Origin of the sequence: Azorhizobium sp. AG788, assembly GCF_943371865.1 — a bacterium.
GTDB lineage: Bacteria > Pseudomonadota > Alphaproteobacteria > Rhizobiales > Xanthobacteraceae > Azorhizobium.
This window is the reverse complement of sequence record NZ_CALRWL010000026.1, coordinates 1-55,793: the sequence shown is the minus strand read 5'-3', so window position 1 is coordinate 55,793 and position 55,793 is coordinate 1. Positions and strand designations below refer to the sequence as shown.

The following is a 55,793-nucleotide window of genomic DNA, read 5'->3' as shown; positions in this document are numbered from 1 at the left end:
GGGTCTTGGGCATGGTGCGCAGGGCGATGGCGATCGCCACCACGCCGCACGGCACATTGATGGCGAACAGCCACGGCCAGTGGGCCACCGACAGCACGGCGGACGCCACCGTCGGGCCAAGGGCGAAGGCCACCCCAACCGCCAAAGCGGTGCGCCCGATCCCCTGCCCGAGCAGGTTTTTGGGATAGACGTGCCGGACGATGGCGGCGTTCACGCTCATGATGCCGCTGGCGCCCACCCCTTGCAGCATGCGCGCCGCCATCAGGCTCGGCAGCGACCACGCCAGCGCGCAGGCGAGCGAGGCCACGGTGAACAGGATCAGGCCGCCCAGATAGACCCGCTCATGGCCGATGGATTCCCCAAGGGAGGCAAACGGCAGCAGCGTTGCCACCATGGCCAGTTGATAGACGTTCACGATCCACACCGCATTGGCCGCGTCCGTGAGCAGGTCGCGGGCGATGGTGGGCAAGGCGGTGTTGGCAATGGCGGTGTCCAGCGAGGCCATCACCACGGCGATGGTGGTGGTGGCCACCACCCAGCGGCGCTGGGTCAGCGGCACGCCGCCCAGAGCGGCGGAAGGATCGGCCGGAGGGGGAGCTGCGGTCATCGGGGCAATGTCTCCGGCGGGATCCGCCGTGGGGGCAAGAGTCTCCAGCACGTTCCGTTTTCACCGCCGCGTCAGGCGCTTGTCCGACACGGCGGGGAATGGATCGCTGACCATGAAAGTGCGACATCTTGTATGGCAAGCGCGATCGCCTGCCTATCCGGCCCCACGGCAGAGGGGTGGCCGTCAGTCATGCGATATTGCATACCGCGTCTTATTGGACGTGCTTCCGTCTCTCGCGAGGTTTCCCCATGGACGATACCGACGCCCCCCGCCCGCTGTACGACACCGGCCTTGCGATCCGCAAAGAGGTCATCGGCGCCGCTTATGTGGAGAAGGCGCTGGCCAATGCGGACGACTTCTCCCGTCCGCTGCAGGACATGGTCACCGAATATTGCTGGGGCAACATCTGGGGCCGGCCGGGGCTGGACCGCAAAACCCGCAGCCTGCTCAATATCGCCATGCTTTCGGCGCTCAACCGCGGCCACGAGTTGAAGCTGCATGTGCGCGGCGCCCTGACCAACGGCGCCACCCGCGAGGAAATCCGCGAGGTCATCCTGCAGGTGGGGGTGTATTGCGGCGTGCCGGTGGCGCTCGAAACCTCGCGCATCGCCCAGGAAGCGTTCCGCGAGTTGGATGCCCCCGCGCCCTGAGGCTTACGCCGCATCCTCCCGATCGGCGGCCGACGGCGGCCGGCGACGGCGCACCGCATCGCCCGCCTCAGGGTCGAGGCGCAGCACATCCAGCAGGCCCAGCAGCGCCATCAGCCCCATGATGGCGAAGGCGATGTGGAAATCCACCAGCGGCATGGACGCGTCGCCGGCGGGGTGGAGCATTGCCGCCAGCCGCAGGGCCACGGCCCCGCAGGCGACGCCCATGCCCATGGCCATGGTCTGCACCATGTTCAGCAAGGTATTGGCGCCGCCCATGCGGGCTTCCGGCACCTCGGCGAAGGCGAGCGTGTTGAGAGCGGTGAACTGCATGGAGCGGAACAGCCCGCCCACGAACAGCGCCACCGCGATCACCACCACCGGCGTCTGCGGCGTCAGCAGCGCGCAGGCGAACAGGGACAGCGCGTTCAGCAAGCCGTTGACCAGCAACGTGGTCCGGAAGCTGAACCGCCGCAGGATCGCGGTGGTGAACGGCTTCATGGCCACATTGCCGGCGAACACCGCCAGCACCAGCAGGCCGGACTGGAACGGATCGAGGCCGAAGCCGATCTGGAACATCAAAGGCAGCAGAAACGGCACCGCCCCGATGGCGAGGCGAAACAGCGAGCCGCCATAGATGGTGACGGCAAACGCCCGCACCCGCAGCGCCCACAGGTCCACCAGAGGATAGGCCCGGCGCCGCGCATGGCGCACCGCCGCCACGCCGAGACCGAGGCTCGCCAGCATCCAGGCCGCGGCCATGCCCCAGTCGCTGTCCCCACGGCTGATGAGGTCGAGGCCGTACATCAGCGCAAAACAGGCGGCGCCCGACAGCGCGAAGCCCGGCCAGTCGAACGGGCGCGCCTCCCCGCTGCGCCCCGCCGTCACCAGCTTCAGCGCCAGGACGAAGGCGATGAGGCCCAGCGGCACGTTGAGCAGGAAGATCCAGTGCCAGGAGGCATAGGTGGTGATGAAGCCGCCGATGGGCGGCCCCAGGATCGGCGCCACCAGGCCCGGCCAGGTGATGGTAGCGATGGCGCGGATGAGATCATGCTTGGGAGTGGCGCGCAGCACCACCAGCCGCCCCACCGGCACCATCATCGCCCCGCCTGCCCCCTGCAGGATGCGCGCGGCGATGAAGACATCCAGGCTCTGGCTCAAGCCGCACAGGATGGAGGCCAGGGTGAAGATCATCACCGCGCTGGAGAACACCCGCCGGGCGCCGAAGCGGTCCGCCACCCAGCCGCTGGCGGGGATGAGCACCGCCAGGGTCAGCACATAGGCCGACACCCCCACATTCATGCTGACCGGATCGACCCCGAACGAGGCCGCCATCTGCGGCAGCGCCGTAACGATGACGGTGCCGTCCAGATTCTCCATGAAGAACGCGCCCGCCACCAGCAATGCGATGGCCGAACTGCGGGAGGGACGCGCGATCACGGGCGCCATCCCCCATGAGGCGGATGGCGGCGCCGGGGCGCATCGGAGACTGAGCAGCGGGGATGGGACATGCAGTGGGCGAACCGGCAGTATACCTACAACCTGCCATGACACGGGTGAGCTTTGGTTTCAACCGAAGTGAAAACGCCCCGGGACGGTGGCGACACCCATCGCCCTCAGCCTGATGGACCAAACCTCAGCCCATGACGCCGCATCAAACCGCCGTGAAGAAGCCCTCCGAGGCCGACAGTGGCGGGGCCGCCGCCAGGGTGGCAATGTCGGGCACGGGGCGGGCGGTGCGGACATCGCCCGCCAGATGGGCCTCCAGGGCGCGGGCCACCCGCAGCACCAATTCGTCACCACCACGGGGACCGATGATCTGGAGGCCGAACGGCATGCCGTTGTCATCCAGGCCCACCGGCAGCGACAGCGCCGGATGGCCGACCAGGGTCGCCGCATAGGCCAGCGCGAGCCAGTGGAAATAGGTCTGGGTCGGCTTGCCGTCGATCTCCACCGGATAAAGCTCCCGCCAGGGGCGCGGCGAGACGGTGACCGCAGGCGCCAGCAGCACGTCATATTCCGCGAAGAAGGCCTGCCAGCGCCGGTAGATGGTGCTCTGGGTCTCCAGGGCATCGGCCACATCGAGCGCGGAATAGGACAGGCCCTCCACCACGTTGGCCGCCACGTTGGGCCCGACCAGATGCGGCGTCGCCTCCCGATGCCGGCGGTGGTGGCCGAGGAAGCTCACCGCCCGCAGCACCCCGAACGCCCGGTCGGTGCCGCTGCAATCGGGGGCATCATCATCGGCGCGGGCGAATCCGCCCCGGAACAGGCCGGTCTTTTCGCCAAAGGCTCGCGCCACCAGGGCCTCGGTGGGGGCAAATCCCAGGTCCGGCGACAGCGCCACCCGCAATGCTGAGAGATCCAGCGGCCGCAGCTTGGCGAAGGCCGCCCCCGGCGCGGCCGGCGCGCCGGGCACGGTGGGATTGGCGGGATCGCGGGCATCGGGCGTCGCCATCACCTGCAGCATGAGCGCCACGTCATCCACCGTGCGCCCCATGGGGCCGGAGATGCTCAGCGGCAGCCAGCCCATGGCCCGGTTGGCGGTGGGCACCAGCCCGGCACTGGCGCGGAAGCCCACCACGCCGCAATAGGCGGCGGGGTTGCGCAGCGAGCCGCCCATGTCCGATCCACTGGCCAGCGCCACCATCCCGCAGGCGAGCGCGGCCCCCGATCCGCCGGAAGACCCGGCCGCGGTCTTGCTGGTGTCGAACGGATTGCCGGTAGCGCCATAGACCGCATTGTGGGTATTGGCGCCGGCGCTCCATTCCGGATTGTTGGTCTTGCCCACCGGAATGGCGCCGGCCCCGCGCAGGCCGGCCACCAGGGCATCGTCCGCCGCCGGCACATTGTCCTTGTAGATCAGGCTGCCATAGGTGGTGGGCAGGCCGGCCACATCGTTCATGTCCTTGATGCCGGTGGGCAGGCCATGCAGCGGGCCGAGGGTCGCCCCGCGCCGCACCGCCGCTTCCGCCTCGCGGGCCGCCGCGCGGGCGCCGTCGAAATCGCGAGCCACCATGGCATTGACCGCGCCATCCACCGCTTCGATGCGGGCGATGCAGCTCTCCATCAGTTCCACCGGAGAGAGGGCGCCAGAACCGATGAGCGCACGGGCCTCCGTCGCTGACAGGTCACAAGGTTCGGTCATGAAATGCTCCTGCCGCGCGGGCCAAGGGTGGGGTCCAGGTGACGGTATGCGCAGCCGGCGCTTCTGGGAAGCAACCCAGGCACGCAAGCGCCATGCTTGCGCTTGTTGCCCTCACCAGCCGATCAGGCGTTGGGCGATATAGCTCGCGATCATGGAGGCCACGAGGGCGATCACGATCTTGCCGCCCAGCCCCATGCGCAGGCTGCGCTTCAGGTTCAGTTGCCGCGCCGCCTCGGCAATCGCCTCCTCGGGCGAGCGCCACACCGCAACGCCCGGCGGGGCGATCATCAGATTTTCCGGCTGGTCGAAATCCTCCAGCATGTGGCCATCCTGATCGCGCAGCCCGTCGGGGCCATGGACGCCGCCGACCCGCTCCTTGAGTGCCCGCACATCATTGGACCACAGGAACACCGGCAGGCCGCGCGCTTCGGCAAAGCCGATCTCCCAGGCGGTGCCGGGGTCCATATGGGTGCCGCGGAACGGCGAGATATTGGCCACCACCGCATCCACCCGCGCGATGCCGGCCTGACAGCGCTGGCGGATCACCGTGGCGCTGTCGTCCGGCGCGCCGCCGTCCAGCGGATAGAGGCCCTCCAGCCCATGGGCCGCGCACAGCGCCTGCAGGCGAAGCCCCTCCGCCACCGCATCCGGGCGGAACACCTCGGGACCTGCCAGATAGACCCGCGCCACGTCACTCTCCCCCACGCCAGCTGAAACATGCCCTTCTTGCGCAACCTGCGATCGCGACGCAACCGCACGCAAGCTTTAACGCTGCCGCACAGGGAACCTTAAGGCTCAGCTTGCGTTCCCTCTGCAGAATACCAACGGAGCCCAAAGACCATGAGCCGCAACGTCCTCTACGCCATCATCGCCCTTCTGCTCGTGGGTGGCGGCGCCTTCGCCTATCAGGCCTACCAGGCCAAGCAGGAGAAGGACCATTCGCTGCAGATCCAGATGGGTCCGAAAGGCATCAAGGTCGATCCGCCCAAGCAGTGAACGCGGCCCATCGCGTAAGGCGCACCGCTTCAGCCCAGCAGGGCTGTGGCGGTGCCGGCCACGATGGCTGCTTCTTCTCGTGACGTGAGGCCGGGCACCGCAGCCAGGCTCGCCAGCGGCGTCTCGTCGCCCATGTCGAACGGCGCGTCGGTGCCCAGACAGACGTGATCCGGCCCCACCAGATCGATCAGGAAGCGCAGCGCCTGCGGGTCGAACAGCAGCGTGTCGAAATAGAGCTGCTTCAGCAGATCCTTGGGCGATGAGGCGGTGAGTGACCGCGCCTCGTCCCGCACGGCGTGGCCATGCACCAGCCGGCCGATCTGGTAGGGCGCATAGCCCCCGCCATGGGCCGCCAGGATCTTCAGCCCGGCCAATTCATCCAGCGCCCCCGAGAAGATCAGATTGGCGATGGACACCGCCGTATCGGCGGGGTTGCCGGCGAGATTGGTGAGGTAATAGCTCTCCAGCCCAGCCTTCGAGCCCACATAATAGGGATGGATGAACACCAGCACGTCGAGGTCCCGCGCCCGTCTCAGGAACGGTTGAAAGCGCGGATCGGCCAGTTGCACGCCCTCGATGGTGGTGCCGATTTCCACCGCCTTGAAGCCATGGGTGGAAACCGCCCGCTCCAGTTCCGCGATCGCCAGCTCGGGATGCTGCATGGGCACGCTGGCCATGCCGCGCAGCCGCTGCGGGGCGCTCGCCACCATCTCGGCGATGCCGTCATTCACCAGCCGAGCGGCCTTGGCCGCCAGTTCGGCTTCGGCCCAGTAATAGAACATGGGCGGGGCGGTGGAGACGATGGACATGTCCAGCCCCTTGCGGTCCATCACCGCCAGCTTGGCCGCCGGATCCACGAACTCATCGAACAAGGGATAGGCATAGCCCTGGTCGTGCACCATGCGCCGGCTGGCCCCATGGCCCTCGATGCGCGCGGCAAATCCCTTCGGATCAGCGGCGATGGCATCGACGATGCGGGGCGGGATCACGTGGCTGTGGATGTCGATATGCATGATGGGGAACGCCTCTCCTTCACGCCGCTCCAGGCGTTGAGCGGGATGGAAACGACCGCGCCGCGCGCGGGACGGGCCAGGGGTCAGGGCAAAGCACGCAGCACCGTGTCAGCCGCACCCTGCTCCGCCACCGCCCGCACCCGCTCGGCGGTGCCGCGCAGATGCGCATCCAGCACCGCCCGCGCCCGCGGCAGGTCGCGAGCTTCGCAGGCCTGGAGCAACTCCCAATGCTGGCGCTGCGGCGTGTCATAGCCTTCCGTATCCACCCAGATGCGCACGTAGCGGTCCACGTTCTGCCGCAGCAGGTCGATCTGGCCGATCAGCCGCGGCCAGCCGCAGGCGCCGTTGAGGATGGCGTGAAACTGCTGGTTGAGATCGCGCCAGCGCGGGCGCTCGTCGGGGTCATCCATTCGGAGGAGGATGCCGCGCATGCGCCGCAGGTCGTCCGCCGTGAGCGCCGAAATGGCGCGGGTGAGGGCCAGATCCTCCAGCGCCAGGCGCATGGCGAACAGCTCTTCCACGTCCGCGGCATCCAGATGCGACACCGCGGTGCCCCGAAACGGGTAGCAGGTGACGAAGCCCTCCGCCTCCAGCACCTTGAGCGCCTCGCGCACCGGCATGCGGCTGCATCCCAAATCGGCGGCGATGCGGTCCGGCTCCAGGCGCGCGCCGGGCGCCAACCGACCATCGGCGATGGCGCCGCGCAGCACCGAGAGCACCGCGTCCTTGCGGCTGACGATGCTGCCGATCAGTTCCTTGTCCTGCTCGGTGAGGGCCATTCCCCCATCTCCCCGCTCCCGCACCACCGCCGGGCTGCCGGCGATATATCGGATACGATAGCGGTGAATAGCATGCGGTCCAGTCAAAAGACCGGGCAGCAGCTGGCGCGTCTTTGGGCAAGGAGTGGTCGCCGGCCTCAAGGGCGCGGCCGGCGGCGATGGCGGGGCGGCGGCGGCTCAGGCCGCCATCCAGCCGCCATCCACCATCAGATTGACGCCGGTGACGAAGCTGGCGTCGTCGCTGGCCAGATAGAGCGCGGCGCGGGCCACGTCGTCCGGGGCGCCGAAGCGCGGCCAGGGGGTGCGGCGGCGCGCGCGGTCCAGCACCTCCGGGTCGGCCAGCCGGCCGCCTTGGCCGGTGACGATCTTGCCCGGCGCCACCGCATTGCAGACGATGCCGAGCTTGGCATAGTCCGCCGCGATCTGCCGGGTCATGTACGCGATGCCGGCTTTGGTGGTGCCATAGGCCAGATCACCGGGCGCGGCGATCATGCCGTGCTGCGAGGACAGATTGACGATGCGCCCGCGCACCTCGCCCTTCAGCTCCTGCCGCATCATCTGCGCTACCGCCGCCTTGCAGGACAAGAAGACGCCGGTGAGATTGACGTCCAGCACCCGTTTCCATTCCGCCTCGTCCAGTTCCAGCAGCGGGCGGGGATGACGGATGCAGGCATTGTTGACGATGATATCGAGGCTGCCGAAGGCCTCAGCGGCGCGGGCCACCAGCGCCTCTACCTGGGCGGCGTCGGCCACGTCGGTCTGCTGAAACAGTGCGGTTCCGCCGTCCTGCGTGATCGCCTCAACGGTGGGCATGCCGCCTTCGATCACCGTTTGCGTCACATCGGCCACCACCACCCGCGCCCCATGGGACGCAAACAGGCGGGCGATGGCCCGGCCGATGCCTGAGGCCGCGCCGGTGACGATGGCAACGCGCCCATCCAGGCGCCGGGCATCGGGAGGAAGCATCAGGAGACACCCATGCGGGAGAGGAACAGATCGCGATGGCCATCGAACCAGCGCAGATAATCATCAAGGGCAGTTTCAAGGTCGTAGCGGGGCACGAAGGGCGTGTCGGCGTGGAGCCGGGCGCAGTCCATGGGCGCGCGGTCATAATCCCCGTAGAGGGCGATCGCCTCCGCGCCCTCACCCCAGCCCCAGGCAAAGCCGGGCCGGCGCGCGGCGAGGCCGGCGCAGAAATCCTCCAGCGTCCACAGGAAGCCGGCGGCCAGATTGTAGATGGGATGGGGCAGCGCGGGCGTGTCCAGCAAAGCGAGGATGCCGGCGGCGCCGTCGCGGCCATAGAGAAAGTCGCGGCGGTGCGGGCGCGGCAGCAACACGCTCTGGCCGCGCATGGCCCGCAGCATCACCTGCAGCGGCGCGCTGGGGGTATCGCGGGCCGATGTGGCGTATTCCCAGGGGCCGAAGCAGGTGCCCAAGCGGCCCACCACCAGATCCAAGCAGTGCAAGGTCGCAAGGCGCAGCGCGGTGGCCTCGCCTGCCTGCTTGCTGATGCCGTAGAGCCCTTCCGGGCGCAGCGGCGTCTCGTCTTCCCGCAGCACGTCGGCATCGCGCCCGCTGGCGCCATAGACCGAGCCGGAGCTGACATGGACCATGCGCCGCACGCCCGCGGCCCGCGACGCCTCAATGGCGGCGATGGTGCCGCCCACATTCACCTCGAACACCTGCGCCGGTGCGCGCCGCTCGCGGGCGGCATCGGCGGTGATGGCGGCCAGATGCACCAGCCGGTCGGCACCGCTGTCGCGCAGCGCCGCGGCCAGGGATGCGGCATCACGCACATCACCGGCGCAGGTTTCGAACCGGCCCGGCAGCTGGGCGAACGCATGGCGGGCGACCTCGGGGGGAGGAAGAAGGTCAAACCCGACCACGCGCTCGCCCCGCGCCAGCAGGGCCTCGCAGAGTGCGAGACCCATGAAGCCGGAGGCGCCGGTGACGAAGACCGCCATCGGCTCAGCCAAGGTCTTGGAACAGCGATCCCCAGCCGACCACCCGCTTAGGATCGACGCCGGTCATCTTCAGGCTCTTCCACACCGAGGTGGCGATGGTGTCGTAGATCGGGATGCCATGGTCGGCTTCCAGCTTCGCCACCAGCGGCGCGGCGCGCAGATTGGTGCAGATGACGGCGATGGCGTCCGGCTTCTCAGCGGCCACTTCGCCGGTCATGCTGGTCAGTTGCTCAGCGGTGACGTCGGAGAAGGAGAAATTGTCCTGCAGGCGCAGATGCCGGTCGCCCCGGCAGGCGTGACCGAGCGCGGCGTAATTGGCGACGATGCGCTCCTGCACCGCATCGAGATACGGCGTCACATAGCCCAGGCTCTTCACCTTCTTGGCAGCCAGGATCTCGTTCAGCGCCAGCATGGAGGTGTTGGCGGGAATGCCGGTGGCGGCGGTGATGCGCTCGCACAGCCGCTCGTCCGCGTCAAAGCCCAACCAGCCCGACGAGGTGCCGTTCCAGGAGATGACGCCCACCTTGGCGTGGGCGAGCAGCTCTGCGGCGCGCAGGATTTCGCTGTCGTCAAACTGCTTCAGGGCCTGATCGGACAAGGCGATCTCGGTCACCTTGAAGCGGCCGAAATGCATGGAGACTTCCGGCAGGCCGGCCACCATGGCCTGGGTCACCGGCTCCAGTACGGTGTTGGACGACGGCGTGAGCATGCCGATGAGAACGCGATCACTCATGACAGATCCGAAGGTTCAGCTGTGGGAGGCCGCCGCGCCGGCCGGGCGCAGCAGATCGAGGATATGGCGCTTCACATCGTTGAAGCGCGGGGAGGTGATGTCGCGCGGGCGCGGCAGGTCCAGCGGGATGATCTCCGCAATCCGCCCCGGCCGGGCCGACATGACCGCCACATGGGTGCCCAGCGTCAGCGCCTCGTCGATGCCATGGGTGACGAAGACGATGGTGCCCTTGTGGTGCTGCCAGATGCGCACCAGCTCATTCTGCATCTCCATACGGGTCTGCTCGTCCAGCGCGCCGAACGGCTCGTCCATGAGGATGACGCCGGGGTTCATGAGCAGGGCCCGGGCGATGCCCACCCGCTGGTTCATGCCGCCGGAGAGTTCGGCGGGGAAATGGTTCTCGAAGCCGGTTAGGCCGACCATGTCGATATAGATCTGGGCCTTTTCCCGCCGCTCGCCCTTCTGGGCGCCGCGCATCTTGAGATGGAAGGCCACATTCTCCCACACCGGCAGCCAGGGCATGAGATTGGCCTGCTGGAACACCACGCCGCGATCAGCGCCGGGGGCTTCCACCACTTGCCCGTCCACCTTCACCGTGCCGGTGGAGGGCTTGTCGAAGCCGGCGATCATGTTCAGCAAGGTGGACTTGCCGCAGCCGGACGGCCCCAGTAGGCATAGGAACTCATTGCGCTGGACGGAGATGTCCACGCGGCTCAGCGCGGTGACGTCGGTCTTGCGCTTGGCGTCCTTGAAGATCTTGGAGACGCCGGAAATCTCGATGGTCGCCATGGCTCAGCCCTCCGAACCGTGAAGGGTGGTGCCCTGCTGCCAGCGCAAGGCGCGGGCCGAGACAAGACGCAGCAACAGGTCGCTCAGATAGCCCAGCAGGCCGATGGAGGCCATGGCGGCCAGCACGATGTCGTAGCGCAGGAAATAATAGCTATCCCACAGCACGTAGCCGACGCCGCTCTTCACCGCCACCATCTCCGCGGTAACCGTGAGCATCCAGGCCGAGCCGATGCCGATGCGCAGGCCGGCGAAGATGGACGGCAGCGCCGCCGGCAGGACGATGTAGCGCAGCAGCTGATGCTGGCCGCCGCCCACCATGGCGCCGGCGCGGATCAGGTTGCGGTCGCAGGTCTTCACCCCATGGATGGTGTTGAGCAGAATGGGGAAGAAGGCGCCCAAAAACACCAGGAAGATCGCCGGCTTGTCGGCAATGCCGAACCAGATGATGGCGAGGGGAATCCACGACACCGGCGGGATCGGCCGCAGCATCTGCAAGGTGGGTTCGATGGTGATTTCGATGAAGCGGGACCAGCCGATGGCCACCCCCAGCGTCACCGCCAGAACCGTGGCGATGGCGAAACCGGCGGCCACGCGCCAGGTGCTCGCCATCACATCGAAGATCCAGTGTCCGGCATAAGACTGCGTATTGCCGTCAATGTCGAACACCCAGTCGAGCCAGGCCCACGCCACGGTGGACGGAGCCGGCAGCAGCGCCGGCGGCAGGGCGCCGGAGCGGGAGAACATCTCCCACCCGGCCAAAATGAGCACCGGAACAATGAACCGTTCCGGCCGCCCGAACCGCAGCAGCGATGCCATGATGCCCTCAGTATCCCAGTTCGGTCTTCGGCTTGCCGGTAGCGGCTTCCAGGAAGCGATAGTCCATGTTCTTTTCCACCAGGCCGGAGACGTCGTTGGTGATGTACTTGAGCTCCTTCATCATCGTGGCGATGGCAACAGCCTCTTTCCGGTACATCTTGTAGTCCGGCACCAGATTGTTGATCGCACCCTCAGCAATGGCCTTATCCAGGCCTGTGACCTTGGTGATGACGGACACCCACAGCGGCTTGTCGGCGGCGATCTTGTTGTCGATGTCGACGATGGCCTTCACTGTCACTTCCAGGCCCTTGGCATTGGCAGCAACCACGTCGGAGCGGGTCAGCATCAGATTGGTCAGATTGCCGGCGGCCTGATCGTAGGGATAGGTGAACAGCTTGGCGGCCTTGGCCTGGACAATCTGGGTGGCGAAGGGCTCCACGGTGCAGATCAGCTCCACCTCTCCCCGACGCAGCGCCTGGATATGGTCCGAGGGGTTGGGGATGTTGATGAACTGGACGTCCTTGTTGACGTCGATGCCCTGCTTGGCGAAAGCGCCGCGCATGTGGATGTCCTGGGCATTGCCACGGGAGGCGGCGACGCGGAACGGCTTGCCCTCGGCCTTGTACTTGGCGATCAGCGCCTTCAGCCCGGCCCAGTCATTCTCAGCCACCGGCAGGTCGTTCTGGATGACGATCTGCGAGCCGCCTTCCACCTGGCCGGAGATGGCCACCACGTCGAAGCCCTTATCCAAAGCAGTGGCGTAGTGGAGATAGGTCACCTGCGCCACGTCGATGCTCTTGGAGAGCAGAGCAGTGAGCACATCATTGCCCGTATTGAAGCCGATGGCCTCCACCTTCGCGCCCTTGGCATATTCCGGCACCAGGGTCAGCGGGGTGCAATGGGCGCACTTGGCATAGCCGAGCTTGATGGTGGGCTCGCTCTGGGCCTGCGCCAGAGAGACCGTGCCGGCCGCGACGGCCAGGGCGACGGCGATGCGGGATAGAAAACGCTTCATTTGGGTTCCCCTGCAAGGTCGCCCGACCGGCCGCCTTCTGGCGAGGACACGGTCCGCGGCACGAGTGATATCGCGATTCGTATTCGGTATGCGATTTTTGTTTTATTGATTATTTTCAATGATATAATACGAGAAAGTTTGATAGCAAAGCTGCTTTTGTGGGCAAGGAAATCCGAAAAATGCCGGAAATTGAGGCGGACACCGCCCTCGCCCCCGCCAAAAAGCCTAGAGTTCGGGCACGCATGCGGTTCAAGCCGGCACGGCTGAAGCTCTCGGCCCAGGATGCCACCCGCCCGTTGCAGACCGCCTCCCTCCATGACCAGTTGGTGGCCCGCCTGCGGGAGATGGTGTTGGATGGCGAATTGCGGCCGGGCAGCCCGCTGCCGGAGCGCATGTTGTGCGAGACCTTCGGGGTCTCCCGCACGCCGCTGCGCGAAGCCTTCAAGGTGCTGTCCACCGAAGGCCTGATCGAATTGCGCCCGCACCGCACGCCGGTGGTCACGCCGGTGGATGCGGACGAGATCGCCGCCGTGTTCCAGATGATGGAGGCCCTGGACCATCTGGCCGGGCGCTTGGCCTGCGCCAAGGTCGAGCCGCAGGATCTCGCCCGTCTCGACGCCATGCATACGCGCCTGGTGCACTTCCACCAGCACGAGCAGCGGCCGGACTATTTCCGCCAGAACCAGGAGATCCATGCGGAGATCACCCGGCTGGCGGGCAATCCGGTGCTGCTGGCCACCTGGACCGCCATGAGCGCCAAGATCTACCGCGCCCGCGCCCAGGCCAATTACGACCATTCGCGCTGGGATGCCTCGCTGGCCGAGCACGAGGCCTTCATGGCTTTGCTGCGGGCGCGCGACGCCGAGGGCTTTGCGGCCTCTTTGGCCGATCACGCCCGGCGCACCGGCGTGGCGGTTCTCGCCACCCTCTCCGCCCTGACTTGAGAGCCTGATGACGATGCCGGATGCCGTTGCTTCCACTGCCCCCGAACCGTGCGACCTCCTGGTGCGGGCGCGGGCCGCCTTCGTCATGGATGCGGACGGGACCGTCCTGAGCGACGTGGCGCTTGCGGTGCGCGCCGGCCGCATTGCCGCCATCGGCCCAGCCGACGAGATGGCCCGGCGGTTTGCCCCGGCGCGCACCCTCGGCTCCGCCCATCATTTGCTACTGCCGGGGCTCGTCAACACCCACAACCACACCCCCATCATGGTGGTGCGCGGCATGGTGGAGGATGTGGGCTTTGCCCCGGCCTACACCCCCGGCGTCCCCCAGGGCGACATGCTGTCGGAGGAGGAAGCGTACCTGCTGTCCCGGCTCGGGCTCTATGAGATGCTGCGCTTCGGCTCCACCACGGTGGTGGATTTCTATCGTCATCCCGAGGCCCTGGCGAAAGCGGCGCAGGAGATCGGCCTGCGCAGCTTCATCGGCGGCCGCATCCTGGATGCGGACACCGCCGCGCTCGCTCGCCGCGAATGGCGCAGCGATCCGGCCCAGGGCGAGGCCACCTTGCGGGAGGCCACCGACTTCATCTCGGCCTGGCAGGGCCGCTCTCCTCTGATCACGCCGGTGATCGGCCCCCACGCGCCGGACACCTGCTCGCCTGCCCTGCTGCGGCAGGTGGCGCAGATGGCCGAAGCGCAGGACCTCATCGTCCACACCCATTTGCACCAGTCGCCCATGGAGGTGGAGATCGTCCAGGCGCGCGACGGTCTGCGCCCAGTGGAGCTGATGCAGGAGGTGGGGCTCCTGAACCGGCGCACCATCGCCGGCCACTGCATTCACATGACTGAGGCCGACATCGCCCGCTTCGGCGCCGCCGGGGCGGCAGTGGCGCATATTCCGGTGGGCAACGCCGCCCATGGCTCGGTGGCGCCGATCCGGGCGCTGGAACAGGCGGGCGCGCGCATCACGCTCGCCACCGACACCAAGTCCGGCGACATGTTCGCCGCCATGCACATGGCGCTGGCGGGCACGCGCATCCGCGGCGCGGGCTTCGCAGTGAAATCCCATGACGTGATGCGTTGGGCGACGGTCGGCGGCGCCAGCGCGTTGGGCATCGCCCACGAGGTCAGCACTTTGCGGGAAGGCTCCAAAGCCGATCTCGTCCTGCTGGACGGGCGGGCGCCCAACCTTGCCCCGCTGATCGATGGGCCGGGCCTCATCGTCCACAGCGCGCAGGGCGGCAATGTGGATGCGGTGGTGGTGAACGGCACCGTGCTGCTGGAACGCGGTCGCCCCACGACGTTTGATGGCGACGACGTGGTCGCCGCCGCTCAAGCGGTGGCGCGGCGGCTGTGGGAGCGGGCCGGTCACACCCCACGCATCGCGGATGCGGTGGCGCACGCCCACTGACCGGAGGGCGTGACGGCCGCGCCATCGCTGGCGCCCGACCCGAGGGCTCCTAGCTGGAGCCGAGTTGCCGGGCCATCCGCTCTTCCGCCGCCGCCACCTCGGGGGTGAGCGCGTCGCCGAAATCGGCGGCCTCGAACAGCGGGCGAATCTCGATCTCGCTGGGCCCGGGCATGGGATTGGGGCAGCGCCGCACCCATGCCACTGCCTCGTCCATGTCCTTCACCTGCCATAGCCAGAAGCCGGCGAGCAGTTCCCGTGTCTCAGTGAACGGCCCGTCCATCACCGTGCGGTTGACACCCTCGAAGGCCACCCGCTTGCCCTTCGAAGACGGGTGCAGCCCGTCTCCGCCCAGGAGGATGCCAGCCCGGAGCAGTTCCTCATTGTACTTGGTCATGGCTTCCAGCATCGCCGTCGAGGGCATCTTGCCGGCTTCGCTGTCGGGGGTGGCCTTCACCAGAACCATCACGCGCATTCGTTGTCCTCCTTCACAGCCAAGGCAAACTCGGCTTCCGAAGACAAGACGAACCCCCTCGCCGCCTGCCGACACGCGCGCGCGATTTCTCTCCCGATGAGCAGCGTTCACGGCTTGCCGCCTCTGGTGGCGGATCCACCATCAAAGGCGCGCTGTCGGCGCGGACGTCGTCCGACTCGTCAGCCCGCCACGCGGGCCGGCCCGGTGCCGGCGCCGATGGCGTCGATGGCGGCGGCGATTTCGGCGAGGTCCGAGGCCGACAGCTCCAGCTTGGCGGCATCCAGCCAGCCGTCCACCTGTTCGGGGCTGCGCGCGCCGACGATGGCGCCAGAGACGCCAGGCCACGCCAGGGTCCAGGCCACCGCCACCGCAGCCACCGAGGTGCCGTGGCGCTGGGCGATCGGGGCGAGGGCCGCCGCCAGTTTCAGGTTCCGCTGCAACTTGTCGCCGGTATATTCCGCATTGCGCGAGCGCCAGTCGTCCGCCGGCAGGGCGGCCGCCCGTTCGGCGGTGAAGCGCCCGGTCAGCAGGCCCGACTGCATGGGGCTATAGACGATGACCCCAGTGCCGTGGGCATGGCACCAGGCGATCTCCGCCGTGCCCGCATCGCGCCGGATCGCCGAGAACGGCGGCTGCAGCGTATCCACATGGCCAAGGGCCTCGGCCGCTTCCAACTGCGCCACATTATGGTTGGACAGGCCGATGGCGCGGACCTTGCCGTCGCGCTTCAGGTCAAGGAAGGCCTGCCAATACTCCTCGATGGCGGAGCCGTCCTGGCTGGGCCAATGCATCTGGTAGAGATCGATCCGCTCCACCCCGAGCCGCTTCAGCGAGGCGTCCACCTCGCGCTTGATGCTGTCGGCCTTGCCCACGCGGGCCGGCGGGGCGGTGCGGTCAGCCTCGTTCCAGATCAGGCCGGCCTTGGTGAACACATAGGGCCGCTCGCCGGCGGGCATGTCCGCCAGGGCCTGGCGCACCACCTCTTCGGAATGGCCGAGGCCATAGACCGCCGCGGTGTCGATCCAATTGATGCCGCGGCCGATGGCGTGGCGGATGGCGGAGACCGACGCGCTGTCGTCCTGCGCCCCCCAACCCGCCGCCCAATCGGGACCGCCGATGGCCCAGGCGCCGAAGCCGACGCGGGTGATCTGCATGTCGGTGCGGCCAAGCGGGCGGGTGGGAAGGGCGGTAGGGGCTGCGGTCATGGCTGAAATCCTGTCGGGCTCAGGGGAGGCGTCTGGCGGCACGTCGGAAACAAGGCGGCGGCAAGACCGCGGGCGCATGGGAACGCCCGCCAATCCGGCTCCTTTAGATAGACACTGTCCGGCCCAGGCGGGAGGCCCTGGCCACGGGGGGCGGTGCACTTTTCCGTTCTTCCGGCGCCAAACACCTTGCCAGAGGGCTGGAAACGCGAGCAAATCCCCGCCGGCCGGCGCCATGCCGGCCCGCCGCGCGGCGCTTCGCGCGGCAAACCCGCTCATTTGTGAACCGCGCCATGGCGCGGACGCCGTCCTCAGGAGAGCAACGCATGGATTTGGGCCTCAACGGAAAGACCGCGCTGGTCATGGGCGCCAGCCGCGGCCTCGGCGCCGCCAGCGCCCGCACCCTGGCCCTGGAAGGCGCCAAGGTCATCGCCGCCGCCCGCACGGTCGCGGATATCGAAGCCTGGCGGGCCACCCTGCCTGCGGACGTTCAGGCCCGCGTGGAAGCGGTGCGGCTCGACGGTGCCGATCTCGCCTCGGTGGATGCGCTGGCCGATCACGCGCTGGCCGCCGGCGGCGTGGACATTCTGGTGGGCAACACCGGCGGTCCCCCACCCGGCGTCGCCGCCGATATCACCCGCGATCAGTGGATCGCCAATTTCGCGCCCATGGCCGCCAATCTGTTCCATTTCACCGGCCGCCTGCTGCCGGCCATGCGCGCCAAGCGCTGGGGCCGCATCGTCACCATCGCCTCCTCCGGCATTGAGCAGCCGATTCCCAATCTGGCGCTCTCCAACGGCATTCGCTCGGCGGTTCTGGGTTGGTCAAAGACGCTGGCCACTGAAGTGGCGGGCGACGGCGTGACGGTGAATGTGGTGATGCCGGGCCGCATCCTCACCGAGCGCATCGGCCAGCTCGATACCGCCAATGCCGCCAAGCAGGGCAAGACCCGCGAAGAGGTGGAAGCCGCCTCGAAGGCGCAGATTCCCATGGGCCGCTATGGCGATCCGCAGGAATTCGCGGATGTGGTGGCCTTCCTGTGCTCGGCGCGCGCGTCCTATCTCACCGGCAGCAAGTTCCGCGTCGACGGCGGCATGCTCCGCAACGTCTGACGTCCCGCCGCCCCGGTTCGCCGGGGCGGTCCCTCACCTCAGGCCGGTCGGTCCAGGCCGTTCACCGCAGGCCGTTCATGGCCCAGGCCAGGGCCAGGGCGCACACCGCCCCGAAAATGATACCCACCACGATCGCGGTGGGAAACGCCGTTGCGTTGTCACGCTTACTCAAAGACATGGCATCCTCCGCCCCTCTGCTGCGGCAGGCCCTGCGTCCGAAGGCCGGTTTGCCGGCAAAGGTCGCGGGCGCGGCCAAGCCGCCTGACTGCGTTTGAGCCCTCGCGGACCGAAAAGGTCCGCTCCGCACGAAAGCCCGATGCAGCCCACACTGTCACACAGCTATGTGGCGGAGACGAGGACGCGCCTTGATCTGGCGCATACTGGCGGGAAACTTCGGGCGATGGCATGGTGCAGGGGTAAGCGCGCGCCGAACGGATCCGGGGGCGGCTGAGGGGGAAGGGACAGCACACCCCAGGGTGGCGGTCCCCACCTTGGTCTCGCGGTGGGAGCGTCCCTCGGGGTGGACGGCGTCGGTGGCATCCGCCACCGACGGGACGCGCAATCCCCGCGGCAGCCATGCCGCCCCCCCACGTGGGACTACCCCGCGGTAGGAGATGACTGATGTTGCTCCCCTCCCTTCCTGTCCTTTGCCGACGCGCCCTGCCCTTCTCCCGAGCCTTTGCCTGCGCCATGACCCTGACCGCCACCCTCCTCACCCAGACGCCGGCCTCCGCCGCCGACCTGCCCCGCGTGGTCCTGCTCGCCACCGGCGGCACCATCGCCGGGGCGGCCGACCCGCGCTCCCAGAGCGGCTACAATGCCGGCGCGGTTTCCGCGGAGGCGCTGTTGGCCTCGGTTCCGGGCATCGGCATGCACGCGCAGCTCACGGCGGAGCAGATCGCGTCCATCGGCAGCCAGGACATGAATGAAAGCGTGTGGTTCCAGCTGGCCCAGCGCATCGACGCCCTGGCCAAGGATCCGGGCGTGGCCGGCATCGTCATCACCCATGGCACCGACACCATGGAAGAGACCGCCCTGTTCCTGGATCTGGTGACCGCCACCGACAAGCCCATCGTGCTGGTGGGCGCCATGCGCCCGTCCACTGCGGTGAGCGCCGACGGCCCGCGCAACCTGCTGGAAGCGGTCATGGTGGCCGCCGATCCCAAGGCCAAGGGGCGTGGCGCCCTGGTGGTGCTGAATGACACCATCCATGGCGCGCGGGATGTGACCAAGACCAACACGGTCTCGGTCCAGACCTTCCAATCCCTGAACTTCGGTGCGGTGGGCGGCGTCTCGCCCGATGCGGTCGCCTTCTACGCGCCGCCCGCGCCGCGCCGCCATCTCGACCTGCCCGCAGCCGGGCCGCTGCCGCGGGTGGAGATCATCTATGCCTATGCGGGCGTCGACGCAGCACCCGTGGACGCAGCCGTGAAATCTGGAGCCAGGGGCTTGGTGCTGGCAGGGGTGGGCGATGGCAATGCCTCGAAAGCCACCATTGCCGCGCTCCAGGCCGCGGCCAAGGCCGGCATCCCGGTGGTACGCGCCAGCCGGACCGGTTCCGGGCCGGTGTTGCGGAACATCGAGCTGAATGACGATGAGCTGGGCTTTTCGGCAGCCGCCTTCTATGCGCCGGCCAAGGCCCGGGTGCTGCTGCAATTGCTGATCGCCAACGGCCGGATCACGCCAGCCCAGGTGCAGCCGGCCTACCTTCCCGACTGAGCCCGGTGATCAATGGCGGGCGGGCGCCGCTGACCCGCCTGCCCTCCCGCAAGTCGCGGCGAGGCACGCGGTTGAAGATTTTTATGCCCGTCAGGGCCCGCGCAGTCAGCGCGGCAGCGACGAATAATACGCAACAAGCGCGGCGATGTCGGCCTCGCTGAGATGGCGGCTCATGTAGCGCATCTCCTCGTGGCGGCGGGTGCCTTTCCGGAACGCCATCATCTGCGTCCAGAGATAGCGGTCATGTTGTCCGGCGAGATTGGGAATTTCCGTGTCGCGGGCGATGCCGTCGGCGCCGTGGCAAGGCGCACATTGCTGCACTAAGACGTCCAGCGCCGCAGCATCGATGGTTTGCGCCGTGGCGGCCCCGCCGCCCCCCGCTGCGAGCGCGAAAGCGAATGCAACCGCGCTCCATCCGGCCCGCCGGACACGGCCCCGCTGGCTCTCACCCCGTGCTGCAACCCGCGCCATGCCCAATCCCCACCCGTGCGCGCGACGCTTTGAAAAAGCGTCGCCGCTCTGGGAAGGTTATAGGCGCCCGCTGCCGGGCGACGAGTCCGTATCATTCCTGAAGGGCAAGCCCGCGTTACGGGTTGCCCGCGGATCTCAGGCCGCGCGGTCGGACATGTCCAGCGAGAGGACGGATTCGAAACCTTCGAATTCCGGCGGGCCGATGTAGTTCACCTTGTTGGTGCCCGCTCCCGCATGGGCGGCACGGAAGGCTTCGGAGCGCGTCCACGCCTCGAAATCCGCCTTGGTGGCCCAGTGAGTATGGGAGGCGTAGAGCGTGTATTCGTCTTTGTGCGGGCCCTTCAGCAGGTTGAAGGTCACGAAGCCGGGCACGGTGGTCAGGTAGCTGTCGCGCTCCCGCCATACCCGCTCGAACTCCTCCTCCGACCCGTGCTTCACCTTGAACCGGTTCATGGCGATGAACATGCGTTGCTCCTTTTGAAGTGGCGCGTCCGGGGAGGCCCCGGAGATCGGCAGCGCGCCAAACCCGCCCCGCTTTATAGACCGGAAGCGATGCCGCCGGGACACCGCGGCCCGCAAAAGGGCCGCGGCAGATGCTCCCGTCGCTATTTGGTGATCTTCGCCGGCGCCGGCGTCGCCGCCGCCAGTTCCCCGCCGCCGAAGCGGATGGTGACGCCGCCCTTCACGGTGAGGCCGGCGCTGGGCAGGAACTGCTCATACTGGGTGTATTGTTCGTTCAGGAGGTTCTCGATGCCCATGAACATCCGCACGTTCTCGCTGGGCTCATAGCCGAGATTGAGGCTGACCAGGTTGAAGCTGGGGGTGGGGCTGTAGACCGCATTGGCGGGCAGATCGGCGGCGGTCACCGCGGCCACCCATTGCCAGCGCATGGACAAGGTCAGCTTCTGGTCCGGCGAGCGCAGACCCACCGTTGCGGCCACATTGTCGGGCTGGATGCTGGACAGCGGGCTGTTGTCGGCGGTGTCCTCACCCTCGGTGACCGTGGCGGACAGGCCGGCGAACCAGACCCTGGCGTCATACATGCTCTCCAGTTCGAAGCCCTGGAGGCGGGCGGAGGCCACGTTCTGGTACTGCGCATAGGCGGTGGTGCGGTAGCGCGTGGTGCCGAACTGCACCAGTTCGATGAAGTCGCTGACGTCATTGCGATAGACGTCCGCCTTCAGGCGGATCTTGTCGCCCTTGGTGAAGAGATCGTCATACTTGATGTTGACGCCGATTTCCTTGTTCTTGCCCACCTCCGGCGACAGCCCCGGATTGGGCAGGAAGCAGAACGTGCCGACGCTGCCATCCGGGCAGGTGATGATGGGAATGGACGGCGGATGGGCGCCCGACACCAGCGTCTCGGTCACCGCCGGCGCGCGATAGCCCTCCGCATAGGTGCCATAAACCGTAAACCAGGGAATGGGCGTGAGGCCCACCGTCAGCTTGGGCGACAGCCGGTCGCCGCTGTTGGAAACGCCGCTCCCGTCCAGGGTATAGGTGTCGTAGCGCACCGCCGCGATGGTCTCCAGCCAAGTGGAGTAATTCGCCTGCCATTGCACGAAGGCGCCGCCCACGCCGCGGGTGCCCGAGGGGTTGTAGCCATCGCCGAAGCCGTATTTGTCGACGTTGCTCACATCGTCGTGGAAATAGTCGCCGCCGATGGTCACGGCGTTGCGCACCGGGCCGGTGACGAAGCGGGTGGTGTTGTTGGCGTCGAAGCCGGTGGTGTCGATGGTGAAGCTGCGCGGATTGCCCACATTGCCGGTCACCGTGCTGTTGGTGCCTGCCACCTTCACCTGATCCTGCTGGACCTGGTTCCAATAGACGGTGCTGTGCCAGTCAAACACATTGTCGTTGGGGTTGGTGTAATTGTAGCTGGCGGTGAGGGTGCGGTTGGTGACGTCGGTGCCGTACTGGCTGGTGGTGGGCGTGGTGAGCACGCTGGCGCTGCTGGTGGTGTAGGACGCATCATAATTCAGCGCGGTGAACTTCACCTCGTGATAGTCCGCCGGCCGGAAGGTGGCCTTGGCGATGCCGGTCCAGGTGGTATTGGCGGTGCCGGGCACGTCATCGCCATTGCCGTCGGCATAGTCGGACTGGTTGCGATAGGTGCCGCCCCAGAACAGATCCACATTCGGCCCCACCCGGGCGGCGCCGAACAGCGCGCCATAGCCCATGGGCCCATTGGAGCCGAACTCGCCGGTGGATTCCACGCCCCAGGTCTGGCCCGGCTTGAGGATATCGTTGGTATCCTTGGTGCGCATGGTGACCACGCCGCCGATGGCGCCGGATCCGTAGATGTTCGACACCGGGCCGCGGATCACGTCCACACCCGCCAGCAGGCCCGGCTCCAGGAAGAAGGAGCCGGCGGCATTGGCATGGCCAAGCTGGGTGAAATTCTGCCGCGCCCCGTCCACGATCACCGCCACGCGGCCGAAGTCCTGCAAGCCGCGAATATTGATCGAGGTCTGGGTGCTGTTGCCGTTCTGGAGGGCGGTGACGCCGGGCATGCCGAAGAACACGTCGGCAGCGCGATCCGGAAGCCACTGCGACAATTGCTCCGCGCGCACCGTACTCACGCCTGCCAGCGTGTCGATGGCGTGCATCTCGGTATAAGTCGACACTACCGTGATGGCATCGAGCGCGATCTCGCCGCTGCTGGCGGACGCCATGGCCGGGGCGGAGGAGGCAGGATAGCTGGCGGAGGCCGGCGCCGCGCTCTGCGCGCGAGCGACCCCGGTGCCGGCGGCCAGCGCGCCGCAGGCGAGGAGCGCCACGGCAGCCACGCCGCACAGGCCCTGAAGACGGTGATGTGCCCATGGCGCAGGGCCTGTGAGCGCAGACGAAGGAGCGCACGGGCGCACGCCGGTGCCCGCTGACGGGGGAGCCATGAAAACCTCCAAAAACTGACAGGCTGGCTACCACCCGGAATCGGGCTTGGCGGGCAGGATGCGAGGCGGCGAACGCCCCGGCGCAAAACCGATCATTTCCATATGCCCTTAGGGCACGACCCGCGCGGCACGCGAGAGCGCATACGCTTGGGCCCGCACCAAAGGAATGGTGACCGAGGGACGGCAAGCCGGAGAACCGGCGGCAACGCCCCGCTTGTGTCATCCGCTAACGCCCTGCCTTGGAATGGTCAAGTTGATTAGCTCTAAACTTGCTTTGGCCACGAAATAATCGCATCAAAGTCCAAGCTGCTTTTCAGTTTTCGATGCGATAAGAACTGGAACAATTCGAAGATGCGCAAATATCCTCCTTCCTGCGGGGCCGGCAGCGCGCGGCTGTCCCGGCGAATCGCGGCCCGTGGCACGTTCCGCGCGCTCGTTCTGGCCGCCGCGTTCATGATCCCCGGCATGGTGGCTCCCGCCGCCGCCCATCATGTGCGCGACGCCACCGGCCGGGTGGTCGAAGTGCGCGATACCGCCCGTATCGTCGCCATCGGCAGTTCGGTCACTGAGATCCTGTTCGCCCTCGGCGTCGGCGAGCGGGTGGTGGCGGTGGACCAGACCAGCACCTATCCGGCGGCGGCGCGCGCGCTGCCGAACGTGGGCTATTCCCGCACCTTGGCGCCCGAGGGCGTGCTCTCGGTCGGCCCCAGCCTGATCATCGCCATCGAAGGCGCCGGCCCGCGCGAGGCGCTTGAGGTGCTGGAGCATTCCTCGGTGCCGGTGGTGGTGGTGCCCGACGCCCACAGCGCCGAGGGCGTGATCCGCAAGATCGAGATGGTGGCCGCGGCGGTGGGCATTCCGCGCAAGGGCGCCGACCTCGCCGCCGAAGTGCGAGCCGATTTCGCCCAGCTGGCGCGGGAGGTGGCGACCCTGCGCCGTCGTCCCAAGGCGGTGTTCGTGCTCTCCGCCGCGGGCGGAAATGTGATCGTGGGCGGGTCCGGCACCAGCGCCGACGCCATGTTCCGCCTCGCCGCCATCGACAATGCCATGGCCGCCGTCAAGGGCTACAAGCCCGCCGGCGACGAGGTGACCCTGTCCGCCGAGCCCGACGCGGTGGTGGTCATGAGCGGCGGTGGCCAGGCCTTGCCGGCGGATCTCATCTTCTCGCTGCCCGCCTTCAAGGGCACGCCCGCCGCCAAGGACAAGCGGCTGGTGACCTTGCCCGGATCCTATCTGCTCGGCTTCGGGCCGCGCACGCCGCAGGCGGCGCGGGAGCTGGCCATGGCCATCCGTACCAATGCCCGCCTCGCTCCGCTGGCCAAGCACTCCTGGTCCAGCGAGCCCAACCCATGACCTCCACGCTGATGCAGGAGCGCGGGATGGAAAGCGACATCGAGGCCGACGCGCCGGCTCATCGCGCCGGGCGCAGCGGCGCGGCGCTGGGCATCGCCGCCTGCGCCGTCCTCGCCGGCCTGGCCTTCATCGGTGCGCTGGCCCTCGGCCCGGTCAGCATCACCCCGGCGCGGGTTCTGGCCATCCTTGGGGATGCGTTCTCGGTCCCGGCGGAAGAGATCGGCCGCGCCGCCCGCGAGCGCATGGTGGTGCTCGATATCCGTCTGCCCCGCGCGGTGCTGGGCGCCCTGACCGGGGCGGGGACCGCCATGGCCGGGGCGGTGATGCAAGGCGTGTTCCGCAATCCCCTGGCCGATCCCGGCCTCGTCGGGGTCGCCCCCGGCGCGGCGCTGGCGGCGGTGGCGTGGATCGTCCTGGGGGCGCCGCTGATCGAGATGCTGCCCGCCGGCTGGCAAAGCCTCGGCCTGCCGCTGGCGGCCTTCCTGGGCAGCCTCCTGACCACCTTGCTGATCGCCCGCCTCGCCATGCGCGGCGGCACCATGTCGGTGGCCACCTTGTTGTTCGCGGGGCTGGCGCTGGGCGCCCTGGCCAGCGCCGGCACCGGCCTGCTGGTGTTCATCTCCAGCGAGCAGCAATCGCGCGAATTCGTGTTCTGGACCCTGGGCAGCCTCGGCGGCGCCACCTGGTCCAAAGTGGCCCTGGTGGCGCCGTTCGTGGCGGTGCTGCTGGCCATCGGCCCCCTGCTGGCCCGCGGCCTCGATGCCCTGGCCCTGGGGGAGGCGGAAGCCTTCCATGTGGGGGTGCCGGTGGAGCGGCTGAAGCGCATCGCCATCCTGGCGGTGGCGGCGGGCGTGGGTGCCTCGGTGGCGGCGGCCGGCGTCATCGGCTTCGTCGGGCTGGTGGTGCCGCATCTGGTGCGCATGTCGCTGGGGCCGGGACACCGGGTGCTGCTGCCGGCCTCCGCTTTGCTCGGGGTCGCCGTGCTGCTGGGCGCGGACATCCTCGCGCGCCTCATCGCCGCGCCGGCGGAACTGCCGCTCGGAGTGGTCACCGCTCTCGTGGGCGCGCCTTTCTTCCTCTGGCTGCTGCTACGCCGCCGCGTCATCGGATGATGCCATGTACCGTGCCGACGCCGTAAGCCTGACCCTTCAAGGCCGCGCCATCGTGCGCGAGGTCTCCCTGGCGCTTGATCCCGGCACGGTCACCGTGCTGGTGGGGCCGAACGGGGCGGGCAAGTCCAGCCTGCTCAAGCTCATGGCCGGCGAGGTCGCCCCCAGCCATGGGCGGGTGCATCTGGATGGCACCGACCTCGCGCACATGCCGCCCGCGGCGCTGGCGCGGCGACGCGCGGTGCTGCCGCAATCCGCCGAAGTGGCCTTTGCCTTCCGGGTGGCGGAGGTGGTGAGCATCGGCCTGCTCGGAACCGGCGCCCGTAGTGGTGCGCGCATTGCCCGGTTGCTAGAACGGGTGGACCTGCCCGGCTTTGCCACACGGGGCTACGACACGCTGTCGGGCGGCGAGCGGCAGCGGGTGCAACTGGCCCGCGCCTTGGCGCAGGTGGAGGTGATGGATCCGGACAAGCCGCGCTATCTGCTGCTCGACGAGCCCACCGCCAGCCTGGATCTTGCCCATCAATTGCTGGTGCTGCGCGAAGCCCGTGCCCATGCGGATGCCGGCGGCGCGGTGCTCGCCGTCCTGCACGATCTCAATCTGGCCGCCATGGTGGCCGACCGCATGGCGGTGCTGGTGGGCGGCGCGCTGCTGGCCTACGGCCCGCCGGAAAGCGTCATCACCGACGATCTCCTGGGCGCCGCCTTCCATGTGGCGGCGCGGGTCAATGCGGTGCCGCCGGGCCCCTTCGTGCTGCCGCAGGCCATTGCCGATGGCGCCATGGGCGCCCTGCGCCCCCGCGCCGCAGGCGGCGCCCGCCGCTAGACCACGCCGCCGCCGCGTGGCGCCGGTTTTCGGGCGCCCTCACCGATCCGTCAGCCGCAGGACCGTGCGCCCTAAGGAATTGTTCTCGGCAATCAGCTTGTCCATCAGCGACAGGAACGCCTTGCGCTCCGCTGCGGTGAGCGGGCCGAGGAAGCGCTTCTGGATGCGCGCGAGCCGGGTATTGGCTTCCAGCACCATGACCCGCCCCGGCTCGGTCAGGAACACGCAATTGGTGCGTCGGTCATGGGCCGCGGTCTGGCGCGCAATCAGGCCGGACTTCTCCAGCCGGGTGAGCACATCGGCATTGTTGGCGCGGTCGATCCCCAGTTCGCTGCCCACCGCCGACTGCTCGATGCCGGGGTTCATGGCAATGATGCTCATGGCCCCGAACTGCACCGGCGTCAGATCCAGTTCGGCCATCTCCTCCATGAAGATGGCGACGCTGATCTGGTGCAAGCGGCGCACCAGGAATCCGGACCGCGCCCATAGGGAAACCAGCCCCTCCACCGGCGTGGTGACGGCATTGACCGGCGCGGCGGGGGCGAGCGCCGCCATCGTGGCGGCGGCGCCCACCGATGGGAGAGGGATGGCGGCCACGCGCGGTTTGCGTGCGGCGGCTCGGGCCGGGCGGGCCGGCGCCTCGGGGGCGCTCACCCGCCACCCGGCGGCATGGAATTCTGGCCGCGCACCGCCCAGCCGGTCATCCGGCGCTCGATCATGGCAAACACCACATAGGTCACGATTCCCATGGCGGCGATCACCGCAAGTCCCGCAAACATCAGCGGAACCCTAAATTGCGACGACGCCTGGAGCATCAGATAGCCGATGCCGTCATTGGACGCCAAGGTCTCAGAGATCACCGCACCGATGAAGGCCAAGGTGATCGCCACCTTCAGCGAAGCGAAGAAATACGGCATCGCCCGCGGCAGCCCCACCTTGGTCAGGATGTCCAGCCGCGAAGCGCCCAGCGAGCGCAGCACGTCTTCCAGTTCAGGCTCCACGGTGGCAAGCCCGGTGGCGACGTTCACGGCGATGGGGAAGAAGCACAACAGAAAGGCGGTGACGATGGCGGTGGGCTGGCCAATGCCCAGCCACAGCACCAGCACGGGAACAACGGCCACCTTCGGCACCGAATTGAAGCCGATGAGCACCGGATAAAGACCGGCATAGACCAGCCGCGAGGAGCCGATCGCCATGCCGAGAAGCAGTCCCACCGCGATGCCCAGCAGGAAGCCGAGGAAGGTGGAGACCATCGTGTACCAGGCATGCATCAGGATGGTGTCGTGATATTGCACGAAAGCCGCGAAGATGGCGGTGGGGGCCGGCATCACGAACGGCTCGACGTGGAACGCCATCACCAGCCCCTGCCAGACCAGCAACAGGGCGATGGCCACGAGCCACGGCATCAGGAGTTCCAACCGGCGGCGGGTGAGTGCGCTCATGTCAGGCCACCTTCGCTTTGGCCGAAGGCGTCCCAGACGCCTTGGCCTCATTGCGCACATGGGCGATCTCGTTGCGGACGGTGTGCACCAGGTCCACAAAGCGCGGCTCGAACGTGCTTTCCACCGTGCGCGGACGCGGCAGGTCCACCTTGTGGGTGGAGACCACCGTGCCGGGCCGGGCGCTCATCACGTAGATGGTGTCGGCCAGGAAGGCCGCTTCGCGCAGATCATGGGTGACCAGGATGCAGGTGAAGCGCTTCTCCATCCAGACCTCCTGCAGCACGCCCCACAATTCCTCGCGGGTGAAGGCATCCAGCGCGCCGAACGGCTCGTCCAGCATCAGCAGTTCGGGATCATGGATCAGCGAGCGGCACAGATTGGCCCGCTGCTGCATGCCCCCCGACAACATCCAGGGGAATTTGGTCTCGAACTCGGCGAGGCCCACGGTGTCGAGCAGGCGGCGCGCCCGTTCCACATATTCCGCCCGATGCCGGCGCAGGCGCGCGCGATGCGGCTGCACGATCTCCAACGGCAGCATGACGTTGGACAGCAGCGGCCGCCAGGGGAGCAGCGTCGGGTTCTGGAACGCCATGCCGACGATCTTCAGCGGCCCCGACACCGCATGGCCCGCCACCGAGATGGTGCCGGAGGTGGGCGGCATCAGGCCCGTCACCAGCTTCATCAGCGAGGACTTGCCGCAGCCGGACGGTCCCACCACCGCCGCGAACTCGCCCTTGCCAATGCCCATGGACGTGCGCTCAAGCGCCTTGATGCCACTGGCGCCGCCGTAGCTGAGGCCGACCCCGTCCAATTCCACGAAGGGTTTCATGAGCGGCCTCCCCGGCCTGTTCGCACGCCGGTGCGCATCAGGTCATCCGCCGTTCGGCGAGGTCCGGCAGGAAGCGCGGATCGTAGACGCTCGGCACGGTGGGCGCCTGTGGCAGGCCGAACCCCTCCTTCAGCAGCGTGATGCCGCTTTCCAACCGCGCATCGGTGACGGCACCGAGCCCGTTCTTGCGGACATTTTCGGTCATGACGTTCTTGTCCAGCACCCAGTCCAGCCGCTGGCGCTCGACCGCGGCATTGAGCAGGCTTTCGCGCTTGGTGACGGCGGCGATGCAGCCGGCGCGATCCTTGTTGGCGCCCACCCAGCTGCGGGTGATCGCAAGCGTCATGCGGCGCACCAGATCCGGGTCCTGCTCGATGGTCTTGCGGGGGGCCAGAATGGCATTGCCAGGGAAGTTGAAGCCATTGTCCGCAAAGTAGATGAGGGTGATATCCTCCAGCTTCACGCCGCCTTCCACCAGGTTGAAGATGGCGGTGTAATCAAACGCGATCACCGCATCCACTTCCCCCTTCAGCAGCATGGTGTCGCGCAGCTTCACGTCCACGGTGACGAAATTGATGGTCTTGGGATCGATCTTGTTGAGCGACAACAAAGCCGGGAGAATGCGCGAGCCCGCATCGGAGGTTCCGGTGCCGATCTTCAGCCCCACCATCTCCTGCAAGGTCTTTACCGGCTTGCGCTTGAGGCTGAGGACGACCGCGGGAAAGCGGTCAAAGATGCACATGGTGAATTTCGGCGATATCTCTGGATTCCGGGCGCTGAACTCCACCAAGGTGGAGGCGTCGGCAAAGCCGAAATCATGGGTTCCACCGGCAACCCGCCGCACCGCCTCGCCGGAGCCGGCGGCGCCGTCCAGCTGAATGTCGATCCCGAGATCCTTGAAGATCCCCTTCTCCGCGCCATAGAAGAACGGCGAGTTGCCGCCATAGATGCGGAAATCCAAGCTCATGCGCACCCGGCTGGTCTGGGCGCGGGCCACGAACGGCATGCCCAGCGCCACGGCGCCGATCCCCGCTGCCGCCCCACCCAATACGCTCCGCCGGCTCCAGCCGGGGCGCACCCCGGTCACCACGTCTTTGGTCATCTGAGATCCCCTCTCGCGATTGGCAAAATTGGTGGAAGGTTGTTGGCGGAGCCTGTTCCGGCCCCTTTGACGATCGCCTCACTCACGCAAGCTTCATCAGGCGGCGGATGTTGCCGCCCATGATCTTCTCCCGGTCGACCGGGGAGAGATCCAGGCTGTCCAGCACCCCCAGCGTCTCGCGGATGAACTGGTAGCCCCCTTCCGGATCGAACGGGCAGTCGGAGGCGAACACCGCACGGTCGGCGCTGAAGAAATTCAGCCCGCATTCGGTGCCGGCCTTGGAGCCGAACAACGCGGTGTCGGCGTAGAACATCTTGAAGTAATCGATCGGCCGCTTCTTCATGGACTTCAGAAGGCCTTCATAGTCCTCGTCATCGGTGCGGCTGCCGAGCTGGTCCCAGCCGGGACCGACCCGGCCCTCGAAGAACGGGATCATCGCGCCCATATGGTGGGTGATGATCTTGAGGTTGGGGAGTTTCTCGAAGGTCTTGGAGAACACGAGCCGGGACATGGCCGCGCTGGTCTCATACGGCCAGCCGAAGGTCCACCAGATCTCATATTGCGACTTGGGTTCGGCGGCATAGTCCGAGAAGCCCGCCCCACGGGAGGGGTGCAGCCAGATCGGCAGATCATGGTGCGCCATCCGCTCGAAGATGGGGAAGAACTCGGCCCCGTCCAACGCCTTTCCGTTGACGTTGGTGAAGATCTGCACCCCGCGGGCGCCCAACTGCCCCACCGCACGATCGATTTCCGCCACCGCGGCTTCCGGATTGTTCATGGGCAGCGACGCGACGAAAGCCGGGAAATGGTCGGGATATTTCGCCACCAATTCCGCCAGGCCATCATTGGCGATGCGCGCGATCTCCGGGGAGACGTCGGGACCCGCGACGAACTCCACCGCCGGCATGGAATTGGTCAGCACCTGCTGGTAATCGCCGAAGCTGTCGATCATCCGCAGCCGCGCCTCCACGTCCCACAGGGTCGGCAGGTTGAGCCAACGCTTGATGGCGCCCTTGTTGGTGACCAGCTCCTGCATGCGCGTGAAATACTTGGCGGGAAACAGGTGCGTGTACGCATCAAGACGCATTTGATTGTCCTTCCTCAGGCATTTCTTGTGAGGGTGGGGCGCGCTGCGGCCTCGGGATGAAGTTCTGCGGCGGCGGCGCGGATGGCCGCGACGATGCCCATGTAGCCGGTGCAGCGGCAGACCTGACCGCTCAACTGGGCCCGGATCAGCGCCTCGTCCGGGCAGGGATGCCGGGCGATGATGTCCCGCGCCATCATCAGCATGCCGGGGGTACAGAAGCCGCACTGAAGGGCGTGGTGTTCATGGAAGTGCCGGCGGATGACGTCCATCACCGGATCGCCGCGGGTCCCCTCGATGGTTTCCACCGTGCGGCCATCGCACATCACCGCCAGCACCACGCAGGCGCGCACCGCCATGCCATCCAGCGCCACCGTGCAGGCGCCGCAGGCGCCATGCTCGCAGCCCAGGTGGGTGCCGGTGAGGCCGCAGCCCTCGCGCAGCAGGTCGGCGAGGATGGCGCGGGGCTCGACGGATTGCACCGTCTCTTCGCCATTCAGCATCAGGGTGATGGACATCATGATGCGCGGGCCTCCATCACGGCTTTCAGCACGGTCGCCCCATGGCAGCGCAGGCGGTAGGGGTCGGCATCGGGATCCACCTGCGTCAGGTCCGCCCGCACTGCCGCCCGCAGCGCGGCGGGGTCGATCTCCGGCGCGCCGCCGAGATAGGCCGCCACGTGCGGCAGCAATTGCGCGTGGGAACTGGTGCCCGCCAGCGCCACCCGCGCCGGCGCTCCTTCTCCCGGTTCCACCACGATGGCGAGGGAATCCGCAAACGCCCCGCTCTTGCGCGCCACCTTGGCAACGCCCCAGCGGGCGCCGGGTCCAAGCCGCGGGATGGCAAAGCCGGCGATGACCTCGCCAGCGGCCAGCGAGGTTTCGTAGGGTCCGCGCACAAAGGCCTCCACGGCCTCCCGGCGCGCCCCATCCGGACCGACGATCACCGCCTGCGCGTTCAGCGCCATCAGGCAGGCCGGCCAGTCGGCTGACGGGTCCGCCAGCGCCACGCTGCCGCCCAGGGTCCCCAGATTGCGCACCGCGCGGTAGGCGATCTTGGCTGCGACCTGCGCCATCAATCCCCGCGAGGGATCCGGCACCCGCCCATCTTCGACCATGGCATGGGTGGTCGCCGCCCCAAGGAACACCTCGGTCGCGGTCTCTTCCACCCGCTTCAGGTCCGGCAGGCGGGACAGATCCACCAGCGTCTCGATGGCGGTGAGCCGCAGGCTCATGAGCACCAGCAGCGATTGCCCGCCGGAGATGGCCATGGCCGCGCCATCCCCTTGCGCCAGCAGGGTTGTGGCGGCGGCAAGATCGGCGGGACGGGCATAAGCGAAGGGCGCGGGCTTCATGGCAGCTCTCCGCAGGCCAGCGCCACCGCATCCGAAACCCGGCGCGGGGTAAGCGGGGTCTCACAGAATTTGGCCCCCACATCGCGGAAGGCGTCGGCAATGGCATTGGCGATGGCCGCCGGGGGGGCGATGGCGCCGCCCTCCCCCATGCCTTTCACGCCATATTCCGTCCCCAGCGCCGGCGTCACCAAATGGCGGATGCGCAGCGGCGGGATCTCGGGTGCGCATGGCACCATGTAGTCGCCGAAGGTGGTGGCCAGCGGCTGGCCGGTCTCGCCATAGGGGATTTCTTCATAGAGCGCGGTGCCGATGCCCTGCGCCACGCCACCGATGATCTGCCCATCCACGATCAGGGGATTGATCATGGTGCCGCAGTCCTCGGCGATGGCGTAGTCGAGGATGGAGACCACGCCGGTCTGCGGCTCCACCGCCACCACCACCGCATGGGCGCCATAGGAGAAGAACCCGCCGGACTCTTCGGGCTCGTAGCTGGCAGTGGCTTCCAAGGACGGGGTCATGCCCTGCGGCAGCAGTTCCTGGCGGATGGTGGCGGCCCGGGCGATCTCGGCCAGCGAAACCTTGCCGGAGGGGCCATGCACCACGCCGTCCGCCACATGGGTCTGGGCATAGTCGGTCTGCAGCAGATGAGCCCCGATGTGACGCGCCTTCTCCAGCACGAGCCGACAGGTCTTCGCCACCGCTCCGCCGGAGAAGACGATGGAGCGCGAGGCAAAGGTGCCGAAGCCGAATGGCGACACGGACGTATCCCCATGACGCACGGAGATATCGGCGGGGTCGAGGGTCAATTCATGGGCGGCGATCTGCGCCAGGGTGGTCTCCAGGCCCTGCCCATGGTTCTGGATGCCCACCAGCAGGTGCACGGTGCCATCGGGCAGCATGCGGACCGTGGCGCTCTCATAGCCGGGGACCACGCGGGAGCGGCGCTTGGTCCATTCCGCGGCGCCATGGCCGCTCTGTTCCGTATAGACCGCAAAGCCCACGCCGATGCGGCGGCCATCGTCTTCGCCCGTGGCCTGGCGGCGACGCAGTGCCGGCACATCCACCATGTCCGCCACTTCGGACAGCGCCCTGGGATAGTCGCCGGTATCCAGCCGCAGGCCGCCGGCGGTGCGATAAGGCATGTCGGACGCGCTCACCAGATTGCGGCGGCGCAGTTCCAACGGTTCCATCCCCATCTCGTGCGCCAGTTCGTCCACCGCCCGCTCGATGGCAAAGCAGGCGCCGGGACGGGCCACGCCGCGATAGGGGCCCATGGGCGCCTTGTTGGTGGCCACCGTGTGGGTGGTCACCGCCAGATGCCGCATGCGATAGGGGCCGGGCAGGTTTCGGGCCGCCATGCTGGCTTCCATGAAGCTGCCGGTGGGCCACAGCGCATAGGCGCCGCTATCGATATGCACCTCGCCCTTCAGGCCCAGGAGGATGCCGTCCCGGTCGGCGAACAAAGTGATGTCGTAATGATGCTCGCGGGCATGGACCGAGGCGATCAGATGCTCACGCCGATCCTCGATCCACCGCACCGGCCGGCGCAATTTCAGGGCCAGCGCCGCGACGGCGATCTCCTCAGGCATCAACCGGTTCTTGCCGCCGAAGCCGCCGCCCACATCCGGGGCCACGACGCGCAATTTATGCTCCGGCAGGCCGAGGGCCTCCGCAAGGCCCAACCGCATCACATGCGGCCCCTGGGTGGAGAGATACACCACCAGTTCATCCAGCCGATGGTCCCAATAGGCCAGCACGCCGCGCCCTTCGAGGGAGACCGTGGCCTGCCGGTTCATCTTGAACTGGCGGCGGATCTGCACCGGTGCCTGCGCCAAAGAGGCGATGTCGCCTTCATTTACGTCCGCATGGATGAAGGCGTTGTCGGGCCACGTGTCGAACAGCAAGGGCGCACCGGGCCTGAGCGCCGCCACCGCATCCACCACCGCGTCCAGTTCCTCGGCTTCCACCAGCACCTGGTCCGCCAGGTCCTCCGCCGCCCCACGGCTCGCGGCCACACACATTGCCACCGGCTGGCCGACGAACCGCAGCTTGCCTTGAGCCAGGGCCGGATAAGGGCTCTGGCGGAAGGCCGCCAGTTCCGGGCCGGCTTCCAGCACCTTGAGCGGGGCCAGGTCGGCGAAGGTGAAGACGCGGTCCTGCGCGCCCTCCGGCTTTATGATGTCGATCAGGCCCGCATGGGCCATCTGGCTGCGCACGAAGGCCACGTCCAGCAGGCGCGGCATGCGGATGTCGGCCACGAAGGTGCTGGCGCCCAGGAGGTGGCGTCCATCCTCCTTGCGCAGCAGCCGCGCGCCGATCCAGCTTTCGGTGTCCGCTTCTGCCGACATGAGCCCTCACCCTCCCACCCGAAACCGAAGGCGCAACAAACGCGATCAGGCCACCGCATTGGCCTCGTTGAGGCTGTCGAACAGCGAGCTGCGATAGAGAAACTTCTTGTGCAGCTCGATATCCTCAGACACGCGGCGCAGGTTTTCGAATGTCTTCTGCCGGGCAGCGGGATCCCGCTCCTCCAGCGATTTCTTGTTCTGGATCGACTGTGCCTGGACAAAATCCACCTGCGCCTTGCGGCGTTGGCGGGTGTAGCGATCGAACACCTCCGGCGTCGCGCGGCCGAACCAGACGTCGGCCAGCTTCTGCGCGAGGTTCATGGCGTCATGGATGCCGCCATTCATGCCCATGCCGCCGATGGGATTGTTCACATGGGCGCTGTCGCCGGCGAGAAAGACCCGGCCATGGTTGAAGGTCTTGGCCACCCGCTGATGCACCGCATAGAGCGCATGGTAGGCGATGTCGTAGTCGCCATCCTTGGGGTAGAGCTTCTGGAGGCGCCGTTGCACCCCGTCCATGCTCATGGCGTCCTCGTCGGCCTCATGGGCCGGCACCGGGAAGATCCCGCGCCAGATCCCCGGCTCGCCATCCGCCTTCACCTTGAACAGGTTCAGCCACTCGTCCGGGTCGGAGAAATAGTTGCGGGTGCAATAGCCGGTGCCCGCCTCGATGAAATCAAAGCGGGTACCGATCTTGATGAAGCGCTCGGGCCAGGTGAAGCCCTCGAACGCGATCTGCGCCAGGCGCCGGACCGTGCTGCGGCCACCATCGGTGCCGATGATGTAGCGGGCCTGGAAAAGCTCGGTGTCCCCGTCCTGGTTTTCGACGGTGGCTTCGACTTTGTCGTCGGTCTGGCCGAGATCCATGAGCTTGGTGGAGAAGCGCACCTCCGCAAGAGGACTGTCAGCCAGTTGCTTCAGCACCGCCCGCACCAATTTGTACTGCTCCCATTGCAGCACGAACGGATACTCCACCTCGCCTTCCAGCACCTTCACGTCGAATACTGCCACCAGATCGCCGGTGATGCGGTCGCGGAAGTGAAAGATGGGTGATTGCAGGCCGGTTTCGAAGGCGTCGTCCTTGAGGCCCAGTTCAGCCAGCATGGCCACGGTCGGCGGATGCACGGTGGCGGCCCGCTGGTCCTCCCGCGGCTCCGCATCGGCCTCCAGCAGCAGCACCGGGATGCCCTTCTTCACCAGGGCCAGGGCCATGACAGCACCCACCGGCCCGGCCCCTGCGACAATCACCCGTTCCACCATCTTCATGCCACGCACTCATCTGCTGAGAACGTAAGTATGCTGACAAACTTTCCGATGGTCGGCAATGCTTTTTGTAAGAATTTTGATCTCGCGCAATGCCTAGGCAATTGCAGCAGAAATAGGCGGCCGCAGGCCCATCCACGCGCGGCATCTGATGGCTAAAGCGCCATCTCTGCAGGGTCCCGGACGGACTAAAGGCCCAGCTGCCGCAGGGGACATTGCCCGCCCGCTCAGCACCACCTTGGCCGAAAGGGGATAGAGGCTCCGCCCTCTCGTCCGTTCAGATCACCACGCGCGCATCGAGGTTGAGCACAGCGCGCGCCAAGCTATAGGGCGCCAGCATGGAGGTCTTGGGATTCTCAGGCAGGGTGCGGCCCTCCACCTCGATGGCGATGCGCCCGAAGGTGCCTTCCGCTTCCACCAGATGGCGGTTGCCGGTTGCCCGCGGGTCCGCCACCAAAGTCACCTGCGTCAGGTCGAAGCCGAGCCCCGCCAGGGCCACCGCCGCCACCACATTTGCGTTCTGCGGAAAGCTGAGCGCCGCCGCCCGTGCGGTGCCGGTGAAGACCGTGGCCGGCTCGGTCAGGGCTGCCAGGTCCACCGCCTGTTCGGCCGGGGTACCAACCCAGGCCTTGGGCGCCTTGCGGGAGATGTAGCGCACCTCGGACAGTCCGGCCCGCCGCGCCGCCCCCAGCACATCCAGCCCACCCACGGCGCCGGCGGGAATGACGAGGCGCCCGCCAATGGCTGCCGCCGCACGCAGAGCCGCCTCCAGGGCCGGATCGGCAAGGGCCCCCACCGAGGCCACCACCAGATCGCAGCCCCCGGCCAGCACCTGGGGACCGTAGGCCGCGAGCCCCTGATGGCCGGCGCATTCCGCCACCGCGCCGAGGCCCAATCCCTGGAAGGCATTGAAATCGCTGGTCACCACAATACCGTGCGGCACCAGGGACCGGGCCCGGTCCAGGCCGCTGGCCCGCACCAGCACCGCTGCCACCTTGGCCACGCCCGAGGGATCGGCCTGCAACGACCGCAGCAGGGTCGCGCCGATGGCGCCGAAGCCGATGATGCCAACCTTCATGGTGCCCGCCCTCCATAGAGACCGATGGCCCGCCCACCGGTGCGCGGGTCCGCCGCAAGTTCATGCAGCCCGCCGTCTCCCGACAGAGCCGCCACCTGCTGCACCGATCTTAACTCCAATTCTTCCAAGGATTTATCCGGTAGGATTCCCTCCGGCAGCGCGCCCGGTTCGGCGGAGAGCACGTCCTGCGCATCCAGCGCCCAGCGCGGGGCGGTGACCACCCCGGCGGGATCCTCGCCCGCCGCCAAAGCGAGCACGCTCTGCACGTTCCACGGCATCTGGTTCACCCCGCCGGGGGTGGCGCCGACGAAGGTCTGGCCGTCCGTCTCCAAGGCCCAGGCGTGCACCGTGGTCCAGGGCACTTTGCCGGCGGCAGGGGCATTGGCGGCACCGGGCGGGGCCGTGAGGTCGAAGCCGCGGCCGGGGCGGTTGTTGAGGATCAGGCCGTCATCCAGCACGATGCCGGAGGCAAATTGCGGGAAGGAATTGCTGTGCAGGACCACCGCCACATTGCCCGCGTCATCGGCGGCGATGACCAGGGTGGTGCCCCCGTCGGAGGGCTCCAGGCCGGCGCGGCGGGCGTCAGCGCGGGCGCCGCGCACGGCGGTGACGGGGTCGCTGGATCCAACCAGAACCGTTGCCACCGTTGAGATCAGCCGCGGCCCGTGGGTCGGCAGCGGGGTCGCGCTCAGGCGCAGGCCCGGGGCCACATCGCCGATGGCCGGCACCAGCATCCGGGCCGGTCGCTGGCGGAAGTCGGCGGCGGAGAGGAGGCCGCCGCGGGGGGTGAGGGCGGCGAGGAGGGCGGCGCCGGCTTCGGTCTCGAACAGGGCTTCGCGATGGCGGGCGAACAGGGCCAGCCAGCGGCCGAGGCCGGGCAGGATGCGCAGCTCGCCCACCGCCGGCATCCGCCCGCCGGGGGCATAGGGATGGCCCGGGCTATAGGTCGCCAGCAGGCCCTTCGCCTCGATCAGATAGGACAGCGCCGCCCCGGTCCAGGGCACGCCCATGGCAGCGGCGGCGATGGCCGGGGCGGTGAGCTGCTCCAGCTCCAGCGTGGCGAATTCATGAAGCTTGGCAAAGCCTTGCGGTGCCCCCGGCACCCCCACGGAGCGCGGCCCCACCCGCTCCATCCGGCCCCCGGCGGCCAGGGCCAGCGGCCCGGCGCCGACGCTGACCAGGGCCTCGAACGGCCCGCCGGCGCGGCGGATGAGCGCCACCAGATCCCCCGCCAGACCGCACTTCATGGGCAAGGTGATGGTGTCCATGAAGCAGGCGGCCAGGGCGGCGTCGAAGGCGTTTCCGCCCTGGGCATAGGCCTGGGCGCCGGCGGCGGCGGAGGCGGAGGTGGCGGCGGAAATCACCTTCGGGGCGCGCACCGCCACGCTGTTGCGCAGCACCTGACGCAGGTTCAGACACGGATCGCCCCGCAATTCCCCATTTGCGACACCCTGTGTCATAGGCGCAGCCCCGTGAATTTCACCTGTGACAGTTCCTCGATGGCGGCGCGCACCCCCTCCCGGCCGGTGCCGGAGCGCTTCATGCCGCCGAACGGATACATGTCCAGCCGGAAGCGGCTGGCCTCGTTCACCCACAGCGCCCCCACCTCGAAATCCTCCGAGAAGCGCATGGCCGTGGCCAGCCCAGCGGTGAACACCGCCCCCTGGAGGCCGAACGGGCTGTCATTGGCCAACGCCAGGGCCTCCTCCACCCCGGTGAACGGCACCAGCACCGCCACCGGGCCGAACACCTCCTCCTGCCACAGCCGCATGGACGCGGTGACGCCGGCCAGGATGGCGGGGGAGACCAGGCAGCCGTCCTGGGTCGGTGCCAGCCGATAGCGGGCGCCCGCGGCGATGGCCTCGGTGCACATGGCCATCACCCGGTCGGCGGCGGCGCGGTGGACCATGGGGCCCACATCGGTGGCCATGTCCTCCACCGCCCCCACCTTGAGGGCGGCGGCGGCGGCGACGAATTTGGCGGCGAAGGCCTCGAACACCGATGCCTCCACCAGCACCCTCTGGGCGGAGATGCACTGCTGGCCGCTGGCCTCGAAGGCGGCGGCGGCGATCTTGCCGGCGGCATCGTCGAGATCGGCGTCGGCCATGACGATATTGGCGGCGTTCGAGCCCAGTTCCGAGGCGAACTTGCGGATGCCCGCCGCCCGCGCCACCGCCTCCCCCGCGCTGGTGCCGCCGGTGAAGCTCACCGCCGCCACCCCCTCGGCCCCGGCCAGCGCCAGAGCGGTGTCGCGATCGCCGGTGACCACGTTGAACAGCCCCTCCGGCCAGCCCGCCGCCAGGAACAGCTGCGCCAGCGCCAGCGCGGTGCGGGTGCCGGCGGGGGCGGGCTTCACCACCACCGCATTGCCCGCCGCAATGGCCGGGGCCACTTTCTGCACCAGCAGATTGGCCGGGGCGTTGAACGGGGTGATGGCCGCCACCACCCCATAGGGCACCTTGCGGGTGAAGCCGAAATGCCCGGCCCCCGCCGCCGCCGCATCCACCGGCACCACCGTGCCGCCCAGATCCAGCACCGCCGCCGCGCAGGCGCCGATGAAGTCCGCCGCCCGCCGGGCCTCGAACCTTGCCATGCGGATCGGCTTGCCCACGTCGGCGCTGATCAATTGCGCAATGGCCTCCGCCTCCTGCTCCAGAGCGGCCTGCGCCGCCTTCAGCCAGTGCGCGCGCTGGTGCAAGGTGGACTTGCGATGGGCACGGAAGGCCGCCTGCGCGGCCGCCACCGCCGGAGCCACGCCCGCCGCGCCCGCCTCCACCAGCACCGCATGCACGGCGCCATCCTGCGGGCGCACCAGATCCAGGCTCGGCCCGCCGTGATCGAGGGTGCCACCGCCGACAAAGGACATGAGGCGCGGCAGGCCGCCGGCCGTCAGGGGCGGGGAAGCGGGGCTCACGGGTACTGCGCTGATGGACACGGTCATCATGGCTCTCACTCCGCCGCGCGGGGGCGCAGGCGCTGGATCTGCATGTTGGCGAGGAACGGCACCAGAGGATGGGTGCCCATGGCCACCATGGCCGGCACATCGAGCGCGATCAGCGCCGCGCGCTGCGCCTCCGGCAATTTGAAGCCGGCGGCGTAGGCCACCGGGTCCGCCAGATAGGCCTCGCGCTTGGCGGCATCGTGGGCCAGCGCATGCAAAGCGGTGACCAGCTCCACCAGCTCCGGCTTGAGCGCCGGATAATGGGCCTCATGGTCGGTGGTCTTGGGCTCATACCAGCCCAGGGATGCATAATTGTGATGCCAGGAGGGGTCCATGGACACCAGGTCCGGCACCCGTTCTCCCAGCGCCCCGGCGCCGCAGGCCCAGCAGCGCAATTCGATATTGCCGGTGGCGTCCAGCTCGGCCTCGTCATAGCCGATCAGCGATTTGAGATTGCCGGCCTTCAGCTTGGCGAAGGCGGCATTGTCCCAGTCCAGTTCGGGATTGGAATAGCGGTCGGTGCCGGGGAAATGCGACATGCCCCCCGAACAGATGACCACGGTGCGCAGCCCCAAGGTGGTCACCGCCCGGGCGATGGCCTGGCCGAAGGCATAGCAGCGCTCCATGGTGGGCTGCGGCGGCAGATAGGCATTCACATAGATCGGCAGCACCGGGGCGGTGACGCCCAGATGGGTGAGCGGAATGCCGATGGCATAGTCGATCTTGGCGGTGGAGCTGAAAGCAGGGTCGAAGCCCTGGCGATACATCTCGCGCACCAGTTCGAAGCCGATGGCGCTGGGCACCGGCCAATGAAACTCCCGCCCGGCGAATGCGCCCGAGGCCTCCCCGCCCACATGGATGGTGAAGGGCGGGGCGGCGGTGTGGAAGAACTGCTCCGCATGGTCATTGGAGAAGATGATCCACAGATCAGGATCGAGCGCCTTCAGCTTTTCGCCGATGGCCGCGCCGGCCGCCTGCACGGCGGCGATGGTGGCCTTGTCCTCGGTGTCGGGCTGGGTGAAGAATTGCGGGGCGTGGGGCAGCATGGCGCCGCCGATCACCGTGGACCGCATGGTGGCTCTCCCCTCTGGGCAGCATCCGAACCCTGGGCGCAGGGCCGGACCGCCGTTGCATCGCAACCAGGATAGGAGGCGACAGGGAGGCGCTGTTAGCGCTAGTCTGCCGAAAAGTTGCTGTGAAGCGACACCCACGGCGCGCCGGATGGCCCTGAATGACCCTCACGCCAAAGCCCCGCGCGGCCACCCCGCCGGCTCCACCCGCGGAAAACCCCAACGGCTTCGTGGTGGACATGCCGGTGCCGGACCGGCCCCGGCGGGTGGTGACCTTCATGGCCGATGGCACAAGGGGCGAGGGCAAACATCCCCACAGCCACGCCCGCGGCCAATTGCTGGCGGTGCTGGATGGCGCCATGGCGGTGAGCGCGGCGGAGGGCACCTTCTTCGTGCCGCCGGAACGGGCGCTGTGGATTCCGCCCGATACCCTGCACGCCACCCGGCATCTGGCCTCCACCCGCCTGCGCACCCTCTATGTGCGCCGCGACGCCGCCGCGGCCCTGCCCGCCGCCATGGCGGTGGTGCAGGTCTCGCCTTTGCTGCGCAATCTGCTGGAGGCGGTGACGGAACTGCCGCCGGACTATGACGAGGCCGGCCCCGCCGGGCGGCTGGTGGCGGTGCTGCTGGACCAGATCGCCGCCTCGCCCGTGGCGCCGCTGCGGCTGCCCATGCCGGCGAGCGCGCCGCTGCGCGCCCTCGCCCGCGCCATCCTCGCCGATCCGGCGGATGTGCGCCCGGTGCCGGAGCTGGCCGCTGGCCTCGGCCTGTCCGCCCGCACCCTGGAGCGCCGCTTCAAGGCCGAATCCGGCCTCAGCCTGCGCACCTTCCGCCGTCAGGCCAAGCTGTTCCGCGCCTTGGAGATGCTGGCCGCCCGCGAGAGCGTCAACCGCATCTCCGACGCGCTGGGCTTCGAGGGGCCGAGCGCCTTCATCGCCATGTTCAAGACCGCGTTCGGGGTCTCGCCGGGGCGGTATCTGGGGTGAGGGGGGCGGGCACAAATGCCCGCGCGATTGAAAGACCAGATGACAAAAATTGTATTTCTGCTTCAATAGTTCGAAATGCAGACTTCATATCAAAGTCGAATTTCGACATCTTTTTCACCGCACCGGTGAAACGCAAGGCCCCTCTCTCGCCAATGGCGCACCGCTATATCCAAAAATCAGTTTGGCCAGCGTTCCAGACTGCAGATCGAACCTATACCTTCGATCATCTGGATGAGCTTTCATTGGAAGTCGTGGATTCTGGCGCTGTGTCCCGGCGGCTCGTTGTCACCTTCAGCGACCACGTCTTCACCAGAGATGCGGAGCCGAGCGATACATCAACGGGGATCTTCCCCGGGTGCAGCCGAAATCCAGGATATTTCTGCCCCGCACGGTATGAGGCCTCTCTCGCTCTGCGCGAACTGATCAATAGCTTCCCCAACCAGATCACTTGGATGCTGAGCGGAAATGATCGCTATGCACAACTGCCATTACATACCGACACCGGACAGGTGAGATTATATGCGATCATATTCACGCTTGATCGCGTGACCGGCATCCCGTTCGATCTGCATATGAAGATCCGATCCGCCTATTTTTGCCACACCAAGGCGCCGGATACCTTTGGATCGGTGAAATTCAAGCATCTGGTCAGGCTTCGCTGCGAAAACCGGCATCCGAAGAAGATCGCCGACCGAAACCGCCCGAGGCCTCGCATTTGAGGGCAATGGTCCATATCTCAGATACGGAAATGGCCCCTTTCGGGGCCATCCGGCATACGCCTCGGAGCGAAGCTCTTGACCCTTTCGGGCTGCTCTCCCCATACGGGAAGAACCCGTGAACACGGGTGGCGCTGGTTCTTCACACGCTCAATCACCAGCGATCTGAGCAGAAAATACACCCCCTTGGCCGAACCGTCAATTTTCGGCCCACTGCCATCGCCCGCAGCAACGCTCCCCCGTTACAAAACGCCACAAACCTGCATCACGCCCGCAAAGCCCATGCCCCTAAGTGAGCCCCCGCCCCGCAGCGGCGGCGTCCGGATCCGGGCGCGCGCGGGGCGTGAAGAAAGGGTTCGAACATGCGAAAGACGTGCGTTGTGGCGGCCGTGATCCTGGCCGCGTCGGCGGGCATGGCGTCCGCGGCCACCGGCGCGGTGGCGGTGAGCAATGTCAATCTGCGGGCCGGGCCCTCCACCGCCTATCCGGCGGTCACCGTGGTGCCGGCGGCGACCCCCATCGTCACCTATGGCTGCCTGCCCGGATATACGTGGTGTGACGTGGGCTATGGGCCGTATCGCGGCTGGGTGGCCGCGCCTTATATCCAGGTGGTCTATCAGGGCGCCCCGGTGGTGCTCACCGCGCCGGTGGCGCCCCGGGTGGGCGTGGTGGTGGTGGGCTTCGACCGCACCTATTGGGACACCTATTACCGCGCCTATCCCTGGTATGGCCGCTGGGGCAGCTATCCGCCCTATGGCGCGCCGCGCGTGACCTCCCACGGGGCGGCGGTGAATTGCGGCGGCGGGTCTTGCACCAGCGTGCGCGGCAGCACCGGCTATTATGGCGGCGCCACGGTGCAGACCCGCACCTGCGGCGGCGGGGAGTGCAGTTCCACCCGCACCACGGTGGGGCCGAACGGCGGGGTCGCCACCCGCACCCGCAGCTTCGAGCGCTGAAGCTTCGGCAGCTCATCCCACACAGCAGAACGCCCGGCGCTCCAGACGGAGCGCCGGGCGTTCTGGTTTGGGCTCAGTAGGGGCCGCAGCCGGCGGGCGGGGCGGCCATCTCCGACTGGCGGGCCGCGATCAGATCCCCCAGATGCCCCATCAGCCGCTCCTGCGGCAGTTCCGCCAGTTTCATCTGCTCGGGGGTGAGGGCGGCGCGCAGAGCGGTGATCGCGTCCTTCAGTTTGCGGGCGCCCTCGGCCTTGGCCAGCAGCGTATCCGCGATCGCTTCGGGCACGGCGAACGGCTTGCGCGGTTCCTTGGCCTGCTGTGCCTGCCACAGCGCCAGCCGCTCGCCGGTGGGCAGCATGGCGATCACCGCCACCGTATAGGCCCGCCACACCGGCACTTGCGCCGGGGTGATGCCGATGGCGGTCTCCTGCGCCGCCAGCATCGCACCGACGATCAGCCGCGCCCGCGCCGGATCATATTGCCCCAGGAACGGGGCGCCCATGGCGGGGGCGAGGGTGCAGCTTTCCAGCGTCGGGGGGGTCTGCGGCGCCGCGCCGCCATTGGCTGCGCCGCGGGCGGGAAGGGTGGCGGCGGCCCCGGCCACGGCGGCGCAGAAGAGGGACGCGAGTACGAACGTCTTTTTCATGATGTCGTCCTTGTTGCAGATGGACGCCATCACGCTAGCCAGGCCCTGTTGCACCGCGTGGTCAAAACAAGACGTTTTGTAACGCGGCGCCCCCGCCGGGGGCGCCGCCCGTCACGGCAGGGGGCTCACATGGCCGGCAGGATGGCGATGTCGCGCACCGCCCCGCCAAGGCCGGTGATCTTGCCGACGCTGGTGGACTTGCCCGTCGCCAGATCCACCTTGTAGAGGGTGTCGGCGGCCATCAGCCAGCCGGCATTGGTGCCGTCCGCCAGGGTGACGATGTCGAACGCATAGGTGGGGCCGGCCACCCCCAGCTTGCCCACGGCGGTGAGCACGCCGTCATTGGGCGGCGCCTGCTTCAGCAGGCCGCCGATGGTGGCGTCCACGTCATAGAGCGCGGTCTCCTTGGCGCCCTTCACCGCATTGGTATAGGCCCCGGCCACCACCTTGGGGGTCTCGCCCTTGTGCATGTCGGTCTCGGCGAACTTCAGCGCGCCGTCGGTGGTGACCTTGCCGTCATCCACATTGGCCCGCAGATTGGTGCCGTCGCTGCCGATCACCCGCAGCCGATCGGCCACCGGGTTGAAATCCACCGTGGCCAGGGTGCCGGCCTTCAGCGTGGTCTCCAGCTTGGAGACCTTGGTGGCGGCGCCGGTGGTGGGGTCGAGGGTCACCACGGTGCCGTCGGCCAACAGGGCATAAAGCTTGCCGTCGGCGGGGCGCACATCGAGGCCCAGCACGGCGCCGTCGATACCGGAGACGGTCATGGCCTTGCCGGCCTTCAGGGTCTTCACGTCCACCAGCGCGATGGTCTTGTCGCCCACCAAGGCGGCCACGGTCTGCGCCTGGGCAGAGGTGGCGGCCAGCACCAGGGCCAGGGTCGAGAGCGTCAGGGTCGAGACCTTCATGGGACATCTCCGTTGTGAGCCGAGTGTTTCGGCGGAACGGAGCGGCTACCCGCCAGCCTGCCCCATGGATGCAGCGGATTTAAATTTTTTCACCGACGGTGCGCGGCGGACGCCGCTGTGTATCCTGGCCCCGCTAAGGTGGCGCCACGTCAGGACGCAACCGACCCAGCCGCCCCCGTGTCAGGAGCCCCCGTGAGCGAAGGCGCCCTCTCTCTGTCGTCTCCCCCGTTCGGCGCCAGGTCCGCCGAGGATGCCGATCTGGCGCGGGCACTGGACGGCTGCGCCCGCGGCGAGCGGGCGGCGCTCAAGGCGATCTACGACACGCTGGCCCCGCGCATGGTGGGGGTGGCGCTGCGCATGCTGCGGCGGCGGGATCTGGCGGAAGAGGTGGTGCACGACACCTTCCTGCGCATCTGGGACAAGGCGTCCACCTTCGATGCCACCCGCGGGGCGGCGCAGACCTGGATCTTCGCCATCTTGCGCCATCGCGCCCTGAACGTGCTGCGCGGCGAGGCCCGCACCGATCTGGTGGGGGATTTCGAACCCCTGGGCCTGGCCGCCCCCGAGCCGGACGGCGAGGCGGTGGTGGCGGCGCTTTCCGAGGCCGGCGCGCTGCGGCGCTGCCTGGAGCGGCTGGAGCCGCAGCGGCGCGATGCCATCGTGCTGGCCTATATTCGCGGCCTCAGCCACGGGGAACTGGCCGGGCGCCTCGGCCAGCCCTTGGGCACGGTGAAATCCTGGATCCGCCGCGGCCTGCTGGCCCTGCGGGAGTGCATGTCATGAGCGCGGAACCCCTCACCGCCGACGCCCGCGACCGCCTCGCCGCCGAATGCGTGCTGGGCCTCGCGGACGGCGCCGACCAGGCCCTGTGCGACCAATTGCTGGCCGAAGATGCGGACTTCCGCGCTTTGGTGGACACCTGGCGCCTGCGCTTTGCGGAACTGGACTTTACCGCCGCGCCCCAGCCCGCGAGCGCCGACCTGTGGAGCCGGATCGAGACCGCCTTGCCCACGCCTCCCGCCGCGGAGATGCCCGCCCCGCCCGAGGCGCAGGCGGCGCCCGCGCGCCCGCTTCCACCCCCCCGCCGCCGCCCCAGCCGCACCTCGTTGCTGGTGGGGCTGTGGAATGATCTCGACATCTGGCGCGGTGTCGGCCTGGCGGCCAGCGCCGCGGTGGTGCTGCTGGCCATTGGCGTGACCCTGCTGGTGCGCGAGGCCCACCGCACGCCGGTGCTGGTGGCGGTGCTGCTGTCGGACGCCAACCGGCCGGGGGCGGTGGTGAATGCCTTCGCCGATGGCCGGACCGAACTGGTGCCGTTGCAGGCCATCGACGTGCCGGCGGGCAAGACATTGCAGGTGTGGACCTTGTGGGACCGTGCCCGCGGGCCGGTGTCCGTGGGCCTGCTGGAGGCCATGCGCAACCTGGATTTGTCCGTGCGCGGCCTACCCACCGCCAGCGCGGACCAATTGTTCGAGATCACCCTGGAGCCGGCGGGCGGCTCGCCCACCGGCCGGCCCACCGGGCCGATCCTGATGAAGGGCAATGCCAGCCGAACCCTGTAATCCCAAGCTATTGAACAGGCCGAGACCTGCGATCATGTTTCGCACATGACGTTGATTTGGCTCAACGTGGGTTGTGACAGACTGGCCTCTAGTGGTCTCGACGCCGCGCCGTCGCGCGGACAACGAGGCATAGGTCATGATGGACCTCGATACTCCCGCCAAGCGCACGGAAGCCGCGCGCGAGAAGGCGCTGACGGCTGCGGTGCGGCGGTTTTCCACCCAGGCCTACGAACAGGTGGGCCTGCGCCATATTGCGACCGACTCCGGGCTGGATGTGGCCCGGGTCCATCGGCTGTTCGGCTCGAAAGAGCAGTTGTTCGCCGAGAGCGTGCGGCGCGCCTTTGGCGACTGGCCCTCGGACGTGACCACGGCGCCGGCGCTGGTGGAAACCCTGATTGCCCATCTGCTGGCCCCGGAGGACCGGCCCGAGGGCGATCCGGTGCTGCTGCTGGTGCGCTCGGTCTCCGATCCCCACGCCGCACCGATCCTGCGGGCGCATCTGGAAGAACGCTTTCTGCGCCCCATGGCCGAGATCGCCCGCCAGGGCGAGGGCAGCGGCGGAACGGCGGACAGCGCCGACCAGCAGGCCGCGCTTCTGGCCGCCTGCTGCCTGGGCATCGCCATGCTGCGGGCGGTGATGGGGGTGTCCGCCCTCGCGGCGCCGGTGGATCCCGCCCTCACGGGCCGCATCACCCACCTGCTGCAAAGCTGCCTGGCGGCGGGCGCAAACGAGCGAGCCGCGACCGTGCCCCCCTCCGCCACACCGGGCATGGACGTGCCCGTCACCGGCGCAGCGCCCGCCCTCGTCGGTGCCATGGGCGCGCAGGCATGACGCGTAAGTCCATCATCATCGCCGCCTTGGTGCTCCTGGTCGCTGGGGCGGCGGCGGTCGGCACCTACGCCTTGCGCCATCGCCAGACCCTGCCCGCCGGCCTCATCGCCGCCAACGGCCGCCTGGAAGCCACCGAAGTGGATGTGGCCGCCAAGAATGCCGGACGCATCGCCACCGTCACCGCCGAAGAGGGCGACCTGGTCAAGCAGGGCCAGGTGGTGGCGCAGATGGACATGACGGAGACCGAAGCCTCCCTGCGCGGCGCCAAGGCCCAGGCCGAGCAGGCCCAGCGGTCCTATGAGCAGGCCCGCCATGTGGTGGAGCAGCGGCGGGGCGAGCTGGACCTGGCCATCAAGGAATTGCAGCGGGACGAAACCTTGCTCACCAAGGGCTTCGCCACCCAGCAGAAGGTGGACCAGGAGCGCACCTCCAAGGTCACCGCCGAGGCGGCGCTGAACGCCGCCATGAGCGCGGTGGCCGCCTATGAGGCGGCCATCCGCGTGGCCAATGGCGAAGTGGATCGCCTGACCCGCCAGGTGGCGGACGGCACGCTGGTGGCCCCGCGTAGCGGCCGGGTGCTCTATCGCCTCGCCGAGCCGGGCGAAGTGCTCTCCGCCGGCGGCAAGGTGCTGACCCTGCTGGACCTGTCCGATGTCTACATGACCGTGTTCCTGCCCGCCTCGCTGGCCGGGCAACTGGCGGTGGGCGCCGATGCCCGGCTGCTGCTGGAGCCGATCCCCACCATCGCCATCCCGGCCAATGTCTCCTTCATCTCCGCCCGCGCCCAGTTCACCCCCAAGCAGGTGGAGACCCAGAGCGAGCGCGACCGCATGATGTTCCGCGCCAAGGTGCGCATTCCGCAGACCCTGGTGCAGCGTTATATCGAGCAGACCAAGACCGGAGTGACCGGGGTCGCCTATGTGCGCCTGGACCCGAAGGTCCCCTGGCCCGCATGGCTGGAATCCGACTTCACCCAGGCCAAGGCGCCATGAGCGCGGGCGCCGGCGCGCCCGCCCCCCAGGCCTCCTCCCCCGCCGCGGGCGGATTCCAGCTGGCGGGCGTGCGCCACCTCTACGGCAAGACCATCGCCCTCGACGGGGTGGACCTCCTGGTCCCCGCCGGCGGCGCGGTGGCGCTGGTGGGGCCGGACGGGGTGGGCAAATCCACCTTGCTGGCGCTGATCGCCGGCGCCAAGCGCATCCAGATGGGCAGCGTCTCGGCCCTGGGGGCCGACATGGCCGTCAAAGGCCCGCGCGAGGCGGTGCAGCCGCGCATCGCCTACATGCCCCAGGGGCTGGGCAAGAACCTCTATCCCGGCCTGACGGTGGCCGAGAACATCGCCTTCTTCGCCCGGCTGTTCGGCGCCGATGCCAAGGCGGCCCAAGCCCGCATGGCCCCGTTGCTGGAGGCCATCGGCCTTGCCCCCTTCGCCGACCGGCTGATGCGCAAGCTCTCCGGCGGCATGAAGCAGAAACTGGGCCTGTGCTGCGCCCTGGTGCATGAGCCGGACCTCTTGCTGCTGGACGAGCCCACCACCGGCGTCGATCCGCTGTCCCGCCGCCAGTTCTGGGATCTGGTGGATGCCATTCGCGCCGACCGGCCGCAACTGGCGCTGCTGGTGGCCACCGCCGACATGGATGAGGCCGCGCGCTTTTCCCGCGTGGTGATGATGAATGATGGGCGCATCCTGGACGATGGCGCCCCCGCCGACCTGTTGGCGCGCACCGGCACGACAGATCTGGAGCGGGCCTTCATCGCGCTCCTGCCCCCCGATGCCCAGGGCGCCGACGATCCTCCGCCGGCGCGGGGCGAAATCCCCGCCGATGCCCCCGTCGCCATCGAATCCCGCGGGCTGACCCGGCAGTTCGGGGACTTCGTGGCGGTGGATCATGTGAGCTTCACCATCCGCCAGGGCGAGATCTTCGGCTTCCTCGGCTCCAATGGCTGCGGCAAGTCCACCACCATGAAGATGCTCACCGGCCTGCTGCCCGCCTCCAGCGGCGAGGCGCAGCTGTTCGGCACGGCGGTGGCAGCGGACGACATGGCGACCCGCCGCCGGGTGGGCTACATGTCCCAGAGCTTCTCGCTCTATGGCGAATTGAGCGTGCGGCAGAATCTGGAGCTGCATGCCAGCCTGTTCGGCCTCGCCCCGGACGCCGCCGCCACGCGGCTGGCGGAACTGGTGCATGATTTCGATCTTGCGGTCTATCTCGACCAGCTCTCCGACGGGCTGCCGCTGGGGGTGCGCCAGCGCCTGTCGCTGGCGGTGGCGATCCTGCACCGGCCGGATGTGCTGATCCTCGACGAGCCCACCTCCGGCGTCGATCCCATCGCCCGCGACAATTTCTGGAACCACCTCCAGCGCCTGTCGCGGGACGACAAGGTCACCATCTTCATCTCCACCCATTTCATGGCCGAGGCGACGCGGTGCGACCGCATCTCCTTCATGCATGCGGGCAAGGTGATCGCCACCGGCACCCCGGCGGCCCTGCAAGCGGACAAGCACGCGGCCAGCCTGGAAGAGGCCTTCATCGCTTATATGGAGGAAGGCGGACGCACCTCCGCCCCCGCCCCGCGCCTGCCGCCCTCGCCGGAGGGCGCCACCACCGCCCGGCGCGGCTTCTCCCTGCGCCGGCTGGGGGCCTATGCGGGGCGCGAGGCGACGGAATTGCGCCGCGATCCCGTGCGCCTCACCTTCGCCTTGCTGGGCACCGCGCTGCTGATGCTGATCTTCGGCTACGGCATCACGCTGGACGTGGACCATGTGCGCTTCTCGGTGCTGGACCGCGACCAGAGCCCGGAGAGCCGGGCCTATGTGGACACCTATGCGCACTCCTCCTATTTCCAGCAGGAGGCGCCCCTGGCCGACCCGGCCGCTCTTGATCGCGCGCTCAAGGCCAACGACATCGCCTTCGCCATCGAACTCCCGCCGCAGTTCGGCGCCGATCTGCGCTCCGGGCGGGCGACCGAAGTGCTGGTGACCGTGGACGGCGCCATGCCGTTCCGCGCCGAAACCATCGAGGGCTATGTCACCGGCGCCCACGCGCAATTTCTTTCCGAGGTGGCGGCCGCTGCCGGCACGCAGACCACCAGCGCCGCGACTCTGGCCATGCGCTATCGCTACAACCAGGCCTTCCGCAGCCTGGATGCCATGGTGCCGGCCACCATCGCCCTGATGCTGGTGTTCATCCCGGCGGTGCTCACCGCGCTGGGGGTGGTGACGGAGAAGGAACTGGGGTCCATCACCAATTTCTATGTCACCCCGGTCACCAAGCTGGAATTCCTGCTGGGCAAGCAACTGCCTTATGTGGGCCTCGCCTGCTTCAACTATCTGCTCATGGTGATCATGGCGCTGGTGGTGTTCCAGGTGCCGCTGAAGGGCAGCTTCCTCGGGCTGAGCGTGGCGGCGCTGGGCTATGTGCTCGGCACCACGGCGCTGGGCCTGGTCTCCTCCACCGTCACCCGCACCCAGGTCTCGGCGCTGTTTGCCACCGCGCTCGCCACCATGATGCCGGCGACCCAGTTCTCCGGCATGCTCCAGCCGGTGGCGACCCTGGAGGGCGGCGCCTATGTGCTGGGCACGCTGTTTCCCACCACCTATTTCCTGCGCGCCAGCGTGGGGGCCTTCACCAAGGGCCTGAGCTTCGTGGAACTGATGCCGTTCGCGCTCGGCTGCCTCGCCTTCTGGCCGGGCCTGCTGCTGATCGCCTTCCTGCTGCTCAAGAAGCAGGAGGCCTGACATGGGAAACGCCCTCCTGCCGCTGATCCGCAAGGAACTCATCAGCCTGTGGCGCGACCGGGCGATGCTGGTGTTCGTGCTCTACGCCTTCACCTTGGCCATCTATGTCCAGGCCAACGGCATGAAGCACGATCTCAACCGCGCCACCGTTGGCGTGGTGGACGAGGACAATTCCGCTCTGTCCCACGCCATCATCGATGCGCTGCTGCCGCCGCGGTTCCAGACGCCGGTGGCGATCGCCCCCGCCACGGTGGACCCGGCCATGGACGCGGCGCGCTACACCTTCGTCATCGACTTCCCGCCGAATTTCCAGGCCGACGTTCTGGCCGGGCGCTCGCCCGATGTGCAATTGCTCATCGACGCCACCGCCTTGATGCAGGCGGGGCTCGGCGCCAATGACATCGCGGCCATCTTCGCGCAGGAGATGGCCCGCTTTCTCGGCCGCGAGGGCGATGCCGCCACCCCGGTGGAGCTGAAGATCCGCGCCGCCTTCAACCAGACGCTGGAATCCTCCTGGTTCACCGGCACCATGGGGCTGATCAACAACATCACCATGCTCTCGGTGCTGCTGGCGGGCGCGGCGCTGATCCGCGAGCGCGAGCACGGCACCCTGGAGCATGTGCTGACGCTGCCGGTGCGCCCCTCGGAAATCATGATGGCCAAGATCATCGCCAATGGCGCGGTGATCCTGGCCCTGACCGCGCTCTCGGTGCTGGCGGTGCTGCAAGGGGTGATGGGCATGCGGATCGCCGGCTCGGTGCCGCTGTTTCTGCTGGGCGCCGCGCTCTATCTGTTCTTCTGCGCCTCGCTGGGCATCTTTCTCGGCACCCTGTCCAGTTCCATGCCGCAGTTCGGCCTGCTGTTCATCCTCACCATCCTGCCCATGAACCTGTTGTCCGGCGGCTTCACGCCGCTGGAGAGCATGCCGGTGTGGATGCAATATGCGGTGCAGGTCTCGCCCTCCACCCACTTCGTCGCCTTCGCCCAGGCCATTCTCTATCGCGGGGCGGGGCTGGAGGTGGTGTGGCCGCGCTTCGTGGCCACATTGGGTATCGGCGGGGTGTTCTTCGCCTTCTCTCTGGTGCGGTTCCGCGGATTTCTCGCCGCGCAGCAATGATCAGCCGCCGAACCGCCGCCCCGCTTCCAGGGCGAGGCCGGTGCCCACCGAGCCGAAGGTGTCGCCATCCACCACCCGCGCCGCCGGCAGGCAGGCGAGGATCGCGCTGCGCACATGGGCGAGGCGCGTGGACCCGCCGGTGAGGAACACCGCGTCGATATCGGACGCGGTCAGGCCCGCCTGGGCCAGGCAGATGTCCACCCTTTGCGCGATGCGGCGGGCCAGCGTCGCGGTGTGGTCTTCCAGGCCCGCGCGGTCCAGTTCCGCGTCCAGCTCCGCTTCCACCTCGGACAGGTCGAGCCGCGCCCGGCCCTCTTCCGCCAAAGCGATCTTGGCGCCTTCGGTGGCGATGGCCAGGGTATGGCCGCGCTGCTCCTCGATCACCTTGATCAGCCGCTCCAGCAGCGCCGGATGGGCCGCCTCCCGGCGCACCTCCACGATCTCGCGCACGGTCTTGGCGCTATAGAGCCGGTTGATGGCCGACCAGGTGGCGAGATCAAAATAATAGCCCGAGGGCACGTCGCGGTCGGCCTGCTTCATGGGGCTGCGATAGCCGAGCAGCGGCATCACCACGCCCAGCGAGAGCTGGCGATCGAAATCGGTACCGCCGATGCGCACGCCGTCATTGGCCAGGATGTCGTCGGCGCGATCGGGCCGCGCCCGCCGGTCCGGACCCAGGCGGACGATGGAAAAGTCAGAGGTGCCGCCGCCGATATCGGCGATCAGCGCCAGTTCCTCGTGGGCCACCTGCTGCTCATAATCCAGCGCCGCGGCAATGGGCTCGAACTGGAACGCGATCTCGGAAAAGCCCGCCGCGCGGGCGACGCCCTCCAGCGCCTCCTGCGCCTTGGCATTGCCGGCGGCATCGTCATCCACGAAGAACACGGGGCGGCCCATCACCACCTGCGTCAGCGCCACGCCGCGATCGGCCTCGGCGCGGGTTTTGACGGTGGTGACGAAATCGCCGATCACCTCCCGGAACGGGATGCGCCGGCGGCCCACATTGGTGGTCTCGTCGATCAGCGCCGTGCCGAGCACGGATTTCAGCGCCCGCATGAGGCGGCCGTCCTCGCCCTCCACATAGGCGCGCACGGCATCGCGGCCGATCCGGGCGATGCCGGTGCGGTCGTAGAAGACGGCGCTGGGCACCGTGGTCTTGTCGCCCTCCAGCGCCGCCAGCACGGGGCCGGCGCGGCCCGGCAGGCCGAGCGTGGTGTTGGAGGTGCCGAAATCGAGGCCGCAGGCCGCCATGGGGGATCTCCGAAGGGGCGGCTTGTTACGCGTTCGCGGGCGCCGGGGCAAGCCTTTCCGTGCTGCATCGCACACTGAGCGTTGGAGGGCCTGGACCAGACGACGGGATTTGGCGGGCGCTCTTGCCGTCGGCAAGCTTGATATCGCATTCCGCGACATCAAGTTTGGCGGGGCGCCATGAGCGATCCTTCGGAACGACAGTTCGACGGACTTCCCGTTCCCGTCATCCACCACCTGCGCGGCGTTTCTGTTTTGATGGACGAAGACGTCGCGAAACTCTTCGCGGTGACCACGGCACGCCTCAATGAGCAGGTTGTCCGCAATCTCGCGAAATTCGGTGACGATTTCGCATTCCAGCTCACGGCGGAAGAGTGGATCAGCTTGAAGTCGCAGTCTGCGACATCAAATCCCGGCCGCCACGGCGGGCGCCGGAAGCCGCCTCGGATGTTCACTGAGCACGGCGTTGTCATGGCCGCCACCGTCTTGCGCTCGGAGCGTGCGGTCGCCGCATCCCGTTTCATCATCGGCGTCTTTGTGGATGTCCGCCGACAGCAACTCGCGATCGCAAATGGTCGGAACCTGCCGGTGAGTGTCGAGCCCAAGAGCTTGCCGTCCTTTGCGGCGGAAGGGCGCCATGGGCTCATGGCGAAGCTTGAAGGGGCCCTCGGCCGGGTCTTGGATGCCATCGCCGATCCGGTGGCCCAAACCAGCGTTCGAGACGAAGCCCGCGCCATCGCCGCGGAGGGTCTGCAGGCCATCAAAGAGATGCTGCGCAAGACCGGCGCACAGAACGAGAAGACGCTCGCTGAAACCCACAAGCTCTTGAAGGAGGCCGAATCCATCGACGCAGAGATCAAGAACAAGCATATTGAGGGACAGCATCGCGAATTGGCCTATGTGGCCAAGCAATTGCGCATCATAATCGAGGTCCAGCACTATCTGGACACCGGAAGCGTCGAGGGCCTGCTCGCCACCCTCAAGGACCTCGGAGGCGCCTGAACCGCGCGGATTTCCTCACGGTCACCAAACCGTTGCAGATCTGTCACCGGCGATTCATCCAAAGCCAGCAAGCCTGCGTCAAACGTCGTCCGCCCGCCGCCCCCGGCGCGCGGACCGGACCGGAGGCGGACATGACGCGTTGGCAGACGGCAATCCGAGGCCTGGCAGCGGGCGCGCTGGCCGGCGCGCTCTTCATCGGCAGCCCCCTGGTCACGACCGCGATGGCCGCGACCGAAATCCAGTGGTGGCACGCCATGTCCGGCCCGCTGGGGGAGAAGCTGGAGAAGATCGCCAGCGACTTCAACGCCACCCAGACCGACTACAAGATCGTGCCCGTCTACAAGGGCAGCTATCCCGAGACCATGACCGGCGCCATCGCCGCCTTCCGCGCCAAGCAGAACCCGGCCATCGTGCAGGTGTTCGAGGTCGGCACCGCCACCATGATGGCCGCCAAGGGCGCGGTCTATCCGGTTTCCAAGCTGATGGCCGACGCCAAGGAGCCGTTCGATACCAAGGCCTATCTGCCGGCGGTGACGGGCTATTATTCCGACACGGCGGGGAACATGCTGTCGTTCCCGTTCAACTCGTCCACCACGATCCTCTATTACAACAAGGACCTGTTCAAGAAGGCCGGGCTGGATCCCAACACCCCGCCCAAGACCTGGCCCGAAGTGGAGGCCATGGGCAAGAAGCTCCAGGCGGCCGGCGTACCCTGCGGCTTCACCACCCAATGGCCGTCCTGGGTGAATGTGGAGAACCTCTCCGCCTTCCACAACGTGGCCATCGGCACCAAGCAGAACGGCATGGGCGGGCTCGACACCGCGCTGGAGATCAACAATCCCCTGGTGCAATGGCACTGGGAGAAGCTGGCGGAGTGGCAGAAGACCAAGCTGTTCGACTATGGCGGCCGCCAGGCCAAGGCCGATCCGAAATTCTTCTCCGGCGAGTGCGGCATCTCCATCGGCTCCTCCGCCGCCCGCGCCGCCATCCTCGCCAATGCCAAGTTCGAGCTGGGCTACGGCATGATCCCCTATTGGCCCGACGTGAAGGGCGCGCCGCAGAACTCCATCATCGGCGGCGCCACCTTGTGGGTGCTCTCCGGCCGCCCGCAGGCGGAATATCAGGGCGCGGCGAAGTTCTTCTCCTATCTCTCCCGCCCCGAGGTGCAGGCCTGGTGGCACCAGCAGACCGGCTATCTGCCCATCACCCAGGCGGCCTATGATTTGTCCAAGAGCCAGGGCTTCTATGCCCAGAACCCCGGCACCGATGTCTCCATTCTGCAGATGACGCTGAACCCGCCGACGGAAAACTCCAAGGGCCTGCGCTTCGGCTCGTTCGCGCAGATCCGCGACGTGATCGAGGAAGAACTGGAGCTGACGCTCGCCGGCAAGAAGACCGCCAAGGAGGCCCTCGCCGACGCCCAGCAGCGCGGCAACGACCTGCTGCGGGCGTTCGAGAAGGCGAACAAGTAGAGCCGAACGGACTTTCGCGCAGGAGGCGCACCCGCCCCGATTTCACCCTCCCCCCTTGCGGGGGAGGGCAGGGAGGGGGGT

53 protein-coding genes (1 of these 53 running past the window's edge) are annotated in these 55,793 nt (G+C 68.0%); 20 read left to right on the top strand and 33 right to left on the bottom strand.

All coding sequences use genetic code 11. From position 1 onward, the window contains the following. Window positions 1-607, bottom strand: the start of a protein-coding gene (locus tag AAG816_RS15865; protein ID WP_341990629.1) for an MFS transporter. 782 nt of this gene lie to the left of the window's left edge; the window shows 607 of its 1,389 coding nt (coding positions 1-607); its start codon is at window positions 605-607; its stop codon lies off the left edge, out of view. A 248-nt stretch (window positions 608-855) separates the two neighbouring features. Here AAG816_RS15865 and AAG816_RS15860 point away from each other — a divergent pair, with 248 nt between their 5' ends. Then, window positions 856-1,257 carry a carboxymuconolactone decarboxylase family protein gene (locus AAG816_RS15860; protein ID WP_341990628.1) on the top strand — a complete coding sequence of 134 codons (402 nt, stop codon included), beginning with the start codon at window positions 856-858 and terminating at the stop codon, window positions 1,255-1,257. A gap of 3 nt (window positions 1,258-1,260) precedes the next feature. On the opposite strand, the gene AAG816_RS15855 is transcribed toward AAG816_RS15860, so the two are convergent. From AAG816_RS15855 to AAG816_RS15845, 3 genes are all read right to left on the bottom strand, one after another. Next, window positions 1,261-2,694: an MFS transporter gene (locus AAG816_RS15855; RefSeq protein WP_341990627.1), complete on the bottom strand. Its 1,434-nt coding sequence runs from the start codon at window positions 2,692-2,694 to the stop codon at window positions 1,261-1,263. Window positions 2,695-2,908: 214 nt separating this feature from the next. After that, window positions 2,909-4,402 (bottom strand): amidase family protein, encoded by a 1,494-nt coding sequence (locus tag AAG816_RS15850; RefSeq protein ID WP_341990626.1) that lies wholly within the window; start codon window positions 4,400-4,402, stop codon window positions 2,909-2,911. A gap of 111 nt (window positions 4,403-4,513) precedes the next feature. Further along, window positions 4,514-5,092 (bottom strand): nucleoside 2-deoxyribosyltransferase, encoded by a 579-nt coding sequence (locus AAG816_RS15845; protein WP_341990625.1) that lies wholly within the window; start codon window positions 5,090-5,092, stop codon window positions 4,514-4,516. Between the two features lie 150 nt (window positions 5,093-5,242). Here AAG816_RS15845 and AAG816_RS15840 point away from each other — a divergent pair, with 150 nt between their 5' ends. Continuing rightward, window positions 5,243-5,398, top strand: a complete 156-nt coding sequence (locus AAG816_RS15840; RefSeq protein ID WP_341990624.1) for a hypothetical protein — start codon at window positions 5,243-5,245, stop codon at window positions 5,396-5,398. Between the two features lie 29 nt (window positions 5,399-5,427). On the opposite strand, the gene AAG816_RS15835 is transcribed toward AAG816_RS15840, so the two are convergent. The 8 genes from AAG816_RS15835 to AAG816_RS15800 all read right to left on the bottom strand — a co-directional run bounded on the left by AAG816_RS15835 (window position 5,428) and on the right by AAG816_RS15800 (window position 12,507). Continuing rightward, complete coding sequence (locus AAG816_RS15835) at window positions 5,428-6,411, bottom strand: amidohydrolase family protein (RefSeq protein WP_341990623.1); 984 nt, start codon at window positions 6,409-6,411, stop codon at window positions 5,428-5,430. Window positions 6,412-6,494: 83 nt separating this feature from the next. Then, the gene (locus AAG816_RS15830; protein WP_341990622.1) at window positions 6,495-7,190 is read right to left on the bottom strand and encodes a GntR family transcriptional regulator; all 696 of its coding nucleotides are present in this window, start codon (window positions 7,188-7,190) and stop codon (window positions 6,495-6,497) included. Window positions 7,191-7,367: 177 nt separating this feature from the next. Beyond that, window positions 7,368-8,156 carry an SDR family oxidoreductase gene (locus tag AAG816_RS15825; RefSeq protein ID WP_341990621.1) on the bottom strand — a complete coding sequence of 263 codons (789 nt, stop codon included), beginning with the start codon at window positions 8,154-8,156 and terminating at the stop codon, window positions 7,368-7,370. Continuing rightward, window positions 8,156-9,154, bottom strand: coding sequence for an NAD(P)-dependent oxidoreductase (locus AAG816_RS15820; RefSeq protein WP_341990620.1), 999 nt, complete (start codon window positions 9,152-9,154; stop codon window positions 8,156-8,158). Before AAG816_RS15820 ends, AAG816_RS15825 begins: the two co-directional genes overlap by 1 nt. Window positions 9,155-9,158: 4 nt before the next feature. Beyond that, complete coding sequence (locus AAG816_RS15815; RefSeq protein ID WP_341990619.1) at window positions 9,159-9,887, bottom strand: Asp/Glu/hydantoin racemase; 729 nt, start codon at window positions 9,885-9,887, stop codon at window positions 9,159-9,161. A gap of 15 nt (window positions 9,888-9,902) precedes the next feature. Beyond that, complete coding sequence (locus AAG816_RS15810) at window positions 9,903-10,676, bottom strand: ABC transporter ATP-binding protein (RefSeq protein ID WP_341990618.1); 774 nt, start codon at window positions 10,674-10,676, stop codon at window positions 9,903-9,905. A 3-nt stretch (window positions 10,677-10,679) separates the two neighbouring features. Next, a complete protein-coding gene (locus AAG816_RS15805) occupies window positions 10,680-11,492 on the bottom strand; it encodes an ABC transporter permease (RefSeq protein WP_341990617.1) in 813 nt (270 codons plus the stop codon). Window positions 11,493-11,499: 7 nt separating this feature from the next. Further along, a complete protein-coding gene (locus tag AAG816_RS15800) occupies window positions 11,500-12,507 on the bottom strand; it encodes an ABC transporter substrate-binding protein (protein WP_341990616.1) in 1,008 nt (335 codons plus the stop codon). 179 nt (window positions 12,508-12,686) lie between these two features. Here AAG816_RS15800 and AAG816_RS15795 point away from each other — a divergent pair, with 179 nt between their 5' ends. Together AAG816_RS15795 and AAG816_RS15790 are read left to right on the top strand one after the other, a co-directional pair. Further along, the gene (locus tag AAG816_RS15795) at window positions 12,687-13,451 is read left to right on the top strand and encodes a GntR family transcriptional regulator (protein WP_341990615.1); all 765 of its coding nucleotides are present in this window, start codon (window positions 12,687-12,689) and stop codon (window positions 13,449-13,451) included. Between the two features lie 7 nt (window positions 13,452-13,458). Further along, window positions 13,459-14,859 carry an amidohydrolase family protein gene (locus AAG816_RS15790; RefSeq protein ID WP_341990614.1) on the top strand — a complete coding sequence of 467 codons (1,401 nt, stop codon included), beginning with the start codon at window positions 13,459-13,461 and terminating at the stop codon, window positions 14,857-14,859. A gap of 49 nt (window positions 14,860-14,908) precedes the next feature. Here AAG816_RS15790 and AAG816_RS15785 read toward each other — a convergent pair whose 3' ends face one another. Continuing rightward, the gene (locus tag AAG816_RS15785; RefSeq protein WP_341990613.1) at window positions 14,909-15,331 is read right to left on the bottom strand and encodes a YciI family protein; all 423 of its coding nucleotides are present in this window, start codon (window positions 15,329-15,331) and stop codon (window positions 14,909-14,911) included. Window positions 15,332-15,510: 179 nt separating this feature from the next. After that, the gene (locus AAG816_RS15780; protein WP_341990612.1) at window positions 15,511-16,536 is read right to left on the bottom strand and encodes an aldo/keto reductase; all 1,026 of its coding nucleotides are present in this window, start codon (window positions 16,534-16,536) and stop codon (window positions 15,511-15,513) included. 323 nt (window positions 16,537-16,859) lie between these two features. On the opposite strand from AAG816_RS15780, the gene AAG816_RS15775 reads away from it, so the two are divergent. Together AAG816_RS15775 and AAG816_RS15770 are read left to right on the top strand one after the other, a co-directional pair. Continuing rightward, window positions 16,860-17,645 (top strand): SDR family oxidoreductase, encoded by a 786-nt coding sequence (locus AAG816_RS15775; protein WP_341990611.1) that lies wholly within the window; start codon window positions 16,860-16,862, stop codon window positions 17,643-17,645. 621 nt (window positions 17,646-18,266) lie between these two features. After that, window positions 18,267-19,364 carry an asparaginase gene (locus AAG816_RS15770; RefSeq protein ID WP_341990610.1) on the top strand — a complete coding sequence of 366 codons (1,098 nt, stop codon included), beginning with the start codon at window positions 18,267-18,269 and terminating at the stop codon, window positions 19,362-19,364. A gap of 105 nt (window positions 19,365-19,469) precedes the next feature. Here the strand turns inward: AAG816_RS15770 and AAG816_RS15765 are convergent, their stop codons facing one another. The 3 genes from AAG816_RS15765 to AAG816_RS15755 all read right to left on the bottom strand — a co-directional run bounded on the left by AAG816_RS15765 (window position 19,470) and on the right by AAG816_RS15755 (window position 22,615). After that, the gene (locus tag AAG816_RS15765; protein WP_341990609.1) at window positions 19,470-19,835 is read right to left on the bottom strand and encodes a cytochrome c; all 366 of its coding nucleotides are present in this window, start codon (window positions 19,833-19,835) and stop codon (window positions 19,470-19,472) included. Between the two features lie 135 nt (window positions 19,836-19,970). Next, window positions 19,971-20,300, bottom strand: coding sequence for an antibiotic biosynthesis monooxygenase (locus tag AAG816_RS15760; RefSeq protein ID WP_341990608.1), 330 nt, complete (start codon window positions 20,298-20,300; stop codon window positions 19,971-19,973). Between the two features lie 140 nt (window positions 20,301-20,440). After that, a complete protein-coding gene (locus AAG816_RS15755) occupies window positions 20,441-22,615 on the bottom strand; it encodes a TonB-dependent hemoglobin/transferrin/lactoferrin family receptor (RefSeq protein ID WP_341990607.1) in 2,175 nt (724 codons plus the stop codon). A 579-nt stretch (window positions 22,616-23,194) separates the two neighbouring features. On the opposite strand from AAG816_RS15755, the gene AAG816_RS15750 reads away from it, so the two are divergent. The 3 genes from AAG816_RS15750 to AAG816_RS15740 are packed head-to-tail and all read left to right on the top strand — an operon-like array spanning window position 23,195 to window position 26,017. Then, window positions 23,195-24,082, top strand: a complete 888-nt coding sequence (locus tag AAG816_RS15750) for an ABC transporter substrate-binding protein (protein WP_341990606.1) — start codon at window positions 23,195-23,197, stop codon at window positions 24,080-24,082. Next, on the top strand, window positions 24,079-25,194 hold the full coding sequence (locus AAG816_RS15745; protein ID WP_341990605.1) for an iron ABC transporter permease: 1,116 nt from the start codon (window positions 24,079-24,081) through the stop codon (window positions 25,192-25,194). Before AAG816_RS15750 ends, AAG816_RS15745 begins: the two co-directional genes overlap by 4 nt. 4 nt (window positions 25,195-25,198) lie before the next feature. Continuing rightward, on the top strand, window positions 25,199-26,017 hold the full coding sequence (locus AAG816_RS15740) for a heme ABC transporter ATP-binding protein (protein ID WP_341990604.1): 819 nt from the start codon (window positions 25,199-25,201) through the stop codon (window positions 26,015-26,017). A 39-nt stretch (window positions 26,018-26,056) separates the two neighbouring features. On the opposite strand, the gene AAG816_RS15735 is transcribed toward AAG816_RS15740, so the two are convergent. From AAG816_RS15735 to AAG816_RS15675, 13 genes are all read right to left on the bottom strand, one after another. Next, window positions 26,057-26,614, bottom strand: coding sequence for a MarR family winged helix-turn-helix transcriptional regulator (locus AAG816_RS15735; RefSeq protein WP_341990603.1), 558 nt, complete (start codon window positions 26,612-26,614; stop codon window positions 26,057-26,059). Between the two features lie 53 nt (window positions 26,615-26,667). Next, window positions 26,668-27,459 (bottom strand): ABC transporter permease, encoded by a 792-nt coding sequence (locus AAG816_RS15730; protein ID WP_341990602.1) that lies wholly within the window; start codon window positions 27,457-27,459, stop codon window positions 26,668-26,670. Window position 27,460: 1 nt separating this feature from the next. Further along, a complete protein-coding gene (locus tag AAG816_RS15725; RefSeq protein ID WP_341990601.1) occupies window positions 27,461-28,288 on the bottom strand; it encodes an ABC transporter ATP-binding protein in 828 nt (275 codons plus the stop codon). Window positions 28,289-28,325: 37 nt separating this feature from the next. Further along, entirely contained in the window at window positions 28,326-29,390 is a 1,065-nt protein-coding gene (locus AAG816_RS15720) for an ABC transporter substrate-binding protein (protein ID WP_341990600.1), read from the bottom strand. Window positions 29,391-29,472: 82 nt separating this feature from the next. Next, window positions 29,473-30,477, bottom strand: a complete 1,005-nt coding sequence (locus AAG816_RS15715; RefSeq protein WP_341990599.1) for an amidohydrolase family protein — start codon at window positions 30,475-30,477, stop codon at window positions 29,473-29,475. Between the two features lie 14 nt (window positions 30,478-30,491). Then, on the bottom strand, window positions 30,492-30,995 hold the full coding sequence (locus tag AAG816_RS15710) for a (2Fe-2S)-binding protein (RefSeq protein WP_341990598.1): 504 nt from the start codon (window positions 30,993-30,995) through the stop codon (window positions 30,492-30,494). Further along, the gene (locus tag AAG816_RS15705; RefSeq protein WP_341990597.1) at window positions 30,992-31,828 is read right to left on the bottom strand and encodes an FAD binding domain-containing protein; all 837 of its coding nucleotides are present in this window, start codon (window positions 31,826-31,828) and stop codon (window positions 30,992-30,994) included. The genes AAG816_RS15710 and AAG816_RS15705 overlap by 4 nt, the downstream gene beginning before the upstream one ends. Further along, window positions 31,825-34,176, bottom strand: coding sequence for a xanthine dehydrogenase family protein molybdopterin-binding subunit (locus AAG816_RS15700; protein ID WP_341990596.1), 2,352 nt, complete (start codon window positions 34,174-34,176; stop codon window positions 31,825-31,827). Before AAG816_RS15700 ends, AAG816_RS15705 begins: the two co-directional genes overlap by 4 nt. Before the next feature lie 45 nt (window positions 34,177-34,221). Next, window positions 34,222-35,442, bottom strand: a complete 1,221-nt coding sequence (locus AAG816_RS15695) for an NAD(P)/FAD-dependent oxidoreductase (protein ID WP_341990595.1) — start codon at window positions 35,440-35,442, stop codon at window positions 34,222-34,224. Window positions 35,443-35,716: 274 nt separating this feature from the next. Further along, entirely contained in the window at window positions 35,717-36,517 is an 801-nt protein-coding gene (locus AAG816_RS15690; RefSeq protein ID WP_341990594.1) for an aspartate dehydrogenase, read from the bottom strand. Next, window positions 36,514-37,977: a gamma-glutamyltransferase gene (locus tag AAG816_RS15685; protein WP_341990593.1), complete on the bottom strand. Its 1,464-nt coding sequence runs from the start codon at window positions 37,975-37,977 to the stop codon at window positions 36,514-36,516. The genes AAG816_RS15690 and AAG816_RS15685 overlap by 4 nt, the downstream gene beginning before the upstream one ends. Next, the gene (locus tag AAG816_RS15680; RefSeq protein WP_341990592.1) at window positions 37,974-39,461 is read right to left on the bottom strand and encodes an aldehyde dehydrogenase family protein; all 1,488 of its coding nucleotides are present in this window, start codon (window positions 39,459-39,461) and stop codon (window positions 37,974-37,976) included. The genes AAG816_RS15685 and AAG816_RS15680 overlap by 4 nt, the downstream gene beginning before the upstream one ends. Window positions 39,462-39,466: 5 nt before the next feature. Beyond that, on the bottom strand, window positions 39,467-40,531 hold the full coding sequence (locus tag AAG816_RS15675) for a hypothetical protein (RefSeq protein WP_341990591.1): 1,065 nt from the start codon (window positions 40,529-40,531) through the stop codon (window positions 39,467-39,469). Between the two features lie 158 nt (window positions 40,532-40,689). Here AAG816_RS15675 and AAG816_RS15670 point away from each other — a divergent pair, with 158 nt between their 5' ends. The 3 genes from AAG816_RS15670 (at window position 40,690) to AAG816_RS15660 (ending at window position 43,186) form a co-directional block, all read left to right on the top strand. Continuing rightward, a complete protein-coding gene (locus tag AAG816_RS15670) occupies window positions 40,690-41,514 on the top strand; it encodes a helix-turn-helix transcriptional regulator (RefSeq protein WP_341990590.1) in 825 nt (274 codons plus the stop codon). A gap of 152 nt (window positions 41,515-41,666) precedes the next feature. Continuing rightward, complete coding sequence (locus tag AAG816_RS15665) at window positions 41,667-42,233, top strand: hypothetical protein (protein WP_341990589.1); 567 nt, start codon at window positions 41,667-41,669, stop codon at window positions 42,231-42,233. Window positions 42,234-42,592: 359 nt separating this feature from the next. Beyond that, window positions 42,593-43,186 (top strand): SH3 domain-containing protein, encoded by a 594-nt coding sequence (locus tag AAG816_RS15660; RefSeq protein WP_341990588.1) that lies wholly within the window; start codon window positions 42,593-42,595, stop codon window positions 43,184-43,186. Window positions 43,187-43,259: 73 nt separating this feature from the next. Here the strand turns inward: AAG816_RS15660 and AAG816_RS15655 are convergent, their stop codons facing one another. Beyond that, window positions 43,260-43,832 carry a hypothetical protein gene (locus AAG816_RS15655; protein WP_341990587.1) on the bottom strand — a complete coding sequence of 191 codons (573 nt, stop codon included), beginning with the start codon at window positions 43,830-43,832 and terminating at the stop codon, window positions 43,260-43,262. Between the two features lie 125 nt (window positions 43,833-43,957). Next, window positions 43,958-44,740 (bottom strand): DUF4394 domain-containing protein, encoded by a 783-nt coding sequence (locus AAG816_RS15650; protein ID WP_341990586.1) that lies wholly within the window; start codon window positions 44,738-44,740, stop codon window positions 43,958-43,960. A 192-nt stretch (window positions 44,741-44,932) separates the two neighbouring features. On the opposite strand from AAG816_RS15650, the gene AAG816_RS15645 reads away from it, so the two are divergent. The 6 genes from AAG816_RS15645 (at window position 44,933) to AAG816_RS15620 (ending at window position 51,990) form a co-directional block, all read left to right on the top strand. Further along, a complete protein-coding gene (locus AAG816_RS15645; protein WP_341990585.1) occupies window positions 44,933-45,523 on the top strand; it encodes a sigma-70 family RNA polymerase sigma factor in 591 nt (196 codons plus the stop codon). After that, window positions 45,520-46,302, top strand: coding sequence for an anti-sigma factor (locus tag AAG816_RS15640; RefSeq protein WP_341990584.1), 783 nt, complete (start codon window positions 45,520-45,522; stop codon window positions 46,300-46,302). The genes AAG816_RS15645 and AAG816_RS15640 overlap by 4 nt, the downstream gene beginning before the upstream one ends. A 136-nt stretch (window positions 46,303-46,438) precedes the next feature. Then, a complete protein-coding gene (locus tag AAG816_RS15635; RefSeq protein ID WP_341990583.1) occupies window positions 46,439-47,134 on the top strand; it encodes a TetR family transcriptional regulator in 696 nt (231 codons plus the stop codon). Further along, entirely contained in the window at window positions 47,131-48,126 is a 996-nt protein-coding gene (locus AAG816_RS15630) for an HlyD family efflux transporter periplasmic adaptor subunit (protein WP_341990582.1), read from the top strand. Before AAG816_RS15635 ends, AAG816_RS15630 begins: the two co-directional genes overlap by 4 nt. Next, complete coding sequence (gene rbbA, locus AAG816_RS15625) at window positions 48,123-50,873, top strand: ribosome-associated ATPase/putative transporter RbbA (RefSeq protein ID WP_341990581.1); 2,751 nt, start codon at window positions 48,123-48,125, stop codon at window positions 50,871-50,873. Before AAG816_RS15630 ends, rbbA begins: the two co-directional genes overlap by 4 nt. Before the next feature lies 1 nt (window position 50,874). Beyond that, window positions 50,875-51,990 carry an ABC transporter permease gene (locus AAG816_RS15620; protein ID WP_341990580.1) on the top strand — a complete coding sequence of 372 codons (1,116 nt, stop codon included), beginning with the start codon at window positions 50,875-50,877 and terminating at the stop codon, window positions 51,988-51,990. On the opposite strand, the gene AAG816_RS15615 is transcribed toward AAG816_RS15620, so the two are convergent. After that, window positions 51,991-53,241 (bottom strand): Hsp70 family protein, encoded by a 1,251-nt coding sequence (locus AAG816_RS15615; RefSeq protein ID WP_341990579.1) that lies wholly within the window; start codon window positions 53,239-53,241, stop codon window positions 51,991-51,993. Window positions 53,242-53,418: 177 nt separating this feature from the next. Here AAG816_RS15615 and AAG816_RS15610 point away from each other — a divergent pair, with 177 nt between their 5' ends. Together AAG816_RS15610 and ugpB are read left to right on the top strand one after the other, a co-directional pair. Beyond that, entirely contained in the window at window positions 53,419-54,240 is an 822-nt protein-coding gene (locus tag AAG816_RS15610) for an ORF6N domain-containing protein (RefSeq protein WP_341990578.1), read from the top strand. Between the two features lie 131 nt (window positions 54,241-54,371). Next, entirely contained in the window at window positions 54,372-55,712 is a 1,341-nt protein-coding gene (gene ugpB, locus AAG816_RS15605) for a sn-glycerol-3-phosphate ABC transporter substrate-binding protein UgpB (protein ID WP_341990577.1), read from the top strand. Window positions 55,713-55,793 lie beyond the last annotated feature (81 nt).

Bases quoted from the DNA above. Each gene is read 5' to 3' on its own strand.
- AAG816_RS15685 (WP_341990593.1), bottom strand. From the start codon at position 37,977: ATGACACAGGGTGTCGCAAATGGGGAATTGCGGGGCGATCCGTGTCTG.
- AAG816_RS15700 (WP_341990596.1), bottom strand. From the start codon at position 34,176: ATGTCGGCAGAAGCGGACACCGAAAGCTGGATCGGCGCGCGGCTGCTG.
- AAG816_RS15850 (WP_341990626.1), bottom strand. From the start codon at position 4,402: ATGACCGAACCTTGTGACCTGTCAGCGACGGAGGCCCGTGCGCTCATC.
- AAG816_RS15630 (WP_341990582.1), top strand. From the start codon at position 47,131: ATGACGCGTAAGTCCATCATCATCGCCGCCTTGGTGCTCCTGGTCGCT.
- AAG816_RS15710 (WP_341990598.1), bottom strand. From the start codon at position 30,995: ATGATGTCCATCACCCTGATGCTGAATGGCGAAGAGACGGTGCAATCC.
- AAG816_RS15810 (WP_341990618.1), bottom strand. From the start codon at position 10,676: ATGGCGACCATCGAGATTTCCGGCGTCTCCAAGATCTTCAAGGACGCC.
- AAG816_RS15635 (WP_341990583.1), top strand. From the start codon at position 46,439: ATGATGGACCTCGATACTCCCGCCAAGCGCACGGAAGCCGCGCGCGAG.
- rbbA (WP_341990581.1), top strand. From the start codon at position 48,123: ATGAGCGCGGGCGCCGGCGCGCCCGCCCCCCAGGCCTCCTCCCCCGCC.
- AAG816_RS15775 (WP_341990611.1), top strand. From the start codon at position 16,860: ATGGATTTGGGCCTCAACGGAAAGACCGCGCTGGTCATGGGCGCCAGC.
- AAG816_RS15750 (WP_341990606.1), top strand. From the start codon at position 23,195: ATGGTGGCTCCCGCCGCCGCCCATCATGTGCGCGACGCCACCGGCCGG.
- AAG816_RS15730 (WP_341990602.1), bottom strand. From the start codon at position 27,459: ATGAGCGCACTCACCCGCCGCCGGTTGGAACTCCTGATGCCGTGGCTC.
- AAG816_RS15785 (WP_341990613.1), bottom strand. From the start codon at position 15,331: ATGCGCGTGATGGTTCTGGTGAAGGCCACCCCCGACAGCGAAGCCGGC.
- AAG816_RS15620 (WP_341990580.1), top strand. From the start codon at position 50,875: ATGGGAAACGCCCTCCTGCCGCTGATCCGCAAGGAACTCATCAGCCTG.
- AAG816_RS15655 (WP_341990587.1), bottom strand. From the start codon at position 43,832: ATGAAAAAGACGTTCGTACTCGCGTCCCTCTTCTGCGCCGCCGTGGCC.
- AAG816_RS15690 (WP_341990594.1), bottom strand. From the start codon at position 36,517: ATGAAGGTTGGCATCATCGGCTTCGGCGCCATCGGCGCGACCCTGCTG.
- AAG816_RS15720 (WP_341990600.1), bottom strand. From the start codon at position 29,390: ATGACCAAAGACGTGGTGACCGGGGTGCGCCCCGGCTGGAGCCGGCGG.
- AAG816_RS15715 (WP_341990599.1), bottom strand. From the start codon at position 30,477: ATGCGTCTTGATGCGTACACGCACCTGTTTCCCGCCAAGTATTTCACG.
- AAG816_RS15670 (WP_341990590.1), top strand. From the start codon at position 40,690: ATGACCCTCACGCCAAAGCCCCGCGCGGCCACCCCGCCGGCTCCACCC.
- AAG816_RS15640 (WP_341990584.1), top strand. From the start codon at position 45,520: ATGAGCGCGGAACCCCTCACCGCCGACGCCCGCGACCGCCTCGCCGCC.
- AAG816_RS15760 (WP_341990608.1), bottom strand. From the start codon at position 20,300: ATGTTCATCGCCATGAACCGGTTCAAGGTGAAGCACGGGTCGGAGGAG.
- AAG816_RS15705 (WP_341990597.1), bottom strand. From the start codon at position 31,828: ATGAAGCCCGCGCCCTTCGCTTATGCCCGTCCCGCCGATCTTGCCGCC.
- AAG816_RS15695 (WP_341990595.1), bottom strand. From the start codon at position 35,442: ATGAAGATGGTGGAACGGGTGATTGTCGCAGGGGCCGGGCCGGTGGGT.
- AAG816_RS15675 (WP_341990591.1), bottom strand. From the start codon at position 40,531: ATGCGGTCCACGGTGATCGGCGGCGCCATGCTGCCCCACGCCCCGCAA.
- AAG816_RS15680 (WP_341990592.1), bottom strand. From the start codon at position 39,461: ATGATGACCGTGTCCATCAGCGCAGTACCCGTGAGCCCCGCTTCCCCG.
- AAG816_RS15835 (WP_341990623.1), bottom strand. From the start codon at position 6,411: ATGCATATCGACATCCACAGCCACGTGATCCCGCCCCGCATCGTCGAT.
- AAG816_RS15800 (WP_341990616.1), bottom strand. From the start codon at position 12,507: ATGAAGCGTTTTCTATCCCGCATCGCCGTCGCCCTGGCCGTCGCGGCC.
- AAG816_RS15790 (WP_341990614.1), top strand. From the start codon at position 13,459: ATGACGATGCCGGATGCCGTTGCTTCCACTGCCCCCGAACCGTGCGAC.
- AAG816_RS15795 (WP_341990615.1), top strand. From the start codon at position 12,687: ATGCCGGAAATTGAGGCGGACACCGCCCTCGCCCCCGCCAAAAAGCCT.
- ugpB (WP_341990577.1), top strand. From the start codon at position 54,372: ATGACGCGTTGGCAGACGGCAATCCGAGGCCTGGCAGCGGGCGCGCTG.
- AAG816_RS15830 (WP_341990622.1), bottom strand. From the start codon at position 7,190: ATGGCCCTCACCGAGCAGGACAAGGAACTGATCGGCAGCATCGTCAGC.
- AAG816_RS15725 (WP_341990601.1), bottom strand. From the start codon at position 28,288: ATGAAACCCTTCGTGGAATTGGACGGGGTCGGCCTCAGCTACGGCGGC.
- AAG816_RS15660 (WP_341990588.1), top strand. From the start codon at position 42,593: ATGCGAAAGACGTGCGTTGTGGCGGCCGTGATCCTGGCCGCGTCGGCG.
- AAG816_RS15610 (WP_341990578.1), top strand. From the start codon at position 53,419: ATGAGCGATCCTTCGGAACGACAGTTCGACGGACTTCCCGTTCCCGTC.
- AAG816_RS15765 (WP_341990609.1), bottom strand. From the start codon at position 19,835: ATGGCGCGGGTTGCAGCACGGGGTGAGAGCCAGCGGGGCCGTGTCCGG.
- AAG816_RS15815 (WP_341990619.1), bottom strand. From the start codon at position 9,887: ATGAGTGATCGCGTTCTCATCGGCATGCTCACGCCGTCGTCCAACACC.
- AAG816_RS15840 (WP_341990624.1), top strand. From the start codon at position 5,243: ATGAGCCGCAACGTCCTCTACGCCATCATCGCCCTTCTGCTCGTGGGT.
- AAG816_RS15860 (WP_341990628.1), top strand. From the start codon at position 856: ATGGACGATACCGACGCCCCCCGCCCGCTGTACGACACCGGCCTTGCG.
- AAG816_RS15740 (WP_341990604.1), top strand. From the start codon at position 25,199: ATGTACCGTGCCGACGCCGTAAGCCTGACCCTTCAAGGCCGCGCCATC.
- AAG816_RS15650 (WP_341990586.1), bottom strand. From the start codon at position 44,740: ATGAAGGTCTCGACCCTGACGCTCTCGACCCTGGCCCTGGTGCTGGCC.
- AAG816_RS15770 (WP_341990610.1), top strand. From the start codon at position 18,267: ATGTTGCTCCCCTCCCTTCCTGTCCTTTGCCGACGCGCCCTGCCCTTC.
- AAG816_RS15825 (WP_341990621.1), bottom strand. From the start codon at position 8,156: ATGCTTCCTCCCGATGCCCGGCGCCTGGATGGGCGCGTTGCCATCGTC.
- AAG816_RS15820 (WP_341990620.1), bottom strand. From the start codon at position 9,154: ATGGCGGTCTTCGTCACCGGCGCCTCCGGCTTCATGGGTCTCGCACTC.
- AAG816_RS15665 (WP_341990589.1), top strand. From the start codon at position 41,667: ATGGCGCACCGCTATATCCAAAAATCAGTTTGGCCAGCGTTCCAGACT.
- AAG816_RS15805 (WP_341990617.1), bottom strand. From the start codon at position 11,492: ATGGCATCGCTGCTGCGGTTCGGGCGGCCGGAACGGTTCATTGTTCCG.
- AAG816_RS15780 (WP_341990612.1), bottom strand. From the start codon at position 16,536: ATGACCGCAGCCCCTACCGCCCTTCCCACCCGCCCGCTTGGCCGCACC.
- AAG816_RS15615 (WP_341990579.1), bottom strand. From the start codon at position 53,241: ATGGCGGCCTGCGGCCTCGATTTCGGCACCTCCAACACCACGCTCGGC.
- AAG816_RS15745 (WP_341990605.1), top strand. From the start codon at position 24,079: ATGACCTCCACGCTGATGCAGGAGCGCGGGATGGAAAGCGACATCGAG.